The organism is Paenibacillus abyssi (assembly GCF_014640295.1).
In the GTDB taxonomy this organism is placed as follows: domain Bacteria; phylum Bacillota; class Bacilli; order Paenibacillales; family Paenibacillaceae; genus Paenibacillus_D; species Paenibacillus_D abyssi.
The window spans coordinates 1-53,587 of sequence record NZ_BMGR01000009.1; the positions used below are offsets into that span (position 1 = coordinate 1).

Here is a 53,587-nt window from a genome sequence, read left to right on the forward strand (position 1 = left end):
TCTCTCAATGTATTTGAGGGACGGTACCTTCTTTGTTTAAAGGACTTTTTCAGTGGCCTCATGAATCTATCCAGGGGGCTTTGCCGTATAATCCATTAATCTTCTATCGTAGATAAATCACCAGTCGGCAGGCTAAGCTCCCATGCCTTTAGAACACGTCTCATGATTTTGCCGCTGCGAGTCTTCGGCAGCTTGTCTTTGAACTCAATCTCACGAGGCGCAGCGTGCGCGGAGAGGCCTTCTTTTACAAACTTATAAATATCCTGCTTTAACTCTTCCGATGCTTCATAGCCTTCCCGCAAGGAAATAAATGCTTTGATAATCTCTCCCCGCATCGGGTCAGGCTTGCCGATGACACCCGCTTCCGCAACAGCCGGATGCTCAACGAGCTTGCTCTCTACCTCGAATGGGCCTACCCGTTCACCTGATGTATTGATTACATCATCTATACGGCCTTGGAACCAGAAATATCCATCTTCATCTTGATAGGCTGAATCTCCGGAAACATACCAGCCTTGCAAACGGAAATACTCTTCATATTTCGATGGATTATTCCAAATCTTTCTCATCATCGATGGCCATGGTGTGCGAATGGCAAGATTGCCCATCCGGTAAGGGGGCAGCTCGTTGCCGCTATCATCAATAATAGCTGCTTGAACGCCCGGAAGCGGCTTGCCCATCGATCCCGGTTTAATCTCCATGCTCGGATAGTTGCAGATCAGCTGCCCGCCTGTCTCAGTCATCCACCATGTATCATGGATCCGCTGATTGTAGACCTTCAATCCCCAACGAACGACCTCTGGATTGAGCGGCTCTCCCACGCTTAGCACATGGCGCAGACTGGAGAGGTCGAACTGCTTAACGGTATCGTCTCCTGCTCCCATGAGCATACGGAAGGCTGTAGGGGCGCTGTACCATACCGTAACTCCATACTTTTGGATCGTATTGTACCAATCGCTCGGACTGAAGCGTCCCCCTCGAATCACGTTGGATGCCCCGTTCAGCCATGGCGCAAAAATGCCGTAAGAAGTCCCTGTCACCCAACCCGGATCGGCAGTACACCAGTAAATATCATCCGACTTCAAATCCAATACCACTTTACCTGTATAATAATGCTGAATCATTGCATTTTGCACATGAAAGACGCCCTTCGGCTTCCCCGTTGAACCTGAAGTATAATGAATGATGAGCCCGTCTTCACGTCCCAGCCACTCAATCTCCGCCTCCTCAGAAGCTTGTGCCATTTCCGATGAAAAGTTAACGATTCCCTCTCCTGCCTCTACTTCGTCGCCAAATACGATAATATGCTTCAGACTCGGAAGCTCGGAGCGCGGAATCCGTCCAAGCAGCGCAGGCGTTGTCACGATCGCAACGGCTTCGCTGTCCAGCAGGCGATCTTTAACCGCGGATTCCATGAAAGCTTCAAACAATGGACCGACTACTGCGCCGACCTTTAGTGAGCCTAACAAGCTGAAGTAGAGCTCAGGTGTCCTCGGCATGAAAATGAAGATGCGCTCTCCTTTGTTAATCCCTAGCTTACGCAGTACATTTGCAAACCGGTTCGATTGCTTGCTCAAATCCGCAAACGTGTATTGTTCATCCCTTGCGTTATCGCTGTAATAAAGCGCGATCTTGTCGCTCAGGCCGTTGTGGACATGACGGTCGATCAATTCATAAGCCATATTTACTTTTCCGGTTTCGTACCAGGAGAACTGTTTCTCCACTTCTTCAAACTGAAACGATGAATAAGTTTCCTCATAGCTGCGCATGTTGGGATTCACTGCGGTCACAGCAACCCTCTCTTGATGAAGATTTTCCATCCGATCATCCTCCTAGGAATCTGTTTTGTTCACGCACAACTTACGCGAAGGCGCTTACAAAAGGGGCTTGCTATACGAATGTAAAGGAAATCGCCATGTTATTATAACATAGGACATGACTTTCGCCTATCCGCTTTACATTTAGGACAACTTTTTGTTACGATTTCAATAACGGCGTAAAGGTAGGAAGGGGAACAAGCGGTGGAACATCGGAAATCTGTTCATGTACAGGTTGTGCGTCATAAAAACGTTCAGCTCGTTATTGAAGGGCCTGTGCCGCCTGAGCAATTGTCCCAATTGTCCATGCATCCGGACCTGGATGCATTCAGGAGACCAAAAGAGCAGCATGAGGCTTTAATTGAAATTGCCGGCCTTGATGAGGGCCGCATCATCGTCTCCCGGGATGGCGATATGATCGTAGGCTATGTGACCTTTCATTATCCCGATGAAATGGAACGCTGGTCTGAAGCCGAAATGGAAGATCTGATCGAGCTCGGAGCGATTGAAGTGGCCAATAGTTATCGATCGCTGGGACTTGGCAAACGAATGATTCAGAACGCCTTCGCTGACGATCAGCTAGAGAACGTCATCATTTTCACAACTGAATATTATTGGCACTGGGATTTGGAAGGAAGCGGATTAAATGTGTGGGAATATCGGAGCATGATGGAAAAGCTGATGCAATCGGTGGGCATGGTTTGGTATGCTACGGACGATCCGGAAATTTGCTCCCACCCTGCTAATTGTCTCATGGTCCGAATCGGTAAAGAAGTCCCGCTCTCATCTGTTGAGCAATTCGATCGGGTGCGTTTTAGGCAACGATTCATGTATTGATTCTTGAAGAAAGCTTGTCCGAAGGAGGCCGCCGACAATCATGACGGCAAACGCTGTATTTATTCATCATCCGGAAGCGTCTACATACCGGTTCAGTGATCATCATCCTTTTAATCCCCAGCGTTTGACGCTGACGATCGATCTATTGAAAGCGTCTTCTGCTTTAGAAGATCATCAAATGCTCGTGCCTCAAGCTGCGGATATCAGCCAACTCCGAATGGTTCATCGCAGCGATTATATAGAGGCTGTTAAAGCGCTTAGCGTGCAAAACCCTGACCATCGATGGACAGAACGAGCGCAGAAATACGGGCTGCAAAGCGAAGATACGCCCTACTTTTATGGCATGCATGCAGCCGCCTCTATCCTTGTCGGAGGATCCATTCAAGCAGCGGAAGCTGTGCTTTCCGGACAAACGCAGCATGCCTTTCATATGGCGGGCGGCTTACATCACGCATTTCCCGATCATGGCTCCGGGTTTTGCGTGTATAATGATGCAGCCGTTGCCATCGCTCATATCCGCCAAAAATATGGAGCACGGGTTCTGTATATCGATACCGATGTGCACCACGGGGATGGCGTGCAATGGACATTTTACGACGATCCCGAGGTATGCACCTATTCCATTCACGAAACAGGAAAATACTTGTTCCCAGGAACAGGATTCGTACATGAGAAAGGTGTGGAACTGGGCTTTGGCGCCTGTTTTAATCTTCCGATGGAGCCATACACTGAGGACGATTCTTGGCTGGAATGCTTCTCGGAGAGTATTGAGAAAATAACAGCAGCCCATAAGCCTGACATCATTATCAGCCAACACGGCTGTGATGCCCATGCATTTGATCCGCTCTCCCATATTCACTGCAGCATGAAGATCTACCGTGAAATGCCGGCGATTATCCATCGCTTAGCCCATCAATACACACAAGGCCGTTGGATCGCTGTGGGAGGCGGCGGTTATGATATTTGGCGTGTCGTTCCAAGAGCTTGGTCATTAGTGTGGCTCGAAATGTCCGGCCATCCGATTATAAGCCAATTGGATCAGGAAGGACATCATCTGGCCCTTCCCGACGAGTGGGTGAAGAAATGGTCGCAGCTTAGCCCGGATCCCCTTCCGGCAACGTGGCTGGACAATACAGCAGCTTGGCAGCCCATGCCGCGACGAAGCGAGATTACAACGAATAACCAGGCGATCAAAAAAGTTGCATTGCAGGATATCTAAAAAAACAAAGCCGTTGCCAAGCCCTTAAGCGGGCGGACAACGGCTTTGTTATACAGAGCATTCTTTGCATCCTACATACGAGAAATGATGTCGTCAATAATGCGGTAGGAATGATCGGAAGCTTTCACCGTGAATTCCTCAAAATTCACATGCGCGGAACCGTCCGCCTTGTCCGACATCGAACGAATGACAACATACGGAATCCCGTTCATCGCACAAACCTGTGCAAGTGCCGCGCCTTCCATCTCCGTACAAGTTCCGCCTAAGTCCTCATAAAGCTCCTTCACCGTCTCACGGCTAGCGACAAACTGATCCCCGGATAGTATTTTCCCTTTGCGATAACGCCCGTTAAACAGACGCTCGCTCGCTTGCTCTGCAAGCTCGATCAACCGAGGATCGGCGTTGAAATCCGATACCTCCTGGAACGGTATCACGCCGCGCGCAAATCCGAGCGGAGTCACGTCCATATCATGCTGCAAGCAGCTTGTGGAAATGACGATATCACCGATCTCCAGCTCCGGATCGAGGGCTCCTGCAACTCCGGTAAACAAGATGCAGTCAACCCCCATATCAATCAACACTTGCGTGCATACGGCCGCATTTACTTTTCCTACACCCGATTTTCCAAAAATGATATCCTTGTCATGAAAACGCCCTTCATAAAACGTGATGCCCGCTTTATGTATGGTATTGGTCACGTCTGTATGTTTGTGCAGCAGTTCAATTTCCTCAACCATCGCGCCGACAATGCCTATTTTACTAAATGTCACAGGTTCAGCTCCTTTGCAAGAGAAAAAGCCCCCTAAAGGAGCTTTTATCGTTGTTGATAATGAATCCTTGATTGTTAGAATGATCCGTTAGCATGAAGTGTTAAGCTTGGATGACGGACTGGCGAGAGATCAACTCATGCGGCAGTACGACCTTAGACTGATCGACGTTTTCCTTCTTCATCAGCTTTGTCAGAAGGCGCATCGATACCGCGCCAATGTCATACATCGGCTGCGCAACCGTAGTAAGCTGTGGTCTGACCATAGATGCCATCCGGCTGTTATCCACGCTGATGACTGAAATATCATCCGGAACTTTCAAGCCGAAATCTTGAATTGCATGAATCGCGCCAATCGCCATTTCGTCCGTGGCGGCAAATACAGCCGTCGGTTTATTGTTCAACTCAAGGAAATATTTCATTGCTTCGATGCCGGATTCATAACGGTAGTTGCCTACGCGTACCAATTCTTCATCATAAGCTAATCCCGCTGTTTCTAAAGCACGCTTATAACCTTGGAATCGCGCATATCCGTTTGCCGGATCCTGAAGCGTTCCGCTGATCATCGCTATTGATTTGTGACCCTGTGCAATAAGGGAACTCACCGCATCGAAGGCAGCTGCTTCGTGGTCGATATCCACGGAAGGAATCGTACCCTGCTCATCCGTCGTCGCACACAAAACAATCGGCACATTTGCGGTTTTGAACGCTTGAATATGCTCGTCCGTTACAGCGCCTCCCATGAAGAGCAATCCGTCAACTTGCTTCTCCAACAGCGTATTGATGACGCGAATTTCTTTTTCCTTCTTTTTGTCGGCATTACAAAGAATAATATTGTAATGATACATATTCGCGATATCTTCAATACCCCTTGCTACCTCTGCAAAGATGGCATTCGAAATATCCGGTATGACAACACCGACAGTCGTTGTCTTCTTGCTCGCCAAGCCCCTTGCCACCGCATTAGGACGATAGCCTAATCTTTCTATGGCTTCAAACACTTTCTTCCGCGTTTGAGGCTTTACATTCGGATTGTTGTTCACAACGCGGGAAACTGTTGCCATGGAGACGCCTGCTTCCCTTGCTACATCATAAATGGTTACCGTCACGATCCTTCTCTCCAATTAACTCATATTTTTTGAAAGAAAATGCTGCATCTCAGGCCGAAATCATATTAAAGTAATGATACGACAATTTTTTACTTTTCGCAATGTTCGCTGAGTTGTTCTTCCAAAGAGGAATATGTGATGTTCCAATGCGTAGCAGACCAAATCACTTTGCCGTTCTCGATAAGAATAGCCTGCGGGGATGCATGCTTGAGGCTAAGTCTCTCTTCGATAGCATTAGAGACCGGTCGGTCTTCGACAACCAGCACCATAGCCGTATCAAACTTTGGCCCCTTCGCGTCCTCTAAAAAATTCATCAATTCGTCATATGCGCCAGCACTAACGGAACATCGAGTGCTATGCTTAAAGACGAGCAATGGCTTATCGGCCGCCCCCTCTAATGCTGTATTCCACTGCTCGACTGTAGTAAGGGCGTGTATCTTCTCAGTCATGTAAGCACCTCCAAGTGTATCTTTCTTTACTTATTATCAATTCATAGCCAACTTATGTATGAATAGATCTTCTGCTTATTTGCATTAATCGTTTCTCAAGATCATTCATCCATGCTGGATCATTAAGCGATTGGGCTAGTAAATACATGTCGAGCAGCTTATTAATCCGCTCATCGATCAATTGCTCCACAATGTGAACGTCCGGCTGCTTCAGCTTCTCGCATACCTCTACCAGTAGATCTGCCCACTCATTCCATTCATTAAATAAAAAAGTTTGTTTGTCCGGCTCGGATCCAAGCTGCTCGATCAATCCGGTTAAATCCGGTTTAACCTCAGGAAATACTTCGCTGCGGCTGCAGGAGGAGCATGAGAAAATAGGCACGTTGTCGATCTCCACTTTGCCCGAGTAAATAACCGTCTGAAGTTTCATGGTCATTGCATCGCCGCAAGGACACTGTTTATGCAAAATGGTCCACCCCTTCATCTAATAAAGCTTGTATAAAGGTATTCGACCTCTTTCACCATTTCTCCTGCGTTTTCATCATAGTAATTTTTAACTAATGCGCAATTTTGCGCCACAAACGCCGAACAGCCGGTATCTTCAAGGACAGGACAGCTAATGCTGCCCCGATCGTATCATTTCGCAGATCGGCAGTATCGGACATCCGGCCTTCCACGAATTTTTGATGGTATTCATCGGTTACCCCATAAAGAAAGCACAGCAGTACAATCAGGCCTTTAACCCTCCATTTGTCTGCTTTCCTTCCAATTGCGAAGTCAAATAATAAGGCCAGGATGAAATAAGAAACAAAATGCCCCCAATTAAAGCTGACCATATACGGAAACAACTGCTGTATCCATGGCAGCGCAGCATCCAGTTGATCCCCCGTCCTTGAAGAAGACCAAAAGATCACGCCCATCCACGTTATGACGGGAAGAAAACGGATGGCTCTGCGAACAGACTGCTGATTATTAACCTTTGTTTGCTTCATCTTTTCTCCTTCGTTACAATAAACATAGAACAAATTCGATCACAGGAGGAAATATAATGCGTTTAACCGGCAAATCAGTAATATGTTTATTGGATGATGAGTTTGAAGATTTGGAATTATGGTATCCAGTTTATCGCGTGCGTGAAGAAGGTGCAACCGTCCTGTATGCAGGCCCGGAAAAAGGCAAAAAACATATCGGTAAATACGGCGTTCCTGCGGTAGCGGACCTTTCCTTTGATGAAGTAAACAGCCAGGATCATGACGGTCTGCTTGTTCCCGGAGGCTGGGCCCCGGACAAGCTCCGCCGTTATCCAAAAGTATTGCAGCTTGTACAGGAAATGAATGCGGACAACAAACCGATCGGCCAGATCTGCCATGCAGGCTGGGTGCTTATCTCCGCCAAAATATTGAATGGGCGCCGCGTCACCTCAACACCGGGTATCCGTGACGATATGGAAAATGCCGGTGCGGAATGGATCGATGAAGCCGTCGTTGTAGACGGCAATATCATCTCTTCCAGACGTCCGCCCGATCTCCCGCCTTATGCCAAAGCGTTCGTGGACGCCCTGTCAAAATAACTGGGGTTCATGCGCCTAAGAACGTTCGCATAAGTTGGTGTGCTGCCGTTGCTCATCAATCTGCTGCTTAAAGCTATCCAGCTGTTTGATGATTTCATCGCTTGTCCGGCATGCCAGAAGCTCCTCCAGCAATGAGCGGCTGTCTTCCTGTCTTGTACAAAGCAGCCGCTCTTTCACTTGCAGAATCGCATGAGAAGACATGCTCAGCCCATCCACATCCAGGCCAAGCCAGATCGGCAGCGCCCGCATATCCCCGGCCATCTCCCCGCATACCCCGACATGAATGCCTTTACGCTTGGCGGCGTCCACCGTCATTTTCAAAAGCCGCAGCACAGCCGGGTGATATGGTTCGTATAAATGTGCGATTTGATCGTTCATACGGTCTACGGCAAGTGCAAACTGGACTAAATCATTCGTGCCGATGCTGAAGAAATCAACTTCGTCAGCAAGCAAGTCCGCAATCATGGCAGCTGCAGGCACCTCAATCATAATGCCGACCTCTATGTTTTCATTAAACGGATGCTCTTCCTGCCGCAGCTCTTCCTTTGCCTGGCCAAGCAGCGCTTGCGCGGCTTGGACCTCTTCAACCGACGAAATCAACGGGTACATGATTTTGACTTGTCCGTAATAGCTCGCACGCAAGATGGCGCGCAGCTGGGTCTTGAATAAATCCTTCCGGTCCAATGAAATCCGTATGGCGCGATAGCCCAGAAACGGATTTTCCTCCTCCGGAATTTCAAAATAATCCAGCTGTTTATCGCCTCCGATATCAAGCGTTCGAATAATTACCGGATGATCCCCCAGCTTCTCCGCCACGCTGCGATAAACCTCAAACTGCTCCTCTTCCCCCGGAAAACCGATACGGTCCATATAGAGGAACTCTGTCCGAAACAAGCCGACCCCATGCGCACCGACAGGCTTGGCGACCTCCAGCTCCTTCAAGGAACTGATATTAGCGGCCAATTGGACCGCTTTGCCGTCAGGGGTAACGGAACTGACCCCGGCAAGCTGATGCAGTTCTTTCTTCTTCTCCAGCTGTACCGATTGGATGCGGGTATAGCGGTCAACAACCTCTTCGGTTGGTTCGATCAACACTACCCCTGTAGACCCGTCGATAATGAGCATATCTCCGGTTTGTATCGGGTCTTCCAGCTTGGTATCCAAGCCGACGACCAGAGGAACGCCCAGCGCCCGCGCCATTATGGCGGAGTGCGATGTGGTGCTCCCGGCCAAGGTGACGATGCCGAGCACATGATTGGGATTCAGATGAGCTAATTGGGAAGGAGACAGCTCCTTGGCCACTAATATGAACGGCTGTGTATCCATCGGCAGTGTAATCTCCGGCGCGCCCAGCAAATGCTTCAACAGCCTGTTGCCTACGTCTTTAATATCAAGCGCCCGCTCTTTCATATACTCGTCGTCGAGCAGGTCAAACATGGTGACAAAATGGTCGATCGCTTCCTTGACAGCGACCTCTGCCACCTTGTATTGGCGCTGAATAATTCCCTGAACCTCATTCATGAACACCGGATCATCAAGTATAGCCAAGTGCGCATCAAAAATATGGCTTTCCTCCGTACCCACCATATCACGAAGCTCGCCTTTTATTTGTTCAATCTCAAATTTCGAGGTTTTGATCCCCTCGTATAGACGGTCAAATTCCTTGGCCAAATCAGCCACATCGATTTTTTGCTCCGGTACATCCCACTCCCAATTCGGAAGCACGAAAGCTTTTCCCATCGCAATCCCGGCAGACGCTCCTATCCCTTGGATCATTAACTTTCCCCTCCACCTTTTCTCTCTTTCAAGACAACCGACATGACCGATGCCTGGCCCTTTTTAACGGCCTTAAATGGCGCGTAGCTCCAGGATCGAACCATATCCGGATTTGAAATTACCATAGGCGTTGCGAGTGATTTACTGCCTTTGCGCACACGCTGGAGATCAAATCGGATCAAGAGCTGTCCCGGCTTCACTTCGTCGCCCTCTTTAACGACCGCATTGAAGCAGCCTGTAAGCTGAGAAGTATCAATACCGATATGCAGCAGAACCTCTAGTCCTTCCGGCGTCTGAATTCCGATCGCATGCATCGTCGGGTAGATATGAATGATCTTTCCTTTAACCGGCGATACAAGCTCACCCCGATCCGGCATGAAAGCGACGCCTTGTCCAACTAATTTACCCGCAAAGATCGGATCAGGAACATCCTCAAGCGGCATCATTCTGCCCTGCATAGGCGAACTGAACAGCACTTGAGCGAGATCACGCTTGAGCGATTTCATGATTTCCTCGCGAATTAACTCGGAGAACGTGCCGAACACGACCTGCACATTGCCGCCGCCAAGCCTGATTACGCCGGCTGCACCCAAATTGCGCAGCGCGTTGATATCAAGCAGCTTGTCATTGGATAGCTTAAGGCGCAGGCGCGTAATGCATGCCTCCATCTGGACAATATTTTGTTTGCCCCCGATCGCTTGCAGTATAAGCGGTGCACGATAAGGAATGTCACCTGCCCACTCATCGAGCTGTGAGCCTTCCTCCCGGCCGGGTGTCGGGATACGGAAACGGCGAATGGCCCACCGGAACAAGACATAATAAAGAATTCCAAACACCAATCCAATCGGCAGCAGCAGCCAGCCCCTGGTTGCCAAATGGGCATTGATGACATAATCGATCGCCCCGGCAGAGAATGAAAATCCGTGTAAGATGCCGAGCTCATACGTTATCCACATGATAAGGCCGGATAGAACCGCATGCACGACAAACAAGAACGGAGCTACAAATAAAAAAGCAAATTCGATAGGCTCAGTAACCCCTGTTAAGAAAGAGGCAAGCGCAGCGGATAAGAAAGTCTTGCGAATTTGCGGCTTAAGATCCTCACGGGCTTCTTGTATGATCGCAAAAGCGATCGCCGGAAGGGCAAACATCATTGTAGGATACAACCCTGCCATAAATGCGCCTGCCGTCGGATCACCGGCAAAAAACCGCGGCAAATCGCCATATACGATATGAGAGCCGTCCAATTCATAACCGCCAACCTGAAACCAGAATACATGGCTGACCAGATGATGAAGCCCGAATACGACAAGAATACGAAGCACGAAGCCAAATAAAAAGACACCAAATCCCCCTGCTGAGGATACAATATCCCCTAATTGATGCAAGCCCTCTTGTATGGAAGGCGCAATCGAAATCATTAGTATCGAAAACAGAACAGAAATAAAGCTGACGAACAAAGGAACAAACCTTGGCCCCCCAAAAAATTGGATATATTCCGGAAGCTTGATCTCTTTGAATCGGTCATAACAATAGCCTGATATGATACCGATCAACACGCCGATCATTGCAGTTGGCTGGATCGGAACATCACTTAACCTGTCCGTAATGCCTGTATAAATGAACATCCCCGCTAGCGACGCAATTCCGGCCGCTCCCGCATTGTTTGTCAGTCCGAGCGCAACTCCGAGCGCAAACAAATAGGGAAGGAAAATAAACAAGGAATGACCGGCCGTATTCAAATGGCCGGACAAGTCAGGCAAGCCGAGCAATGCCCAGGGCAACTGGCTTAAACTTAAAAACACTGCCGCTGCCGGCAGTACAATCATCGGCAGCATTAATGCTCGTCCAAGCTGCTGCAAATTACCCATTAAATTCAACGCTTCGCTCCCCCCTCATCTTCCGATGTCACGTCTATTAGAATGGTAAGCGTTTGCCCTCATTTTGTCAAAGTAAAACGACGGACCGCGAAGGTCCGCCGTATTCTGAGTGGCTGTTTAATTAATTAAAACCGGTTCATATTATTTTGCCCGTATTGTTGATTGGATGTGCCGGCTTGATACCCTACTTGCGCATAAACCGGACCATCTTGGTTTTTAGAGTTGGTGGCTTGGTACACAGGATGCTGACCGTAGTTGTTTTGCATTCCCATGTCCATATTGCCGCTTGCTTGATATCCCATATTCGATGTCATCGGCTGGGATTGATTGTATTGGTTATACTGCCCGAAGTCTTGACCTGCGGTAGTGCCAAGATGGGAGATGACAGGATTACGGGCAAAATTTTGCTGCTGGTTGGCTGTGTAACCGCCCAGATGCGAAATAACCGGCTGCTGCTGTTGAGTCTGGGCGTTTGTAAAGCTGTTCATCATTCCTTGTTGTTGCCCATAAGACCCGGAAGAAGCGTAGCTTTGCTGAGGAGCCGCTTGGTAACCGATTTTCGAGATAACAGGACCGGTATTTTGAGCCGAAATGCCCCCGCCTTGTCTCATTTGACCTTGATAATAAGACTGTACGTACCCGGCAGGCTGATATCTGTTGGATTGGTTAAAAGACGACTGAGACTGCGCTTGAAAAGATCCTTGTTGATTGTACATTCCGTCTTGTCCTCCTAAGAATGGGTCTTTTTGTAGTCTTCACAACGGCCATTCAGCCCGTTCCTGAAGCCACTCTTAGTTTGGGAGAACATCAGACGTTTTATCCTGCTCAGGATTTGGATTTTCCACCAGGAAGCAGGATTGAGTCCTCTACCTTGATACAGCGGTCCATGATGACTTCCAAGCCGCCTTCTGATGCGATTCGAGCCGATTCCTCGCTAATAACGCCCAGCTGAAGCCAGAGCACCTTAGCGCCGATCGCTACCGCTTCCTCGGCTACTGGGGGACAATGCTCGCTTCGCCGAAAGACATTGACAATATCGACCGGGAAAGGGATATCCTTTAAGGAAGCATAACATTTTTCTCCCAAAATCTGCTCCGCGTTCGGATTGACGGGAACGATCCGATAGCCTTTAGACTTCATCGCTTCCGATACCATATAGGAAGTACGGTCCGGTTTATCGGACAATCCAACGACAGCTATCGTCTCCGATTGCTCCAATATCCTTTTGATCTCATCTCTTGACGGTTGTTGATAAGCCATGGTAACGCCTCCTTAGTTGGATTCAACCCACTCGACCGCAGCGCCGAGCGCTTTCAAATGATCGAAATAAATCGGATAAGACTTGGCTACATGATGCGCATCGCGGATCCGAATCGGCGCTTTCGCACGCAACCCGACAACGGTTAAAGCCATAATGACCCGATGATCATAATGCGCATCGATCTCTACACCGCCCTCAACGCCCTCAGGGCGTCCGTGGACGATAATTTCGCTCTGTCTTTCCTCGACATTAGCGCCGGCCTTGCGCAGCTCATTCAAATAGTCGGTAATCCGGTCACATTCTTTGTACCGCAAGTTTTCCACGTTGTAAAAACGGGATGTCCCTTCCGCAAATACTGCGGCAGCAACCATGGCGAGCACTGCATCTGTAGCCGCGTCGCCGTCAAATTCCACTGCCTTGAGCTTACCGTTACCCTGAACATGGACTATACCATTATTGTGCGTAAGCGGTACATTCATCATGCGAAGCACATCAATGATCGCACGCTCGCCCTGCTTGCTGTTCTCCTCAAGCCGGTGGATGGTCACATCGGATTGGGTCACCGCTGCTGCTGCTAATACTGCTGCAGATCCGGGGTAATCACCCTGAACAACGTAATTTTTCGCTTCATAACGCTGATTACCCGGCACTTTATAGTGCATGAGATCGTCGCTGGCATGAATAACGATGCCTGCCTGCTGCAGCACCTCCAAAGTTTGGCCGATAACAACCTTGGATTTCAGATCGTGTTGCACCTCGATCTCACTGTCTTCCTTAAGCAGCGGGGTCAGGAAAAGCAGCGCACTAAGGAACTGCGAGCTGACATTGCCCGAAACTTGAATTTTACCGCCTTTAGGCTGGCCGCCGCGAATCGTAATCGGCAGTTTGCCTTCTTGATGATCGATCTCAACGCCCATTTGCTGCAGTGAATCAATGAGGTCATTGTGAGGACGCTTTCCTAACGAATCCGGGTATACATTCAAGAAGGTAACATCCGGGCAAAGAGCAGCAATCGCCATCAGGAACCGCAGCACCGCTCCGGCATTGCCGACATTAAGTTCGTTAATCGGTTTCGGGTTGGAACCGAAGCCTGTAATGACGATTTTCTCGTCATCCTCCTCCACAATGGCGCCCAGATCGCGAATACAACGGCGCATGGCATCGCTATCCTCACTGTGCGCCGGGTAATAGATCGTGCTGGTTCCTTCTGCCAAAGCGGCTACCAGCAAATAACGGGTCGTGTAATTTTTAGAAGACAAAGCTTGAATTTCACCCTGCAATCTTGGTGTCGGCGTTACGATAACGTCCATCAACAATCTCTCCTTTTATCATCAGATCATCATTGAAAACCCTATGCCGGCAAGCAGCAGTCCGCCGGCGAATGTGTACATCAAATATAATAGCAAGGAGCGGTAACTGCGCTGCTGTGCCATCATCACAGTCTGTACCATAAGCGTAGAATAGGTAGTGAAGCCCCCAATCAATCCAATGCCCAATAATGCATAGAGGGCCTGCTGTTCAACCTGAAGAGAAGCTCCTACCATCATACCAAGCAGCAGTGAACCGGACAAATTCACGATTAGCGTGGCATAATATGTATCGGATGTGCGCCGGGCAATCGCTTGTCCAACTGCATAACGCGCTGCTGCGCCGACCGCTCCGCCTATTGCCACCATCAATAGGTCAACCATTCCGCGCACCCCCAAGACGGGAGAGGCTCAGTCCCAGCCAGGCCATTAGTATTCCGCCAACAAACGAAGCAATTATGTATATCATGGCTGTACCAGCATAGTCGTGGCGGAGCAATTCGATCGTTTCAGCACTGAATGCGGAAAAGGTGGTAAACGCCCCTATAAATCCGGTTCCTACCGCTTCCTTCCAAGAATTTGGAACCGAAGGCCTGCGGGCGCAGTAGCCCAACCACGAGCCAAGTGCAAAGCTGCCCAAGCAGTTGCATACGAAGGTCGCCCACGGAAACAATCCCGTTTCCCCGGGCATGAGCCATGTCCCGATGCCAAATCGCGCAGCAGCTCCCATAGCGCCTGCCGCAGCGACGGCCAGAATCGTTCTCACGCATGCTCCTCCCATTGCCGAATGATACAGTCAGCAACTTCCTCTGTAGTCATCCGGGACGTATCCACTGAAAAATCAGCAAAATCATACGCATGCTTGCGCTGCTCCAGCAGCTTGTTAACCCGTTCTTCAACACCGCCCTGCAGCAGCGGACGGGAATGATCGTTGCGGACCCTCTCAATAATATGCCGGGCGTCGGCTGTAAGTGAAACAACCCAGCCGTGCGTGAGCATAAGATCACGATTATGGGGATTCAAAACTGCGCCGCCTCCGGTCGCGATGATCTTACGTTCACCGTTCATTAGAATAGAAGCAAGCACCTTACACTCAATCTCCCGAAAAGCCGGCTCTCCTGATTCCGTGAAGATATCACTGATTTTACGGCCTTCAAACTTCTCGATCTCATCATCTAAGTCGACACGCATAAATCCCAGCCGCTCCGATAACAGTTTGCTTACCGATGATTTGCCGGTACCCATGAACCCTACAAGGACTATTGCATTTTTTGCTTTAGACACCGTAACACCTTCTTATTTCAATCATTAAAAACTCATTACCTTTACATGCCGATTATGAAGGAATCTCCATCCACATCATACCACAGCCCGGAAAGTGCGGACAATGGAGGAACAATTGAAACAAGAGGTATAAAAAAGACCACTTTGCCGTATGGATGATAATACTACATAAATTGCAGAACATCTATTCTAAGGAGTGAACCCCACATGTCCGCTAACCCCTCATCCGATCCAGCCGAACAGAAAATACGCCGGATTCTTGATCCGGCTCATCCATTGAGCAAATCCGATGTCATATGGGTACTGGAATGGATCAAAAAAAAGGTGGCCGACGAAGATCCAAGCTTGCTTGGTCTGTCGCAGCCACGGTTATTGAAGAGCTTTCATTGCTTTGCCGAGGCCGCCATGTTCTTGATTCATCATCGCCTCGGCTATGATCATGAGACTAATCGCTTACGCGCCACGCTAGCCGAAGCTGTGCATGGGATAAGCAGGTCGACCAGCTAGTCTCTTAATCGAGCCAATTGAAGTGGAATGTGCCTTCTTTGTCCAAACGCTTGAACGTATGCGCACCGAAGTAATCACGCTGTGCTTGCAGCAGGTTAGCCGGCAAACGCTCGGTACGGTAGCTGTCATAGTAGGAAAGCGCGCTGGAGAACGCTGGTACTGGAATACCGCTCGCTACCGCTGTGGACACAACTTCACGCCATGCGCCTTGATAAGATTCGACGATTTCTTGGAAGTAGCTATCAAGAAGCAGGTTGCGCAGTTCCGGATCACGATCATAAGCGTCCTTGATATTTTGCAGGAAGCCCGCACGGATAATGCAACCGCCGCGGAAGATCATCGCGATATCGCCATAACGCAGGTTCCAGCCATACTCATCGGAAGCTGCGCGCATTTGGGCGAACCCTTGTGCGTAAGAACAAATTTTGCTTGCGAACAGCGCTTTGCGAACCGCTTCGATAAATGCCGCTTTATCACCTTGATACGGAGTTGTCTGCGGCCCTTTCAGCAGCTTGCTTGCTGCAACGCGCTCTTCTTTCATAGCGGACAAGAACCGGGAGAACACCGACTCCGTAATGATCGACAAAGGAACGCCCAAATCAAGCGAGCTTTGGCTTGTCCATTTACCGGTACCCTTTTGTCCTGCCGAGTCAAGAATAACATCAACCATAGGCTTTTTCGTTTCCGGATCGTATTTGGAGAAAATATCAGCTGTAATCTCGATCAGGTAGCTGTCGAGTTCCCCTTTGTTCCATTCAGTGAAAATTTCATGCAGTTCTTCAGTTGAAACGCCGAGCACGGATTTCAAGAGATGATAAGCTTCACAAATCAACTGCATGTCACCATACTCGATGCCGTTATGTACCATTTTCACGTAGTGGCCGGCACCATCCGGTCCGATATACGTGCAGCAAGGTTCTCCGTTAACCTTAGCGGAAATCGCTGTAAGGATCGGTTTGACGAGTTCATAAGCTGACTCTTGGCCGCCTGGCATGATGGAAGGACCATTCAGTGCGCCTTCTTCGCCGCCCGAAACACCTGTACCAATGAAACGGAAACCTTTGGCTTCGAGATCTTTGCTGCGGCGCTGGGTATCCGGGAAATAAGCGTTACCGCCGTCGATAATGATATCCCCTTCGGCCAAATGCGGCACAAGGGAGTCAATTGTAGCATCTGTGCCCGCCCCTGCTTGCACCATGATCAAAATTTTGCGCGGTGTTTCGAGCGATTGCACGAATTCCTCAATCGAATAGGCCGGAACTAGGTTCTTGCCTGCTGCTTCCTTCATCAGATCATCGGTTTTCTCGCGGGAGCGGTTATATACCGAAACCGTAAATCCTCTGCTCTCAATGTTAAGGGCAAGATTCTTGCCCATGACGGCTAATCCGATGACGCCAATTTGCTGTTTTGACATTTTGTTCTTCCATCCCTTTTCATTCATTATTTTTTTTGCCATGACACAATACACCTATTTTACTCTTTTTGCTCAGAGAAGAAAACTACCTGCGCCAAAAATGACGATGAGTTTTTCTCATTCTAGATCAGCATAAGCGCCAATGCAACTTTTTCATCAAAATTTCATTTGTGAATTAAATTCAAATGAGGATGCTCCCGCCTCTTTCTGCGGAAACATCCTCAACTGGACCTTGTCATCTATTCAATTCCCTCTCTCTCATAATTCGAGCTGCAGCATTTCTACGCGCAGCGATGCCAACCTCTCTTTGGAGGCGAGGATATCGGGCTCGCACTCATTCGTCAATGCTTCATGCAGCACCGACAGCTCATAATCGAGTTCCAACCGGAGAACCGCCGCCCGCTCTTCGGCCCTTTTAGATTGAAAAGCTTGTATCATTTCTTCTGTTGTGACAAATGGCTTCCGTTGATAGATGATTTTGTGCTCCATCCCTGACACCTCCACAAGTCGTATGATTTCCCCAAACATAATGCTTTCGATAACAATCTGACGATCCTTGATTCGTTTCACAACTGCATGGCCGCGAGTGTCATTAATCAGCTTTTCAATTAGTTCGGACAACTTCTCGTCTTTAATGGTGTAATCGCCTACAATCTTGTAACGGCTTCTAATACGTTGAAACCGCAGCTTGACTAACTTTCGACCCGTACGAATGGAAATTAGGAAATGGGCATCCGTCTCACTCCAATACAGTGAATAACCTTCGTGAATCAAGTCTCGGATGAGATTCTGGATTTGCCGCCGATCGAAGCGCAGCTCCAAATTGCAATATTCTACTTCATAGCTTTTATTCACGGCAATCCCTCCCCATGTTCATAGATCTCATTGTCGTCCTCCGCCTGTCTGATTATATTGACGAAATGTTCTGACAATTAAACCTTACTTCTATCTTATACTTCATCTTATGTTCTGGCAACTTGGTTTATTGACTATTTTTAAACTTTATTTCGCTTGTCCAAACCATGGGAAAGAGAATAGGGGAGCGATTGCTAATTATACGAAGCTTTTCATTAAAAAGTTGCTTGAGCCTGACATATTTGCGTCAATAATGAAAGTTGACGAAAGTCATTTCTTCCAGCCGGCTGTGTTATAATGGACAAGATTATATTCGACGGAGGAAATGCCATCATGACAACAATCAATACAATACCTTTTGAAGGCTTTACACAAACCGACTTTGACGTATTCGCCATCCCTGGATTGGAACCGCGGATGTCTGCGCTGATCGATAACGTGCGTCCCAAGCTTCATCAGCTCGGGGAACGAATGGCGCCAACCTTGTCTGTTTTATGCGGAGAAGAGATGTACCCCCATGTAGCCAAGCATGCCAGGCGCACCATCAATCCGCCTAACGATACTTGGGTTGCTTTTGCCAACAACAAGCGCGGTTACAAAGCGCATCCCCACTTTCAAATCGGCCTTTTCGAATCGCATCTCTTTATACAATTTGCGATCATTTATGAATCGAACAATAAATCCGTTTTTGCGGACCACGCGTTAAGCAGATTGAACGAAATCCGCAGACTGGTGCCTGCACATTATGTATGGTCAAGCGACCATATGGTGCCTGGCGGGACCCCGCACGGTGAGATGAAAAGCGACGATCTTAAAGGGCTGCTGAACCGGTTGAAAACCGTCAAAGCGTCGGAAGCGCTGTGCGGCCTGATTGTTGATCGCCATGATCCACTGCTCCTGGACGGCGAGAAGCTGGTCTCGACGATTGAAGAGACGTTCTCTACTGTACTCCCGCTTTATCGGATGGCATTTTAATATGCGTAAGAGGCTGCCTGACGTCAGGCAGCCTCTTCTCATTAGGTTGAAATGAAATTGTACTGAAGCCTTCGATTAGTATGCTGCGCCTTTGCGGTCTACAAACAAAAATCTTGAGAGCAGTAGCAGCGCTGCTAATGACAACGCTCCGCCGATCAGATAAGGCAGCTGTACATCCATCGTGAACAGTAGCGTGCCTGTGATCGGACCCACAATCCTGCCTAAACTATCCATTGAGGAGCTTAGACCGGAGGCGATTCCTTGGCCTACCGTTGTTTTCTGTGTAATTAACGATGTGACACAAGGCCGTATTAACGCATTACCGATACCGAATATGGCAAGGTAGATCGTTGCAGTCCACAAATCATGCGATGTCATAAGCAACAAGAAGCCGGCAGCCGATATGATTAAGCCTGCCATGATGAATTTGGGCTCATCACCTTTGCGGATATACCTTCTTACGATGCCGCCCTGCACTAATGCACCAACCAAGCCACAGATGAAAAACATCATGCCAACCTGCTTAGGCGTCACGTCAAAACGGTACATGCCGAACAATTGGAGCGTGGCTTCGAGGCCTGCTAGTGAAAAAGCAACAAAAAATGCAAGCACATATAGATATCGAACCGATCCGGAAAAAGCCTGCCAGCGGGATGGCGCTTTTTCCGCTTTCGTTCTCCGTTTTTCCGGAGGCAGCGATTCCTTTAACTTGGATAAAGCCATCAAGTAGGTTACTAATGCAAGCCCCGCCGCTGTGAAAAAAGGCGTTGCTAACGAGATTTCGCTTAACAATCCGCCGACTCCCGGACCGATCGTAAAGCCAAGCCCGATGGACATCCCGACGAGCCCCATTCCCTTGGTCCGCTCCTCCGGCGGTGTAACATCAGCCACATATGCGACAATGACAGACGCCACTGCCCCAGAGAATAAACCGCCGAGGATCCTGGATAAGTACATCAAGGTTAAGCTCTCCGTCCCCAGACCGAACAGCAAAAAGCTTGCCGCGAAGCCAAGCACTCCTGTCAGGATGACAGGGCGCCGTCCAATCCGGTCAGATAATGCGCCCCAAATGGGTGATAATAAAAAAGAAATGGCGGAGTAAATCGATAACATTAGCCCTGTATGTAATTCCAAAGATCCGGGGTCGACATCTTTAATGATTTCCGGCATCACCGGAATAATGATGCCAAAACCAATGAAGGTGGTTAATAACATCAGCATAACGACTGCAAGTGGTTTATTCATCTTAAGTTCCCTCCACCCGATATCGTACCATAACTTGTAATCGCATGGAAATGAACAATTCAGTAACAAAATCCGCTTGCATTCCCCCCTGTTTTTGCTATACTCAACCTTGTTTGCAGTTTGAACCACTTTATTAGGAAAGGCTGGGATGAAACGATGGATCATAATCGAACCCCGCTGTTCAGCGCACTGCGCAGCCATGCGGAAAAAAATCCCGTACAGTTCCATATTCCCGGACATAAGAAAGGGTCAGGAAGCGACCCGGAGTTTCGCTCCTTTATCGGCGACAATGCTTTGTCGATCGATTTGATCAATATCGCTCCACTTGATGACCTGCATCAACCGACCGGTGTTATTGAAGAAGCGCAGCAGTTGGCCGCTGACGCATTCGGATCGGATTACACCTATTTCTCCGTGCAAGGGACTAGCGGCGCTATTATGACGATGATCCTTACCGTCTGCGCACCAGGCGATAAAATCATCGTGCCTCGCAATGTTCATAAATCAATTATGTCGGCCATTATTTTTGCAGGCGCCAGACCGGTATTTATCTCACCGGCCAGGGACGCAAACCTGGGTATCGATCACGGCATTACGACCCGTTCCGTGCGGCGGGCGTTGGAACGCCATCCGGATGCGAAAGCGGTTGTCGTCATCAACCCTACTTACTTCGGCATCTGCGCCAACTTGAAAGAAATCGTCGATCTCGTGCACAGTTATGATATTCCTGTTTTGGTCGATGAAGCGCATGGCGTGTTAATTCATTTTCACGATAAGCTGCCGATGTCGGCGATGGAAGCCGGAGCCGATATGGCTGCTACCAGCGTGCATAAGCTTGGTGGGTCTATGACACAAAGCTCGGTCCTGAATGTTCGCAAAGGCCGGATCAACCCGCAGCGCGTGCAGACCATTATCAGTATGCTAACAACAACATCTACTTCCTACATTCTGCTTGCATCGCTTGACACCTCCCGGCGCCAGCTCGCGCTTCACGGTCACCGTCTTGCAGAGGAAGCGATTTCCCTGGCTCAATATGCCCGTACCGCAATCAATGGAATTCCCGGCCTTTATTGCTTTGGTGAAGAAATTCTTGGCGGGGAAGCAACCTATGACTATGATCCGACGAAATTGACCATTCACGTCCGCCATCTGGGCATTACAGGGTATGAGACTGAGAATTGGCTGCGCGAGCATTATAATATCGAAGTTGAGCTTAGCGATATGTATAACATCCTTTGTCTCGTTACCCCAGGTGAGCAAAAAGAAGCGATTGAAATTCTGCTTACCGCACTCAGACAAATGTCGGAGCAGTATTACCAAGTAAATGAAGCAAAGGAACTGGTCGTTAAAATTCCGAGCATTCCCCAGCTTTCATTAACGCCAAGAGACGCTTTCTATGCGGAGACGGAGGTCGTGCCGTTCAAAGAATCGGCCGGAAGAATTATCGCGGAGTTCATCTACGTCTATCCGCCGGGCATTCCGATCATGCTCCCGGGCGAGGTCATCTCTCAAGAAAACATCGATTATATTATCGATCATGTTGAGGTCGGATTGCCTGTCAAAGGGCCGGAAGATCGGAGCATTCAATTCGTGAAAGTTATCGTTGAGGAAACGGCGATTTTCTAATTCCGTTACAATACGAAGGGGCCGTCCCAGTCATGGGAAGCCCCTTCGTTTTTTGAGGTTCAACAGAGAACTGCGCATTCGAATGTTCACGCTTCTCAGAATTATTCGACCTGTTCCGTTTTGGTTTGAACCGTTCAATTACCAAAAGTAAATGGCGCCACAGCAGGTGTAAGTCCCTGTGACGCCATTTGCTTTCTGATTATGGGGGCTAGTCTCAGAGAGACAGCCTCTTTACCTGGTTGTTAGCGCTTACTTAATATTGATCGCGTACGTCGAGCGACGGCAAACGACTCATCAGGAAAGATTGTAGCTCCTCCGCTGCTTTTGGATCTTGAAGAAGAAATGCTTGCTGCAAATCGTCCAGATTCGATAAATCCTCCAAGCAGAACAGTGTGGATTTGCCGGTCTGCATACAAATGACAAGTGGTTTTCCGAAAAATTGATTTGTGAATACGATTGAGAAATCATATCGTGCCCGATCCGTAATGAAGCCAACAAAATGAACATTGGTTTGTTCCGAAACATCATACAGTTGTTCGAACATAAATTTCTCCTCCTCACAAAATTTTCAGAATATTTCTACTATTTTATCATATTTCGCTGCCAACGGCAATAGCTAGACAACCCACATATTGTCAACCTTTTTCATCTTTGCTATGATGTTCGTGGGGGTGGGATGTTTGAGCCAGAGCGCATACATCAAATTCGTTGAAGGTTCCGCCGTCGAGAGGATGGAACTTGAGGAAATTAAAGCACGTTTACAGCGGTACCGTGAGCAAACCTCACTCACCGGCAAACAGTTGGACTGGGATTATGCGGATGCCGCGTTCCCTTACACGATTGAGACAAAGCCAGGAGAAGAAGACCGCTGGTTCTATCTGAAGGGCAAGGAGCCGTTATACCGTTACATTGTATTCGGTGTCGGATCAGTCACAGAGGAAGAGAAGGAACGCCATCATATCCAAGTCGTATTGCCTGATGACGCTACTCACGGCGATAAGGCCAAAGGGAACGAGCTGTGCAAATATTTAGCCAAGCATTTGAAGGCCGAGCTTCACCTCTTTAACGGCCGTACCATCTATTATAATCCTAGGAAGTAATTAGAATTGAAAACAGAAAGGGCAGCTCGCATGAGCCGCCCTTTTCTATTGCCTTCTTATGATTGTGCTTCATTCTCTTGATTTGCAATTTCTTCATAAATTTTTGTAACACGGTTCCATTCTTCATCGTCCTCAATGCCGACCAAGAACGCTTCTTCATTCTCTTCTTCGATGCGGAAAATAACGCCGTCTGCTTCCGGATCATTACGATCAAGCAGTACTGCATACACTTGATTCTCGGATTCAAAGGTGAATACCATAACCATTTCCCGTTCGTTGCCTTCTTCATCGCTTACCAAGAACACATGCTCTTCATGCTCATGATCATGGTCGTGATTACAATTTTCGTCATGCTTATGTTCGCTCATTGGAATACCCCATTTCAATTAAGTCAGTTAAGAATCACTTACCCACGTATAGTAACATGTTCTATTAACCCGGTCAAACAACGAATGCTCCCGCCCATAATTGGAACGAAAGCATTCAACGATCGGTTATTCTGAGGTAATGGTTTTCTCGGACACCGAGAACCATTCATCTGATGAGGCCGTCTTCATGTAGAACCTTACGGTATACTTACCAGCTGAATCAAAGTGGTATCTGATCTCCTTGGTAGGGAACCAGAAATTATCCTTTTGCTTTGTCACCGCTTGAGATTGGATCAATTCCTCTTTGCCGAACGGATCGGCAATCACAATCTTAACGGCGGAAAGATCCGTTTTTAAGTTGTCCACCTGCGCCCATACGCTGAATGTAATCCGGCTTCCTTTGGTTACATTTCCGAATATCGTTTTGTCTTGAAACAAGAACATATGGACATTCGGATTAAATAAGGAAGCCCGCTTATTATTCTCGTCCCATACAATGATAGAGTTCACCGAATTGGCAATCTGCCTTAGCGGCAAGTACGTTTTTCCCTCGGTTAACAACCCCGATTCATTTAACTCCGAACCATTTATGAAAACACGAACTTTTTGTGTTGCCGAATCCGCAAACAACATCGTTCCGCCCCAAAGTGACATAATAAGGAGCAGGATGAGTAATTTTCTGAATTTCATGAATCTAAAACCTCCACCCATTGGTCTTTGGATGTAAGGTTATACTCAAATATAGCTGCAAAGTTGCGCTATACTATCCAACTTTTTTATACACTGACTTTTGTCACTTCCTGTTGAAAGGCGCGCTTTCCTGGGAAATAGGAAATACCCACTTACTATTATTTCCTTATAATTTTTTCCGGGTCAATATACAAGGCACGCCTTTACCCACCGCACCGGGCCTGCTCATGCGAGCTAAATAATCCATTCCTCTGTCACAAGGCGTTTTACATACCGCACACGTATCTGACAGTACTAATTTCATTACATATTGCTTTTTATCCGATACGAGTTGCTTTTTCGCTTTTCCCTTTTTATTTTTACTCATAAGGAGCAGCTCCTCTCTCCCTTGCATTTATCAACTCCTACCCATATCGTATGATTTCATGTCGCCGAACGTATCCGCAGCTGTCACGGTACATGCAACTTTTCAATGGGCTTTACTTTCATTTCTCGTACGGACATGTTAAATTTTAAGAAATAATTGCTCAGGAGGAGCTGCCGCTTGAAAATACAAATGCTTGGAACCGGGAGCGCGTTTGCGAAAACCTATTACAATAACAATGCACTCGTATACGCAGATGATTTTACTCTGATGATTGATTGCGGCATTACTGCGCCTACAGCCTTGCACAAGCTGGGCAAATCGTTAAATGATATTCATGCCGTCCTGATTACGCATATTCATGCCGATCATGTCGGCGGTCTTGAGGAATTGGCATTCCGCATGAAATTCCAACACAACCGAAAGCCTTTGTTGTATGTTCCATCCAAAGTGATTACACCGTTATGGGAGAACACGCTAAAAGGCGGGTTAACGCAGGATCAGTGGCCGTCCATCGATGACTTCTTCGATGTCGTGCTTTTAGAGGAACACGTGCCTGTGATGATCACACCCCAGTTAAAGGTGGAGATTATAGAGACGCCTCATATCCCAAATAAACCAAGCTACTCGCTGTATATAAATGACCGGTTTTTCTACTCAGCCGATATGCAGTTTCATCCTCAGCTCCTGCATCAGTTGGTGGAGGAACGCGGATGCCGCACGATCTTTCATGATTGCCAGTTCCAATCTCCAGGCGTCGTTCATGCATGCCTGAAAGAGCTGCTCACTTTGCCTGATGAGCTCCAGAAACTGGTCTGGCTGATGCACTACGCTGATGATCAGGAGCAATTTAAAGGGAAAACAGGCTATATGCGATTTGTGGAGCAGCACAAAATCTACGAAGTGTGATAAACAGCCCCCAGACACACTGTTTGTGAGCGAAGGGCTGTTTTTCATCCCATTCATTAGGTATAGGCTTGGTATAACGCGCCATAATAAGCACAGGAGGCGATGATGATGAATGAACAACAAAATCAGCAGGAGCAGGTCGTCGCAGTTAGAAAAAACGGTGATGGCGACATAGTCGAGCTGCAGCTCACCTCGGGGAAGGTCGTCGATTATAAAACCGCTCAAACGATGGTGAAGAACAACCAGATCCAAAACTTGAATGTATTCAGGGGACGCGACGGCGATGAACATCTCAGGTCCGATCCGGATGGAAGAGTCGATAACAATCTCGATAACCTGCCCACTTTCTAGTGTCGGTATCGGCTTATTGAAAAAACAAATAAAGCAAGCATGCCCCATGAGGGTCTGCTTGCTTTGTTTGTTTAGCCTGCTGCTGCGCTTATGCCCGTACCGCACTTTCAAATTTATCTTTGTGGGCACCGGTACAGAATGGCTTGTTCGTGGAAAGGCCGCAGCGGCAAAGGTATGTAGCTTGCTTTGTGTCGATTTTCTTTCCTTCGCCATCAAGCAATTCAATTTCACCGTTAACAATCAAAGGTCCATGATCAGAAATCGTAATTTTAACGTCTGACATTTTATCACCTCCTTCATGTCGTAATGAATGAGCCGCTGTTTTTCTTTTCTTTTATTTTGTTGTCAGCTTCAATTGAATGCCGGAAGGATCTTTTACAAACCAAGCCCCGGCCTCTTCCTCAGCCGATATTCCGGCATTGCGCAATTGGCCAACTACGTTGTCCAGTTCTTCTTGATCAGGTACAACGATTGTGTAGTAAGCCAAACCGGTTCCGTTCACTGGCGGCATTGGAGCCCCGTTGCCCGCCCATATATTTAGTCCAAGATGATGATGGTACCCTCCCGCGGAAATAAACAGGGCACCCATCCGACTCATATAATTCGCCGTTATATCAAAACCTAATACGTCGCAATAAAATTGTTTCGACTTTTGAAGATCGCTAACATGGACATGAACGTGCCCCATCGTTGTTCCTGCCGGCAAACCTGTCCATGCTTCACCCTTCGCTTCTTCCAGCAAACCTTCCCAATCGATGGGATCCGTAGCCATATTGTAATTGCCTTTTTCATCACGTGTCCACGTTTCCCGAGGGCGATCCCGATAAATCTCAATGCCATTGTGATCCGGATCTGAGATATATAATGCTTCACTCACTAGATGATCTGCCTGCCCGATATGAATGCCGGACTCGATAAGATTCCGCAGTGAAAGACCTAAATCTTTTCTTGTAGGCAGTAAAATCGCAAAATGATAGAGTCCGCTTGCAGATCTTGGAGGCACAACGACGGCGCCGGGAATCTCCTCAAGCACCAATAGCGCGTTTTTCCCATCCGCTGTCAGTTCAGCTGTTTTTGCTTCTTGGTTCAACATTTTAAGTCCAACAACCTCTTGATAAAACTTAATCGAACGTTCCAGATTGCTTACCTTTAATTTCACTTCACCAAGTTCGATATCGGAGATATGAGTCATTCTTTTGCACCACCATTTACTTTGATACTTACTTTTCGTAACTAAATGTATAATAATAATTATATTTTGTCAAGTGTGTTAATTAATCTTTGTAACTTTCAGACGATTAAGCTATAATAGATGTACAGCGAGGTGATTTAAAGTGGAACAAATTACATTGTGCCCTAGAGTTGAGAAGGGAATACAAATACTCAGCAAACGTTGGGCGATATTGGTTATTTATCGGCTTCTTTCAGGCCCGCAGCGTTTTTGCACCATTGAAGCTGCGCTTCCGATCAGCGGAAGGCTATTGTCAGAGAGGTTAAAGGAATTGGAACAAGAGGGCATCGTCAACCGCAAGGTATATCCGGAAACTCCCGTTCGCATAGAATATTCTTTAACTGAGAAAGGCCGGGCGCTTGAACCTGTAGTCCGGGAAATAGAAAGCTGGTCGAGCGCTTGGGTGCTGCCGGAAGAGAAAGTGGAAGCTTAACGGGGTTAACAAAAAATCATTACGATCTCCGTGGAGAACGTAATGATTTTTTGTTAAGGGTTGAAATCCGGCAATTCGCGATGCCTCTGACTGTCAGAACGCTCTAACGGCGTCGATACAGCACGACTGTATACTTCTTCTACAACTGAGCTCGGATAAACATCCTGGCGCACAGATACAGCTTCACTCTGCTCCATTGACATCGATCCGGAGGTTGAATAATGAGTGCATGCTCCTATCGTTATAAGCAGAAGAAGCGGTATGACCAGCCATTTTGAATACATGTTTCGTTCACTCCTACCTGGCTTCTTGCAAGCATGATTAGGAGTATTATGTTCATTATGAGGCGATTTCAAACCCGTTTATTTTTTAGGCGTTTCTTTTATCTCTTCCTGCTGCTGATGCCAGAGAAACTTCCGATCATAGGACATGGAATCCATGATAACCATACGGGCAACACAAACAATGACAATCGCGATAATACCGAATAAGCCGACCAGCCATACCCCGAGCAAAGCATACTCTTTCACGATTGGTTTCCTCCCTTGGGCAAAACCGCTTTCTTATACTTATGAAAGCGAAAAGCAAAAAAGTCGCTTTCCCGCATAACTTTCTGCGTGCAGTCCATACTACATTACGTGCCCGAAATTATTCTCCAGGAGGACATACCATGCCTGAGCAGCTTGAAAGCAGCTATGATTGCGCCAATGCTTCAAACGATCTGCATCAACTGAACGAGTCGTTGAGAGAGCTGAGATCGACCGGTGAGCTTTCTCAAGAGCAGCAGCAGCAAGTGAATCGCCTCGAAAATCAAATTCACTTTATTAAAAATAAATGTGACATCAACAATGGTTAAGAGCTCTAACGCATCCGGCCCCTCTCCTGCCGTGATGCGTTTTTTTGGACGCTAAAAAAATTCAAAAAAACAGTTGACTCCGTTCTCTAAACTTGATATATTATTACTTGTCGCTACGACGTGATCTGTTAGCTCAGCTGGGAGAGCACCATCTTGACAGGGTGGGGGTCAGTGGTTCGAGCCCACTACAGATCACCATACATAAACGTTCAGAACCCTTACGGTGTAAGGGTTCTTTTTATTTTAAATTACTTACCAATTCCAATCTCCCTGCTTCTGATTAAATATTTGGTCACATAATGGTCACACCAACGTTTTTGCTGACTTCAACTGTCTAGAAGATTTACTTACTCTATACGCTACCGAATGCTTACATAATTTTCTTTTCTATTCGTATAGTCGGATGTATATTGTATATTGGCAGCTAACTAAAGAAATGGAGGAACATCTATGACCAACCAGCTATATTTAATAATCGCGCTTATTTTCGTTATCGCTGTAGCAGTGATTCTGCTCCCTCGCCTGAAGCGTAGCAGACAAACAATCTTTACAGAAGATATTTACTCCATCGACTTACATAAGATTGATATCACCGACATAGACAAGATGTCAGATGGACACGATTTTGAAATTTACTTATTTAGATTGTTTCAAGCTCTCAGATATAAGGCATATAAGACCGTTGGTTCGCGGGATTTTGGAGCAGACCTGGTGTTTCATGATAGCGATGGGGACCGCACAGTCGTTCAAGCTAAAAGATACTCATTAGATAACCCGGTAGGTCTAGGTGGTGTTCAAGAGGTATTCTCCTCTATGCGATACTACAAGGCAAAGAAGTCCGTATTAATAACCAGTTCGAGTTTTACCGAGGCATGTGAAACTCTAGCCGGTATTAATCATGTAAAATTAATTGATCGAAAAGATTTGATTGCAATCATAAACGATTTCAAACAGGGTAAGATTGACCAGGCAAAAGCCTTTATTGAGTCAGAACCCCACATGATTTTAACTCCGTGGACAGAGTTATTGGAGACAGCACAAGACATAAAACGTGACTATAAAGTGGAAAAAAGAATTAAGCAGTCTTGAGCTAGTTAAACTTGAAAAACCGCGACCACTAATAGGGTTGCGGTTTTTTTGATCTTGTTACGATTTCAATATTTGCGAACTTCTCCCAGTACCAAGTCAGCTAAATTGTCAGCTGCCTCCTTCTGCATGTTCGGCATTAAGTGCGAGTATATATCCATTGTTAACTGGGTGGATGAATGCCCTAACCGTTCGGAAACGATTTTAGGATGTACGTTCTGTTTCAATAACAACGAAGCATGGGTGTGCCTTAAATCATGAAATGTTATTTTGCGTACCTCTGCTCTTTCAAGTAAAAGCTTATATTCCCTCATAAGGTTTCTGGGGATCAGTTGATTACCTGTACTCGTGCTAACGACCAATCCTTTATCGGTATATACTCCCTTCGAAAGACGTTTTTCGTTTTCAATGATACGTGACTGCCTGCGTAGGTACTCAATTGTTTGGGCATCCACCGTAACCGAGCGAACACCTAATGCCGTTTTAGCACCAGATTTAAGTTCTTTCCCGTCATGGCTAAGAGTCTGTCGAATATAAATCTTCCTACTTTCATAATCAACATCTTGCCAACGTAAGCCCAGTATCTCACCTTGACGCATACCCGCCATAATGGCTAGATGAAACGCTAAATAATATCTGCTCTTTTGAGCAACTTCCAAAAAACGTTGAATTTCATAGATCTCCCAAACTTGGAGCTCCTTCCTCCTTACCTTAGGCTTGTCGACTAATGCCGCGACATTCTTAGTGATAAGCTGCATCTTCTCTGCCTTATTTAAGGCGGTATTTATAATATTAAATGTCCGCTTGATTGTAGATGACGCCAATCCTCTTTCATATAAACTCGTAGTTAACTTCTGAATGTCTAATGCCGTTAATTTAGATAATGGAATTTCACCTATCAGAGGGATAATGTGATTCTTTATTGATGTGATATGATTTTTAGCAGTCTCCCTCCCAATAGAATGTTGTTTATCGTTCATCCACTCAATTAAATAGTCAGAAACACTTAACTTCGATGGTTTGACATAAGTACCGCTGTTTAAAGCGCTCTGAGCCTCTACAAGGGCTTTCTGAGCGTCCTTCTTTGTCTTGAATCCCCTTTTTTTGATCTGTTTCCTCTTACCGTTCTCGGTGTGTTCTAACACATAGTACCAAGTATTCCCTTCTTTTCTTAACGATCCTGCCATGACATCTCCTTATGCGTGTTCCATCAGAATATTACTTCCGGTAAGCCAAGACACAAACACGTCTTTTGCAATTTTGATTCTCTTTCCGGCACGAACCACATGAAACTGGCCGGAATTGACAAGTTCATATGCTTGCCGTCTGCCAATGCCTAGTACTGTTTGAATATGGGTAACATCTAATACGGGTGGAAGCGTTTCTAAGTTGGTCATATAAAATCCCCTTCTCCTATTTAATGTATTCTCGAAATTCTTCTTCATCATAAAATTCCGGTTCGAAAATATACCCCATAAAGTACCGGGTCACATCAATATCTTCGTTTTGCCTCAAATGATGTAAGCCGCTTTTGAGCATACATCCGACAGAAGCCATAATCGATAATGCGGTCTTCTCTATAATTCGAATATCATCGCTGTCAGCAAACGAAAAATCTATACTCTCAATAATTTCCTTTATCGCAGCGAGCTCCGAATTTATCACTGGGTTTTTTCTCGCGTCTTCGATGATTATCCGCAAATTCTCATGTAAAAGCTGAACCTCAATCTTTTTAACAACGCCGTCCTTGTTGCTCATTTAGATCCCTCCATTAATTATTTCAATATAAACTTACTTTGGCGATGTAATTTTTCTGATTCAAACGTCTTAGATTGAGCCCGCATCTTAACATCGAACCATGATTTTAGTACTTCAGAAGTTTCAGAAATCGAATCGTGATCACTTATTGCAGCGACCGATAACATTAAACCTGTTGCTTGATCCAAAAGTTGTTTTAGGTTACCTTGCTTGATAACTTCTCGTATTAATGGCGAAGGTACATAGTCAAGATGGGCTTTCTGGACAATCTTCCATTTTCGTTTTATTTTCCATCTTGAGATGTTATCTGTTGTAGGCCGTCTAATGGAAAGCCAGTCTATTGTTAAATAAGACCATAGTTCCTTTTGTTTTAAAATAAATTGTTCATACGTGCTTATGCCTAATTCTTTTATGGCTTTTCTCCGCAATTGAAATTCAACACGCCAAACCTCTTTGCTGCTATCCCAATTATGTTGTGACCATATCTCATAAAACCACTCTTTACCCGATTTCTGAATCTCTATTGTTTTGTTATATATGCGAGCTAGCATCGGGTCTCCTCTCCCGATCTGGAAGCCGCTAAATTGTCTACCTGTTGTAAATTCCTGATTCACAAAATATTTCGACTTACTAGTTGCTCGTGTAACGACTCCTTTTACATCTTCCTCACGAAAACTGATTTCCTCTGAATCCAAGCAAACATCCACACGCGACAATTTATTCCCTGAGATCAACACATTTAAATTTTTAAACCAATCGAGAAATCTTAAGTATGCTTCATCCAGACCATATGACCATAAAAACGAAGATAAGAAACGTACAAATACTGGTGCATTATTTTTGCTCTCATTCTCCATAAACGCAATAAGAAAGTCTTTGCATGATAAACGATATGCATAAAGCTTCTGACCGCTTCTATGTACGGTTAACTCTACACCCCCGATTTGAATTGTTGATTCGATTCCAGTATGTTGAGCTTGTTCCTTTAAGTCTTTAAATCTGCTCAAGTATGGATCAAGTGCAGCACGGTAATTACTGATTTCTAAGCCAAATTCAAAAGTGTCTATACCTTTTAAAATCAAGGGTTTGACCCACCTTCTCATGTAATTTGAGCCCAGCATGTTATATGGTTGCTGGGCTGAGGCGTTAGTCCCGCCTCAGCCTTGACCTGGAGCCTCTGCAAGCCCTGCCAGTCAGGCATTGCGGCCAGCCTCGGAGAGGCCTGACCGCAAGCCAGCCTCGCATGTCTTGCCTCTCCAGGTAAAGGCCGGGCCGGTAATCCGCTATCGCTCCTTACCGGTATCGGCTCCGCTATCTAAGCTTCGCCGAAGTTCATTAATTTTTTTAATGATTTCTTTTTCTTGCAATGACTGTATAGCACGAGTTTTTGCACATTGTTTTAGATAAGATTCAATATTTTCTAGGAAAATAAAGTGACTAATATAAAACACCTCCCCATTAAATGTCGTAAAAAAGGAAATTGATGAATCGTTAATTTATCAACGTAAATTTATGATACCCATCGATGATAAAATAGTCAATATTAAAGTCGTCATTTTATCACTTTTATTTATGTTGACTTAGTTTTTAGAGAGTAGTTATTATGTTGAAAGGAGGGGTTTTCAATGGGGTATTATGAGTCTTTAGTCAATATGATTAATTCTAGCGGGTTAACATTAAAAGAAATTTCAGATAAATGCGAGGATCAAGGTGTAAAGGTGGCACCTTCTTATATAAGCAAACTCCAGACAAAAAGGCAGGCACCTGCCTCAGATGAGGTCAATGCTGCAATAGCGAGAGTATGCAATGCTGACATAGAAGATTTTCTGTATGAAAGTTACATTGAAAAGTCACCTGACACAGTTAAAGAACTTCATCAGGAAATTGAAGTGTGGTTCAGAGGGATGCTAAAAGGAATAACTGAAGTTACATACCCCGATGAAGTAGCACCCTTAATTTTAGATGAACAAAATAAATTATCCGGTTACAGAATGATCAGGCACTGCCTTAAAAATTTCCCCCCCACTATTGAAGATAATCAGCGAAAGGACCATGATGATGTAACAGGATACGAGTTCGTCATGTCCGACGATTCAATGGAGCCTCTGCTACCCAATGGTTCTACATTGACTGTTAATAAAAATGAAATAGCTGAAGATGGTGATATTATAGTGGCAGTTAATAATGATGAAATTATTGTAAGGAAATATTATTTGGTCAATGGTGAATGTTTGCTAACTCCCATCAAAGGCAAAGATGTGTTGATTGTACAAGAAGGTGAATTAAAGATCATGGGGGTAGTAAAATCAGTTTCAATCAATATTTAATAAATACCATATGGATGCAAAAATAACCCCTTTTTAATAAAAGGGGTTATTTAATATACATTAGTTTATATGTCACTTCGCTTGACACATCGAAAGTTTCTTCTGATATGTCTTTTTCTTCATATTCATTAAAATCGCCCCAATATCTTGAATGCTCATTATAAATAAGTTCATTCTCTTTATACATTAATAATTGAGCGGGATAATCAGTTGTTTTAATGAGCCTTGACATTATTACGGCATTTGAAATGTTCCATTCATCAGATAACAGCGATATTTGTGGTAAGAAATTAGGAGTTAAATCTCTCAATCTTTTTTCACCAGACGAGTTTTCAGGTATCAATAATAGTTCAGCGAATTGATTTGCTTCTTTCTCCCAACTATTGTGATTGCTGATATTTGCGTAAAGTCCATTATTTGGAAGTATAAGTTCATCTTTTGAAAAGGTATGTAATAAATAATGGGCTAGCTCATGTGCAAGAGTAAACTGCTCTTTCTTTGTACCTTTAAACATATTATTGAGGACAATAAGTCCTCTATTAGCTTCAGTGTTTTTTAGTGTTAAACCGTCTAAGCTGCTTGGTAGGTCTACATGAATGAGATTGACTTTCAGTTTTTCGCAAACTTTAAAAGGATCGTTAGGGAAGGTTTCACCTATTTTATTTATTAACTCTTTAATTACGAACCTAACAGGTTTATCTTCAAATTCTTTTATTAGAGAATGTGGGCTATCATGGTATGCATCAAGGATTATTTCTAAATGGTCATCTAACAGCTTTTGACCATGTAATTTGCTATACGAGCTGCTTCTTGCTACAGTCTTAAACATACTTTTGTAAAAATGAAGATAATCTTGCTTGATATAAGACTTTTTTACAATGGTGTGGTAATAACGTCCTAATGGATTTGGAGTTATCATAGACGCATAAGCGAGTCTTTGATTCAATTTTTGCTTATCGATTCTTTTTGATTCTAATAATATTCTTGTAAAAAGATATTTAGTTGAAGACTTTAATTTAAGATTGGAAACTCCCTCTAACAGTGATTCGTAGAAATAATTAGCATCGCTTGCTGCCTCACTAGATAAATCAATAATCGAGTCTTTAATATCTGCGATATAGTTCTTGTCTGTTTTTTCTAACATGAAATAATCAATCATATCGATAGTTGCATTTTTATTATCATTAAGTAGCTCCTTAACGATATTCAATATGTCTTCGAATTTGTGTGTTCGTTCATTCTCTAAGTCATTCTTTACATTGTTATTTTCATTGAATAATGAGAGTTGAGTAGGTTCTGGCTGATCCAAATGTAAGGGTGCTGGTACATGAACATGATTGTATCTTATAAGTTCTATGCTGCCAATTTCTCTATTTAGAAGTCTAAAGTCAGCTATCTTAGGTGGATTTAGGTTACATTTTCCTTGTTCATAAAGCGGCAGTTCCTCACGAAGTTCCATCAATAATCTGCCCAGACAGTTTATACCTCTTAAAGACTCACCGTCTTGATCTGGCTTTGCCCCCCAAAAGGGGTCTCGATTAGATTCCTCAACGATTGGTAAGTTTTTTGTTTCTCTTAAAAGGGAGCTGAACTTCTCCCAGTTTTGAAAAAGCTTCACCCTCAAACACCAACGCATAACTTGAATTCTTATATTATCCCAGTTCTCTCTAGAGTTTTTTCGATAGGGTTTACTTTTCATTTTAGCAGTCATAGGGCTTCGTTCGTTGATAATCATTTTCTGGACATCTGCCATATGTGGGAAACGACAACACTGATATAAAGCCTCAGATGTAAGTATCTTTGTACCATTTATTGTTATTGGATAACCAGGCGCCATATTTGAGAGACCGCCAAATTGTTCAGTAGTTTTTTTAAATACTATAGCGTTTCGACGCGAGTATACCCTTTCTTGCATGGTGTCCTCCTGGTGCTGATATAAGTAATATCATTCTAACCTTTAATTAAAATAAATAAAACAACGGGAACGTACGTTCTTGTTGTTTTATTTTAACATACAATATTTATATTAGGGCTAATTTATTTTATTACATTACCAGAATTCATCATACTCTTCGTCATCATCATCGAAGTATGAATTGCCATCGTTAACTTTTCTAGGTATTAGCGGGTGCCAGTTACTGAAAGGGTGTGAAGAAGGCATATTCTTATCTCCCCACCAAAGGACAAGGGGGCAGTTGTTTGAAATGTTTCTATAAGTTACGAACAGTGCGCCGAATCCAAGGCTATCAAAAAATTCATAACCAAGTGGTCTCATTGTTTGCTTCGCATTTTTTGGTAGACTCGTAATATAAGCACCCCATTTAAAAAATGCTTTTTCAACTACGTTTCTCCCGGAACTAGATGTGAACAGCGTTTCTTGTATTTCAGCTTTATCTCTGTACAGACGAGGAGGATATTGACTAGTAGCTGCTCTTTCATTAATAGCTGCTACATAGTTGTCTACATGCCGATCCGATGCGTAATCATCTTCTTCTACTGGCCAGCAACACTCATACTTTTTATAATCTTGAACAAAGTTATTATACTCATGAGCTCGCCAGTACTTTATTTTCGTATTGTTTTGTATTGCTATTGGCCGTAGCCTTCTTTGGAGGCTTGCCAGCCCCCTTGAATAAGCTGCTGAAAACACAACATGCAATTCTGTATTTCTGCCATCTTCTTCGATCCAAGTTTTTAAATCATTGAAAGCAGTATTCCCAGAATAAATACAATCATCGATGTATACATATTTAGTGGGTTCGGTACCGCAATCTTGAATAGATATTTCATATTCTTCGTTTAATACCTCGTCAACAAGTGTTAATAAATCCTTTTGGCTAGAACCATTTTGGTCTATTTGTAGAAAGTGCACATTTTCGTAATTCTCCTCGATATCTCCGCAGATTCTCTCATCGTTAATGATGATCTTCATGAACTTTTTTGCATTAGCTCTTGATAAGTAATTATTATTCAAAATATGGGCTACTTCATTCAAAATTGTTGACCGATCATCTAAATCGAATTGATTGATCCATTCAACTACATGCTCATAATCTATAGGGGTGATTTCCCCGCGTCTAAAGTCACTAAGAACAGCAACAATTTTATCGATGTTATCATTATCCGACATTAGATCACCCTTCTTTATTCTCTCTTATATGGAAATAATACCATAAAACTTTGAAAGAAAGAATCATTTTTCCTTGGAGATTCATAATTAGTTAGTTCATTAGTATGGTCACATTTTTGGTCACACACTGGGGTTAACGCGAGTGTATTTAAGGAAATAATAATCGGTAAAATTAATGTTCATTTAGCATAATAGAAGGGGGAGAGCACTAAAGGATACTAGCGTAATACTTTAATCCATCTTGACAGGGTGGGGGTCAGTGGTTCGAGCCCACTACAGATCACCATACATAAACGTTCAGAACCCTTGTGCAGCAAGGGTTCTTTTTTATTTATAGAATTAATAATTCAGATGCTAAAATAACTCTTTCTCTACTTGCTGATCAGACATTATCTTTTGTTCTCATATCCCCTAATCCCTCCTTCTAACAACTCCCCTCTTCCCCATGTCCTACCGGATATTATCCAAAGCAAAAAACATTTCCATATATAACCACAAAAGCGAATTATCATAGAATAGTCTCATTCAAATTAAATACGCTCTAGCACCAAATGACATGCTGAATAAATACACAGCTGCTGAGAGGGTTTCAACTTGACAACTAATAAGTAAAAATCAGACTTGTATGAATTTCTTCCGTTATATAACGTCAGGTACAAGGGGAAGTTCTACATGGTGAAAATATTATCAATTATGAAACAACCTGCCCGCATTCGAGACCATATTGCATTAAGCCATTAGACATATTTTAGTTCCTATTAACTATTTAGATATTTCTTTTTTATTCAACAAAGTCCTTTTTTACTATATTTATGAAGTTTTTAATGTTTTCGACAAAATCAGTGCATATTCTTCGTTTTACCCTATTTACACAATCTGCCTAAAAAACTTAAAATATGAATATGGGAGCTATGATCTTGAATCTTTATCTGGGCACTTTGATTCGAGGGAGCTAGTAGTGCAACCGACCGTCTACAAATAAAGTAGGTGGTTTTTTGTTGTGAGCCATCTGCATGGAAAGGGAGTTTCCATATGAATCAAACGGCATTGTGTATTGAATCAATCATCTCATTGGTAGGGATTGATTCAAAAAAGTTCGAACTATGGAAAAAGGAAAACTTTTTAACAAGCCAACCCAGGAGAGCTAAAAGACGGATATTAAGAAAGTACGAACCAAACAATCAGATGGCCCGAAAACTTTAATTTCACTACACAAAATAACTTTTCTATGATAATTCACACACACGATTAAACTGTGCCTGCCTGCCCGTTAAGGATTGATCCGCTTTGTATGATTTGCTACGATGATAACAGATTCAATTACATCCCAACTTGAAAGCGTGGTATTTCATGAGAACAGCAGATCAAGTAAAAAGAAAATTAAACGAACTAGTATCACAAAAAAAATCGCTGAAAATAAAATTAGACCAAGCGGAAGCGGACATTGAACATGGCCCCTTAAAACAACAAATTATCCGATTGGACGAGCAGATTCTCTTGTTAGAGTGGATCATAAATGAGCCTACCGGAAGTTACCATGTATGACTCTAGCTTCAGTCTTCAAAAATAAATCCGATTAAATAAAAGCTGCCATTCACAGGAAAGACGAATGGCAGCTTTTATGCAATTACAACCGGTTGATTCAGTTTCTCCAGAATCGTTACCACTTCATCAAAATTTCTGTAAGCAATTGTGCATCGTTTGGATTTTTTGCTAATCTCCTCTTCAAAATAAGCGATTTTATGCTTTTGATCCAAACGTTTAATTTTCAATAAGTGGACCGCGTTATTACGGTCCACCAATCGAAAATCGTAACCACAACCATTTAGTCCTTCTACAAAGTACTTAAGCGTACCCATTGTGTAGTAGATATTGTCTATGGTATGAACATATAGTCTGTTTAATATCCTGTCAAATTCGATGAAGACAATATCATCTATACTTACAGAACAAAACCCGGACTTGCCTTCAACATCACGGGTTACGGATAACTGCATTCGAACCATCCCCATCTCTTACTTCAAGAGCTCTTCCGGCGTCTCCCCTTGATGCACAAAAACCCAGCTAGCAGTAGATACTACCAGAACCGCCATAGCAGCAAGCATAGTGGCAACTCCATGTAACATACGCTTTTTCATATTCTCACCTCCTCCATTTTATTAACGTCAAACGGTCGTGGATGAGTTCTGTGTACAAAACCTGAGTCTGCTTTTCAATATAAGAGGGTGAAAAGAGGGCCATCAACAGCATGTTTACTTGAACGAAGATGAATACCGCCAGAAATTTGACGGAGTAGGGCGAAAGCAATTAAAACGGTAAGCACCTCTGCTGTGTTCCCCCAGAAGCGGCTACCTTTATTCCTTCTGCAATCTTCTGCGATAACAAATGAATCATTTAATAGAAGTCTCCTTTCTAATGGAGTAGAAAAGAAAGATCGACATCGAAACGAGGAAGGTCGCTAAAATAACATACAATTCCTTGAAATACATTACAACGCCTAAAGCGATAATAAAAACAGCAATTAGAAATACAACGATAATTTGCTCCGATCTGAACCGTAATTTCTCAAACTCAAACGTAAATCCATATCCGAGGCTGTAAAACTTCCAAGCGCTTAAAAATGCGATCAGACTGGATACAGATTGCAGGATATATCCTTTTAGAGGATCTGTCTGGACAATTTCAATCGATAAATAGCCAAATGACAGGAACGATATCAATGCTTGAAGTGTAGCGTAAATCGCGTAGCCAAGCACACCCATGATCATAGACCAGATGAGAGGAACTCTGGCGATCGTCATAAAGAAAAGAATCGTGAACAACAAGCTGATGACCGGAGACAAATAAGCTAATGATAACTCTGAGCGCAGTACGAAGCTTTGTACATTCATTAACGTAATCATCAGCAGCGCTTGCCACAAAAAACGCTTGAAATCAAGCCTGAATATGTAAAGCGACAATGCATATACCGCAATGCCTTCAATCGTTGAGAAGAACATAAATCCCAAAAAACTCAATTAAACCAGCCCCTTAAATTAGCAGCCAAATATTTCAATATTCTTGTCCTTTAGTTTATCATAAAATTTGGTTTTTGGGACATATGAAAATCAATATTTTATGCAATACCAATATGATATAATAAGATAAAATTACCGCTAAAAATAAATAAAATAGCCGTCCCTCTCATCATTAGAGATTTTAGGGACAGCCCGCAGCTGATCGATTTTTTAATAGGAGTGATATTTATATGAAAGAAAGCAACAAGAAGCCGAACATTCAAGACGCCTTCATCATGGCGGCGCTTGTGATCGTTATCTCGCTAGTCGTCGACTTCTCCAATATGGGCTTTCTGGACATCGCCATTGTCGTATTGGGTTTAATCTGGATTATTATGACAGTCTGGAGATGGCTCAGAAAATAATCCGCCTATGCCTTTTCCTCTGATTTAACCGATATCGGTTTGCCTCCCCATTTCGTAACGGTACATAATCGTCAGCATCCGCCAGAAATCGTAACTGCCCGTCCCTGTATCGAAGTAAGGCGCAAAGTAAGCTGCCGCCTCCTCAGCCCATGCGGGAGCTTCTATATTTCTGCCTGCTTTAATCTGGTCGATTTGGAATAACAGCCGGCTGACCGTCTGCTCTAATTGCTCGAGACGGGCGTCCTGTTCCATATCCTTGGCCACATCATTCCCCTCCTCCGGTAATTGATCATACTTCGTCAGATCATACGCCTTAATCAAATTTTTCAATTTACCCGCATAAGCCGGATCGGTAGCATATCCCGAAGCTTGCAGTGCATCAGCCTGCTCACTCGGCGTCCCTGCATCCCGGACCGGCTGATATCTCGAACGCTGGAACAGCAAGTCCTGATCCTTGTAAAAATCATAAATAGTGTCATACGCCCGAAACGCCGCTGTTGTCTCCTCTCTTCTTCCGTTATAGACTTCCCATGTCCCTTTGTTAACGATTTGTCCCTGCCAGTAAGCATTAGGCACACCGCTTCCTACCTTATATCCCCCCAAGTTATTCCAGGCCGGTATCACCCCGCCGGTTTCAAGCAGGTTTTGCGCCAACCGTACAGAAGGGAAAATCGGCGAGCCCTCACTACGCACTTGGACGGCCAACGGGGCCAGCCTCGCTATGAATTCTTCTCTTGTCATCGCGGCACCTCCAACCTTAGCGATTCGAATAATAACTCGTCCCCAGTATATCTTATTCTATGCGCGCAATACTCTTAGGGTAACGGCGCATAACTTTCAGCATCCGTCTGCAACATTATGTTTTCAACCTTCGTTTAATTTAATAGCTGCAGCGAAATAAACTTTGAACCTAAATGAGGTGACATGAATGAGAAAAAAACCATTTATCATGATTGTTACGGCAATGATTTTTTTGCTCGCAATCGGGCAGTCGGTTTGGGCGTTTTCCGATACGGCAAACGATCCAAACGCACAAAAAATCGATGAGCTGAAACAAATGGGAATTTTAAACGGGAAAAATGACGGCACGTTTAAGCCCGGTGATAATTTGACTAACGCGGCCGGAGCTGCGCTGCTTGTCAAAGGGCTGGACTTAAACATTGATCACATCCGTTTTATTAAAGAACCGAAAGCCAGTGATTATTATACGAACGTCAAAGACGATGCGTGGTATTCCAATGCTTTTATTATTGCACACTTGAACGGCCTGGATATTCCCAAGGATGTGGACCCGTCTGAGGCCATGAGCCGGGAGCAGTTTGCACACTCTTTATTCCGAGCCATGATGACAAAGGGCGACTATGCCTTTATCGAGCTTTACATGATGATTGAGGATGAAGCGGACGTTACCCCGGCTTATATGAACAGCATTCAGAAATTGTTGATCAGCAAAATATCACAACTAGATAAGGACAATAAATTTCTTCCAAAAGAAGCGATCACCCGCAGTGAAGCCGCAGGCTGGCTCCATGGCGCGATTCAATTCGTGAAACACGTAGAACCGATCCCTCCTTTGGACGAGGAAACGATTCCCTTCCCGTTATATGACATGAAATATGATGTCAAGGAAATCAATGAAGAGGTGCATGAGGTTACTGTGACCGCACAAGCTCCGCATCCCGGATACGGCATGAAAATTAACTCGATTACCTTCGAAGAGGGAAAAGCCATCATTCAGATCGGCGTAATTATGCCGGATCCGACTGCACTTTACCCGCAGGTGATCACGGAGCTTAAGGCGACAACCTATATTGGCAGTGAATATGAGCCGGTTCTCCAGGAAGTATCCCCTATTGCTGACGGCGGCGGTTCAGACAGCAGCCATGCAAGTGTCGACTCGGACGCAGCTCCTGCAGCATAATCCAGATTCCCACGGCGGCCTTTACGGGCCGCTTTTTTTCATTTGAAACCGAAGAGAAGCTGCTCCGTATTAAGTGGCATGAAGCAAATTGTTAAGATCAAAAGGAGGCCCAATTGAAATGTCTATTTTCAAAAGATTGCGTGACCTTACCCTCTCTAATGTATATGCCCTGATTGAAAAAGCTGAAGATCCGATCAAATTGACCGACCAGTATATCCGCGATATGCAAGAAGATTTGGAGGATGCCGAAAAAGCGGTTGCCGCCCAGATTGCGATTGAGAAGAAATTCAAACAACTCTACGAAGATCAAGCTGCCCTCGTCCAGAAACGGACTGAGCAGGCTCACATCGCGGCACAAGCGCAGAACATCGAACTCGCCCGCCGTGCGCTGGAAGAGAAGAATGCGGCCGAGCAAAAAATGAATGAATTCAAGGCAAGCTACGATCAGAATAAAGCATCGGCAGACAACCTCCGCGGCAAGCTCGATGAAATGCGCAAGCAGCTGACGGAAATGAAAAACAAACGGGAAACCCTCGTCGCCCGTTATAATGCTGCAAAAGCGCAAAATGAAATTAACAAAGCGATGACAGGCTTTGGCTCTGATACCGCATCAGCCGGCTTGAAACGGATGGAAGAAAAAATGCTGCAGATGGAAGCTCAAGCCGAAGCCAGCAACGAGATGACAGCCAAAGGAAAATCGCTCGATGATGAATTCGCTGAGCTCGGCAAAAACAAAGCCGTGGAAGATGAACTGGCAGCACTCATGAAACAATACGAGAAGAATTAACCTTCTTGCCCGAACTTTGACGTCAAAACCGTCGGCGTTCTGCGCGCGGCTACATTCCGGTGCGGACCCGGCTTTTTTTATGGATTATTTCTCTTACACTTATTATTGGAGGAGTCGCAATGACGTGGACCGATCTCGCGCGCATCCCGGTCTGGACCGGTTTTGGCGCCCTGCTGTTAATTATTTTGATGATGTTGGATTCTCTCTTTACCCGTTACAAGGACTTTCAAGAGATTAAAGCAGGGAATGTAGCTGTAACGACCCGATTTATGATGAAATTATTTGCGCAGTCGATCATTTTGTATCAAGCGATTTCGAAATCAAGCGATATGTGGGAAGCCCTCATTTTATCGATTGTTTCCTTTATTGTATTGCTCGTTCTGGAATGGTTCATCCGTATATTACTTAAAGCATTGATTGATCTGCGGCTTGATCAGGGGATTCGGGAAGGCAAAGTCGCCTACGCCCTTTTCGCCGGTTCCATTCACTTGGCGGGAGCCCTCATCATTGGAGCAATTTAATTAACAACATGAAGGAGCCTGAACGATGAGCTTATGGAAACGAATTAAAAATGTAATGACAAAGCCGGAGCCGCCCAAAAAAGAACCCAGCATGCTCACGCTTGGGCCTGGCGATATCTGCGAGGTATCATTAATCACATATGAGGTAAGCGGGCGTACCCAAAACCGCCAAAGAAATGCGGTCGTTCTTACACTGCAGGACGGATCCCTGATCCGCTACTTGACGATTGAGGAAAGGGAAAAAGCAGTTTATGCGCTGTATGACCAGATTGACGGGCGCCTTGACAATGTTGAAGAAGTACCGACGACTCTGGAGCTGGATGACTGCACATACCATCTTGAAGAGCGATATTCGGGAATAATCTCAGCGATCGGGCGAACGCCATATCTCCAAAGCGGCGAGCAATATGTATGGCAGTATCAATCCGACAACCAGAAGCTTTTGCGCATTGAATGGCAGGACGGACGATTCATGTTATATGAGGGTGAGTCGGTACTGCCTGCCGATGTGCGTGTGATAAGGGGCGGCTAAGGAGGCGATAACATGAAGAAATGGTGGTTGCAGGGGATCAAATATGTACTCCTCATCAGCTTAATCGTTCCGCTTCTGGCAGCCTGCTCCATATCCGATACAATCGAGGAGCAATATCCGCTTGAATCCGTGAACGGATCAGGCAGTCAAACCTCCTATGTCTATCGCGCGGAAGGGACGTCCGTACCGGAGGCAGCACAAGCTTTAATCGAGCAAAGAAAGCCAGAGCAGCAGTCCGCTGAGGATACGGAGCGGATGTTTCTCGTCTATCAGGACGAATTGATCCATATTCAGCAGGATCCGGAGATCCCGGAGGATTCACTGATTGAGATTGACTCGAAGGAATATGTTCGAAACAACTATAACCCCGGTTTTCTCGAAGGTTATTTATTAGCCAGCCTGATCGGCGACTTATTCGATCATGGCCGATATGGCGGGGGCAGCTATCGGGGGTATACGGAAAAGGATGTCTATCGGCCGCAGCAAGGCTCCTACCGCATGCCAACGGCAGATGACCAAAAGGTTGCCCCACCGGTTACAGTAGAGCGCAAAGGAACCCTATTCAAGCGTTCCAAGGATGCGGTATCCACTCCGGCTGGAAGCGGCCAAGTCTCGACCTCCCAGCCCAGCTCCGGCAAGATTACAAGGGAAAGCAGCTCGGGCAGCTCAAGCGTATTTAAAAAACCAAGCTTCAAAAAACCGAAGACCAAGTTCGGAAGCGGACGAATCATGCGACGCAGGTAAACAAACGGATTCAACCACCTTGCCGGCTCCTTCTCCCGAAGCTCGGTCATTGCGGCTCTTCCGCCTGATGTTCCGGGATTTGCCATTGAATCGGTTCATCCCCGATGGAGCTGAGAAACGCATTGGCTCTTGAAAAAGGACGGCTCCCGAAGAACCCCCGGTGGGCGGCAAATGGGCTTGGATGCGGCGAGGCAATCACGCAGTGGCGGTTTTTATCAATGAACGAGGCTTTATCTTGTGCATGCTTGCCCCAAAGAATAAAGACCAGCGGTTTTTTTCTTGCATTCAATGCCTCGATGATGCGGTCCGTAAAATGCTCCCAGCCAATTCCATGATGGGAATTGGCCGCTCCCGCCTGTACCGTTAATACGGCATTAAGCAGCAGCACGCCCTGCTCCGCCCAGGCCACAAGAGAGCCATGGCTTGGAATGGAACAGCCGAGATCTTCCCTTAACTCCTTGTAGATGTTCTGCAGTGATGGCGGAATCTTGACACCCGGCTGAACGGAAAAGCTTAACCCGTGCGCCTGATTAGGACCATGATAGGGGTCCTGTCCCAGAATGACAACTCTCGCCTGATCATACGAAGTCAAATGTAAAGCATTAAAGATATGATGTTTATCCGGATAAATGGTGCGCGTCCGATATTCATTGGCAAGGAACGCTCTCAACTCCTGATAATAAGGGCGTTCCAGCTCCTGATCCAAAATTGCGGCCCAATCGTTCTGAAAAATAGCGTTCATTATTGATCTCCTGTATAATAAGAATTAATGGCTATTCTATTATAGGGCAAGCGGAATGTGGGAACAATAAGCGAACAGGCCTTATTGACACGCTCGCCCAAAAAAGTTATGCTTACTAAGCATTTGTTAATCCAATTGAATAGGTGGGACAACATGACCTTTAAACCGGTTATTAAAGAAATCGAATTATCTGACCGCAATGAGGAGAATGGTTTGCATCAGTTCGTCGTCACATTAACGAACCAATCCAAATGCCGTTTGTTCTTCAGCAAAGATCCAGACTGGAAAATTATCGGGGTAAACCGCCTTTTGAATATTCCTTGCCCGATCTGTCGCAAAGACTACTATTGCAATTGCATGAGTAAATACGCCAATGAGTTTGAGCGTCAACTCATCGAGAACAATCTCATCCAATAAATGACACGGAGGAAGCCGCTAAGGCTTCTTTTTTTGTCTTAACTTTTCCCTAGGACTTTAGTCCAATCTTTTTCACGACATTCAAAATATACTGTTCATATAAGTACGAAAGGGGGATAAATCAATGAGTGCAGTAGCTGGATACGGAAGTTGCTTTGGATTTGGCACTTCTGTAGGCGTGATTCTGGTATTGTTCATTCTCCTGGTTATTGTTTCACATGCGTTCATATACTAATTTCCCCTCTTAATCCATATCGAAAAATCCCTCCTTAACCATTAACCGGGAGGGATTTTTGATTTGATCGTTTGCATGTACATTATATCCCAAACAATGCGAAGAGAAATGCAATTTCTGCCAACCGTACAATAACCCGACGAATTCTTCTGCCTCTGCGTACATGCATAACTACAAAGTCGCTTCCTACGGAAGTTAATCTTCCCCTTAAGCTTGAACCGCTTCCCAATTGAACTTCAACCGAGCGCCCGATTAAACACTTCGCTTTCTCACGAAATGACATCCCGATCATCCTCTCCTAAGTTGATACTATAATATATGGCCAAACTGATAGTTTGCCCGTGCACCGGCGGAGTGAAATAAATAAAGTCTCCGCAGCAAAAAAACTTATGTGCCGGGGCACATAAGCAAGGATCTCGATTAACGTAATGATAGGATTAGAAGTTGATTTCTATGTAGCAGCGTTTTCATATTTCGTCTTCGGACACATCCGCACCTTCCACCCAACCCACGCGCAGTGTGCCGCCGAAAGGGGCCAATGTTTGATAAACAAACTGGATGAACTCGTCTTTGACTCCCGCCTTATAAAACAAATCAGATACTCTAACAAATTCAGCCGCAATCCCGGGATCATACTCTTCTAATGCGCGATAAGCCCATTTCCCGCTTCCCAACCATCGATTATTGATACGTAGTATGAATATAATCAGAAGCTCACTTATTTTATTAAAAATGAACAGATCTTCCGATCTAATGCTCGAATGAATCAAATCGTCAAGGTACTCCGTGATTTCATAACGAACCTGATTCAATTCGTCAAGGCTCCTCGGATAAGGCCCTTCAGCCCAAGCCTTTCTTCCGTTAGCGATGAGCTCATGAGCTTGACCATCATCGATAATAATAACACCTTCTGCGCACATACGAACCATCGAAGGAATGCCGCTCTTCTTTGCTTCTTCAATGAAATAAGGATAGTGCCTTAATGCCACAAGAAATACTTCAATAATCCGCCCGTATTTCTTATCAATAAGCCTGTAGGAGTCTTCAGCGTGCTCGTCAAAAATAAGCACGTCAAGATCCGAACCTTTCGTTGCCCTTCCAGCTGCCGCGCTTCCCGCCAACAGAACGACATTGGCGCCAGGATAGTATTTTTTCACATACCTTTTCACTATATTTTCTAGTGAAGATATCACGCTATCATCCCCTTAAAATGGATAACCTCTGCCTAGATTGCTTAGAAAGGAGCTGAACCTGCGTCTTCTGTTGTCTCTGTTTCGCGTTGCAGCAATTGCCGTATGTGTTTGGTCCTGCTTTCCGCTTGAATGATCCGATTGGCGCCAATTTGTATGACAGAAGCAGTGGAAACACCAATAACATCCACAATATCTACTTGAATGACGGGGTTTTCATTGCGGATGGATAGATGAATGTGTTCATTAATTATGGGCTGAGGTATAGATGCCGAAAAAATAGGGAAGCTTGCAAAATTCCCTTCGTTGCCTCGAAACACCGGAATTTCTCTTTGGGTAGCTAGTACCTTTGAATTTGGCGCGATAATATAATTATCGCCAATCTGCAAAATGGCTGAAAATAGAAGCGATCTTATCTTAGCGCTGCCTACGATGGACGCACGTTTCATCCTATCCTCACGATTCCGGCGCAAAAGGGACCAGCGGCCCGATAAGCAAGGATTCCAACGGGGTATCAAAAATAGAAGAGCAGCTGACGATCTCTGTATCACCGACAAGAACAACAGACGAGCTGCCTACTCCGATAATCCGCAATTGGCCTACATGCAAGCTGTTGTTTACAACTTCCATCTTGAATGAATCCTTCATTCCTTCTCATTCCCTCCAAAATGCGCCAAATAGCTGTCTAACGCTGTATGGACATCCCGTTTTAATTTTTGAAGCACATTATGTTCAAGTGCCCATTCCTGCCGTATCTGCTTATCTCCTTGAAAGTGCTGTAAATAAATACGAATCCGGTCATCGATCTGTCTGATCATATCCTCAAGAATGGCTTCCTTCTCAGCCGGAATAAGTGCGATATCTCGTTCCAGCGCTTGTTTGTCAAGCATTTCCGGTATAGACTCCCTTATATATCCGTTAATTTTATGTTTAATTTGTCGAAACTCTGTGTCTGAGGTTTGTTCCCCTAACGGCACATCCTCTTCATGATGATTCTGTACATCCAAGTCTTCTATTGTCCCCGCGTCCGTTGGCGAGATTCCGATAATGAGCGTCCCGTCCAGCTGCTCCACTTTTAACTGTTCGAAATTGTATTCGATCTTTTCAACATTCGTCCTGGGCAAGGCTGCTAAACTGGCGAGCTGTTCATTTATTTTAGCTAATTCATTTTCCATCTGCGTTATTTTGTTTGTTTGCCAAGTTAGCGTTTTGTGCATTTCATTCAGCAGCCAAACCACATACTGGTACGGGTCCATAAGCTCCCTCCCTTATGGTACCATCCTACGCACCAGATTCCTGCAGTATAACTAGCTTATTTCAATTCAGGTGGCGGAAGTGGCACTCTGGGCAAGCCTCCTGGCTGGCCGGGCTCAGGAGCAGGTTTCGTAAAGCCCCCTGTGTTATACAGATAAGAAAGCGGTTTGATTAGACCCGCTGTGCCAATTTGCAGAATCGAGGAATTGGATATGGCATTGATTCGAAGATGATGAATCGTAATATTTTGCTGAACCTTCATGCGAATACACCTACCCACCTATCTGAACTCTACGCGCTATAACGTCTTCGTCACCGTATCATCTATGACATCGTTGTCCAGCGTATTTGTCATATTCAGACCACTATTTGTTAATGGAAAATCGCCCGTATTGAAGGATCCTGATCCAGCAAATGTTTTTGAGGTGCTTTTTGGGGAAAGGAATATGGCATCTCCGAATTGTACAATGGCACTGGACCCGACGCTTACGATCTTGATGTTGCCGACAAATGCTGGCATATTAAGCCTCCTCTCGCTCTCCTTACTAAGGATATGCCTAATTTCATGTCCATGTTCCGCATTTGTACTTCTGTGTCATTCGGGCTTTTAGTACATACAATGTTGTAAGAGCGGCAGTGAAAGGTAGTGAAGGCTTTGAAGAATCGACAGCATCCAATGATGGACTGGGATGAATTCGAGAAATTTATGATCAAGCAACTCCCGTTTTTGTCCGGCCAAGCTTCAACGGATGATACCCACCAAAACAATAATGCCATCGGGAATTATGTGCAAAAAGTGATGAAACGATTTTTAAACAATCCAGCAATTAATCACCCCTATTTGAAGCCCTTTACGATAAATAAAATCGAATATGAAATGTTTGAGACACATCGCAGCATTTTTGTTCAATGCCGAGTTCCGAAGAATGCCTCTCCATATGACATGAGTTTCTCTGTCAACAAACGAAAGCTTAAGATCTCCCATGACGGAAAAACAGAAGAAATCCTCTTAACCAGCGATGTAGACTCAAGGCGTTCAACGGCGAAATACAAAAATGGCATATTAGAGATACGTCTCCCAAAAAGACGGCAAAAAGAACCGTTTCATGAAATAGCGATCCATGAATAACGTATATTAAAACGGAGAGCCGGCTACCCTCTCCGTTTTATGTTTATGTTGGGATGATCTATCAATCGTCTAGAAAAAAACGATGGTTGAACCAATTCATCTCGTCCAATTCATCGGTTTGCAGCACTTTGTTCTCCGGATAAGGGGAAGATACCAACCCCGCTTGATAAAATGCGGTATGCGATCCGCAGCGTGGACAAAATGCGGTTTGCTCATTACATACATAGCTGCAAGGATCGCCTAACAATGTGCCGACGCTCAGGCAGCGATTCGTGACAGGTGCGCCGCAAGAGATGCAGTACATATCTTTTTTCTCTGTAAGATGGCCGCATCTGATACACAGCCGGTCATCGTTTTTTGAATCTGCCAACTAGGATTCCTCCTTACCTGTCGATTGGCTAAGGTTATCCGCGTGAAGGTCTTTGTCTTCGTCCATTTCCTTTTGCTTTAACCATTTTTCCAATTGTTCCGGATCGGAAAGTGCGGTCAATCCGATATTGAGTGTTCCCGACAGCTCCTGAACGGTTAATTCCTGAACCTTATAACTTATGTTCTCGATATGCACGGGTTTAATTTGCTGCAAGGCCTTCTTTAATTGCTGCGATTCATTTTCCACAAGCAATAATTTGTCCTCCAACTGCCTGATCCTGCCTTCCATCAGCCTGAGATAGGCATGATAATCAACATACATCGCTTCCTCTCCCCTTTCCGCATTGTGCTGGCCGTTCTAAAAGGTTCGCAGAAGCGCTAAGGTACAGCCGGAAAAGACGGCGTAATGATATCTGGTGACTGTGTCGAAGGCAAAATGACCGGAGGCTCAACGGGAACTGTTGGCGCGACTGGCGAGATAATTGAAGGGGAAATCTGCTGAGGCGGCAGCTTCTTATCCGAGTCCGGATAATATGCATTGGATGACGCTTCATTTTTGCAAAGAATGGTTTTTCCAATATTCATGGATCCGATATTGCTAATGGAGTTTATTTTTATGATGGCGATGGAGATATTCATCCACAACACCTCCTTATACTTGCTGATTCGGCTGATCATTAAAGTCAGGGTCATTCACGTTGTTCAGTTCCCTGTTCATTGAAAAACTTCCATCGCCTATTACCGAGTATCCTCCAACGCTCTTTTGATTCGCAGAATGTCCTTTATGCAGCGTATTGCCGAAATTAATGGAGCCATTACTGGAAATACTGGAGATTTTGATGTTAAAAATATTGTTTATTGTAGGCATTTCCCCACCCTCCATCTCATTTATCATATGGGTTGGGCTGCAAAATCGTTACAAATACCCATTTAATTCGCAGCAGGGCTATAATCCAGGCTGAATGAGGGCGAATAAAATACACTGGTCTTATATTATTGAAAGGAGGACACAATTAATGAGTGCAATTGGTGGATACGGAAGATTTTTCGGAACATCCGCAGGGGTGATTTTAGTATTGTTCATCCTGCTCGTTATTGTTTCCCGGGGATTCATTTACTAAGACGTATAAATGACTTGATAAATGCGCGTTGATGTCTGCGTTGCCTTCCATGTTAAATAGAGGCAGATCCTAATACAGGGATCCGCCTCTATTTTAATAATACAAATCGCATCAGATCAAAAAAGATCCTCTTATATTCGATCCGTATAGCTAATAGCTGGAAGATCGAGTAGAAAAGGATCTTTTTTGGACATTCCTCTGTACCAGTTGCACGTTGGGATGGCGACTAACATGTCTGCTGGTTGCGTTCAGCCTCAATCTGCCGAACTAGTGCCGATTTATATTCCATCAGTCGGCTGAAGCGATACCTTGACGATCGAGGCCTGATTTTAGATGGCTGCATTGCGGTGTACTGAACTAATTTCTCCGTATAAAACGCCATGCGGTTAACTGTCGTCTTCATCACAAACCCCTCCTTACTTAATCTATTCGCAGCTTCTTCCATTTTTAAGTCCAAATCGAAAAAAAATATGTGATTTTTACTATTAGAGTGACCGTATTCAGGCGTTAGTTTGAACCATACCATGAAAAAAAGCACCCTTCCACGTTCATCCGTTAAAAACCGGAGGATCGTAGATATGAGGTGCTTTTGCGTACGGAATTGATCGTTCAGTTCGCATAATTATGTAATGATCTTACTGTTTTATCCAAGCCTTTCTGGATAAAACATAAATGGTGCCGAGGACCGGAATCGAACCGGTACGGTAGTCACCTACCGCAGGATTTTAAGTCCTGTGCGTCTGCCAGTTCCGCCACCCCGGCATATAAGTAGGTCACACAATGGTGGGCCCTGAGGGACTCGAACCCCCGACCAATCGGTTATGAGCCGACCGCTCTAACCAACTGAGCTAAGGGCCCTAAAAGGGGTTACCATTATAATTAAGGTTGGTTGCGGGGGCAGGATTTGAACCTGCGGCCTTCGGGTTATGAGCCCGACGAGCTACCGGGCTGCTCCACCCCGCGTTGTTACCCGTATGTGACCATTTCGTAATGGCGACAAGTAATAATATACTACAGACAGAAAGCGTTAGTCAACCCCTTTTTACATGTTTTTTTATGGAACAAACCGCACGCCATATCGGCCTTTCCGCGAACGGAATACTTCGATCTCACGAGGGCTCTGATATCCGTATATCCACCAATCATTCTCCATTCGTTTGACCAGGCATCCGGCTTGAAATTTTGATTCGTACAGCCTCACCCAATAAACCCATGCCACGTTTGATCCCTCCAGCTTGTATTTGCATTTAGGATACCCTAATTTCGGGAAAAACAAGCAAATCGGGTATAATAAGATGAACGAAAGGAGGATAAAACTTATGAATTTTGGTATCGTCGCCTTTCCATCCAAACCGGTCCAGGATTTCGCCAATAGCTTGAGAAAACGTTATGACCCGCATTACAGCTCCATTCAACCCCACATGACAATAAGAGAGGGAGAGCTGTGGGATGAGACGCAACTGGAGCATGCGATCCAGCATATGGAGGAAATAACGAAGCGCTGGGCTCCTTTTCATGTTCGTTATAATCGTGTCTCGACTTTTTATCCCGTTAACCATGTCATTTATATGGCCTTGGAAGACCCTCTGCCGATGATCCGCTTCCAAGAGGCAATAAACAGCGGCCCACTGTCTTACAACCGAACTAACTATGTTTACGTGCCTCATCTGACCTTAGGACAGCAGCTCTCGGCCGACGAGCTCCATGACGTCTATGCCAGCCTGCGCCACAAGGCGCTTGATTTCACCAATATCGTCGACAGAATCCACTTGCTTTACCAGACCGAGAACATGGCGTGGACAGCGTACCAGTCCTTTCTTCTGCGCGGTTGAATATGTGAAGGGCTGCCTTTCAATAAGGCAGCCACTTCGTTGTTGTTATTATTCGTACACCTTATTGCCTACTTGGCCTTCAACCGACTCCAGCGGACCGTTCGGATTGGACTTGATCTCCTGCAGCATGGCATCCCCTTTGGTTTCCCATTCGGCGAGCGCTTCTGCGACCGTTTTCTTATTATCTACCACTTCCTGGAACAACATTTGTCCGATGTTATTCACTTGGTAGATGTTTGGCCGCTCACGGTAAATTTTCTCCATATCCATACTCATCGGCGGAACTGGCTGCATCGAATAGAAAGCGGCTAGGTTATAATCCATTCCTTCTCTTGGCTTGATAAATTCTTTACGGGCAACCATCTCGTACGTACTTCGGGATCTCAGCTTCGCCCATTCCTTGCTATTCATAAACTTCACAAACTCCCAAGCATCCTCCTGATTTTGGGCATTAGTGTTAATCCCCATTAATGAGCTTAAATAAATATTTCCGCCTACTCCAGGCTTCTCAGGATGCTCCGGCACAGTAACCACATCCCAATCCACCATCTGAAACCCTTCGATATTGTCCTTCTGCAGATCGGCTCGCCTAAGCTCGTTCAAATAATAATAATCTCCGACCATCATGGCTACTCTGCCGTTCAAGAACAAATCGCCTTCAAACGGATTAAACGGCCTCTCTCCCCCATCGACAGGCATAGTGCTGTACATATCTTGGTTCGTCGGAATGATTTTATCTTTGTATAAGCCCGCTACTTGCTCCCAAACCTTTTTCCACTGATCGGAATTAACCAGCATTTTTTCGCCCTTGTCATCAAAGATTTTCAATTGCAGCGGCGCGGCGTAGTTCTGAATTTCATAGAAGCCGTCTC

Annotated in this window: 73 protein-coding genes, 4 tRNA genes and 1 riboswitch (1 of these 78 cut by a window edge); of the genes, 25 read left to right on the forward strand and 52 right to left on the reverse strand. The window is 45.0% G+C overall.

The annotated features are described in order from the left end of the window. Nucleotides 1–95: 95 nt before the first annotated feature. Entirely contained in the window at nt 96–1,820 is a 1,725-nt protein-coding gene (acsA, locus tag IEW11_RS13890) for an acetate--CoA ligase (protein ID WP_188531668.1), read from the reverse strand. A 201-nt stretch (nt 1,821–2,021) separates the two neighbouring features. On the opposite strand from acsA, the gene IEW11_RS13895 reads away from it, so the two are divergent. Beyond that, on the forward strand, nt 2,022–2,654 hold the full coding sequence (locus IEW11_RS13895) for a GNAT family N-acetyltransferase (protein WP_229725283.1): 633 nt from the start codon (nt 2,022–2,024) through the stop codon (nt 2,652–2,654). Nucleotides 2,655–2,694: 40 nt separating this feature from the next. Then, nucleotides 2,695–3,873 carry an acetoin utilization protein AcuC gene (locus IEW11_RS13900; protein ID WP_188531669.1) on the forward strand — a complete coding sequence of 393 codons (1,179 nt, stop codon included), beginning with the start codon at nt 2,695–2,697 and terminating at the stop codon, nt 3,871–3,873. Between the two features lie 71 nt (nt 3,874–3,944). Here IEW11_RS13900 and IEW11_RS13905 read toward each other — a convergent pair whose 3' ends face one another. The 5 genes from IEW11_RS13905 to IEW11_RS13925 all read right to left on the reverse strand — a co-directional run bounded on the left by IEW11_RS13905 (nt 3,945) and on the right by IEW11_RS13925 (nt 7,189). Continuing rightward, on the reverse strand, nt 3,945–4,643 hold the full coding sequence (locus tag IEW11_RS13905; RefSeq protein WP_188531670.1) for a 5'-methylthioadenosine/adenosylhomocysteine nucleosidase: 699 nt from the start codon (nt 4,641–4,643) through the stop codon (nt 3,945–3,947). A 100-nt stretch (nt 4,644–4,743) separates the two neighbouring features. Next, nucleotides 4,744–5,748, reverse strand: coding sequence for a catabolite control protein A (ccpA, locus tag IEW11_RS13910; RefSeq protein ID WP_188531671.1), 1,005 nt, complete (start codon nt 5,746–5,748; stop codon nt 4,744–4,746). Nucleotides 5,749–5,837: 89 nt separating this feature from the next. Then, complete coding sequence (gene ytxJ / locus IEW11_RS13915) at nt 5,838–6,197, reverse strand: bacillithiol system redox-active protein YtxJ (RefSeq protein WP_188531672.1); 360 nt, start codon at nt 6,195–6,197, stop codon at nt 5,838–5,840. A gap of 52 nt (nt 6,198–6,249) precedes the next feature. Then, complete coding sequence (locus IEW11_RS13920) at nt 6,250–6,663, reverse strand: hypothetical protein (RefSeq protein ID WP_188531673.1); 414 nt, start codon at nt 6,661–6,663, stop codon at nt 6,250–6,252. 91 nt (nt 6,664–6,754) lie between these two features. After that, nucleotides 6,755–7,189: a VanZ family protein gene (locus IEW11_RS13925; protein WP_188531674.1), complete on the reverse strand. Its 435-nt coding sequence runs from the start codon at nt 7,187–7,189 to the stop codon at nt 6,755–6,757. A gap of 56 nt (nt 7,190–7,245) precedes the next feature. Here IEW11_RS13925 and IEW11_RS13930 point away from each other — a divergent pair, with 56 nt between their 5' ends. Further along, nucleotides 7,246–7,767, forward strand: coding sequence for a type 1 glutamine amidotransferase domain-containing protein (locus IEW11_RS13930; RefSeq protein ID WP_188531675.1), 522 nt, complete (start codon nt 7,246–7,248; stop codon nt 7,765–7,767). A gap of 15 nt (nt 7,768–7,782) precedes the next feature. Here IEW11_RS13930 and ptsP read toward each other — a convergent pair whose 3' ends face one another. The 8 genes from ptsP to IEW11_RS13970 form a co-directional block, all read right to left on the reverse strand. Then, nucleotides 7,783–9,543, reverse strand: coding sequence for a phosphoenolpyruvate--protein phosphotransferase (gene ptsP, locus IEW11_RS13935; protein ID WP_188531676.1), 1,761 nt, complete (start codon nt 9,541–9,543; stop codon nt 7,783–7,785). Beyond that, on the reverse strand, nt 9,543–11,423 hold the full coding sequence (locus tag IEW11_RS13940; RefSeq protein ID WP_188531677.1) for a glucose PTS transporter subunit IIA: 1,881 nt from the start codon (nt 11,421–11,423) through the stop codon (nt 9,543–9,545). The genes ptsP and IEW11_RS13940 overlap by 1 nt, the downstream gene beginning before the upstream one ends. 125 nt (nt 11,424–11,548) lie before the next feature. Continuing rightward, nucleotides 11,549–12,139 (reverse strand): hypothetical protein, encoded by a 591-nt coding sequence (locus tag IEW11_RS13945; protein ID WP_188531678.1) that lies wholly within the window; start codon nt 12,137–12,139, stop codon nt 11,549–11,551. 109 nt (nt 12,140–12,248) lie between these two features. Continuing rightward, nucleotides 12,249–12,683 (reverse strand): CoA-binding protein, encoded by a 435-nt coding sequence (locus IEW11_RS13950; protein WP_188531679.1) that lies wholly within the window; start codon nt 12,681–12,683, stop codon nt 12,249–12,251. Nucleotides 12,684–12,695: 12 nt separating this feature from the next. Further along, the gene (gene aroA, locus IEW11_RS13955; protein ID WP_188531680.1) at nt 12,696–13,994 is read right to left on the reverse strand and encodes a 3-phosphoshikimate 1-carboxyvinyltransferase; all 1,299 of its coding nucleotides are present in this window, start codon (nt 13,992–13,994) and stop codon (nt 12,696–12,698) included. A gap of 21 nt (nt 13,995–14,015) precedes the next feature. Further along, nucleotides 14,016–14,375, reverse strand: a complete 360-nt coding sequence (locus tag IEW11_RS13960; protein ID WP_188531681.1) for a fluoride efflux transporter FluC — start codon at nt 14,373–14,375, stop codon at nt 14,016–14,018. After that, the gene (gene crcB / locus IEW11_RS13965; protein ID WP_188531682.1) at nt 14,368–14,757 is read right to left on the reverse strand and encodes a fluoride efflux transporter CrcB; all 390 of its coding nucleotides are present in this window, start codon (nt 14,755–14,757) and stop codon (nt 14,368–14,370) included. Before crcB ends, IEW11_RS13960 begins: the two co-directional genes overlap by 8 nt. Further along, nucleotides 14,754–15,275, reverse strand: coding sequence for a shikimate kinase (locus IEW11_RS13970; RefSeq protein WP_188531683.1), 522 nt, complete (start codon nt 15,273–15,275; stop codon nt 14,754–14,756). Before IEW11_RS13970 ends, crcB begins: the two co-directional genes overlap by 4 nt. 207 nt (nt 15,276–15,482) lie before the next feature. Between IEW11_RS13970 and IEW11_RS13975 the strand changes: the two genes are divergently transcribed. Continuing rightward, nucleotides 15,483–15,782 (forward strand): hypothetical protein, encoded by a 300-nt coding sequence (locus tag IEW11_RS13975; protein WP_188531684.1) that lies wholly within the window; start codon nt 15,483–15,485, stop codon nt 15,780–15,782. A 4-nt stretch (nt 15,783–15,786) separates the two neighbouring features. On the opposite strand, the gene gnd is transcribed toward IEW11_RS13975, so the two are convergent. Both gnd and IEW11_RS13985 read right to left on the reverse strand, forming a co-directional pair. Next, nucleotides 15,787–17,196 carry an NADP-dependent phosphogluconate dehydrogenase gene (gnd, locus tag IEW11_RS13980; RefSeq protein WP_188531898.1) on the reverse strand — a complete coding sequence of 470 codons (1,410 nt, stop codon included), beginning with the start codon at nt 17,194–17,196 and terminating at the stop codon, nt 15,787–15,789. 258 nt (nt 17,197–17,454) lie between these two features. Beyond that, nucleotides 17,455–18,051 carry a YkzI domain-containing protein gene (locus tag IEW11_RS13985; RefSeq protein WP_188531685.1) on the reverse strand — a complete coding sequence of 199 codons (597 nt, stop codon included), beginning with the start codon at nt 18,049–18,051 and terminating at the stop codon, nt 17,455–17,457. 333 nt (nt 18,052–18,384) lie between these two features. Here IEW11_RS13985 and IEW11_RS13990 point away from each other — a divergent pair, with 333 nt between their 5' ends. After that, nucleotides 18,385–19,026: a YktB family protein gene (locus IEW11_RS13990; protein WP_229725285.1), complete on the forward strand. Its 642-nt coding sequence runs from the start codon at nt 18,385–18,387 to the stop codon at nt 19,024–19,026. A gap of 75 nt (nt 19,027–19,101) precedes the next feature. On the opposite strand, the gene IEW11_RS13995 is transcribed toward IEW11_RS13990, so the two are convergent. Further along, entirely contained in the window at nt 19,102–20,271 is a 1,170-nt protein-coding gene (locus IEW11_RS13995) for an MFS transporter (RefSeq protein ID WP_373289326.1), read from the reverse strand. A 156-nt stretch (nt 20,272–20,427) separates the two neighbouring features. Here IEW11_RS13995 and IEW11_RS14000 point away from each other — a divergent pair, with 156 nt between their 5' ends. After that, nucleotides 20,428–21,897 (forward strand): aminotransferase class I/II-fold pyridoxal phosphate-dependent enzyme, encoded by a 1,470-nt coding sequence (locus tag IEW11_RS14000; RefSeq protein WP_188531687.1) that lies wholly within the window; start codon nt 20,428–20,430, stop codon nt 21,895–21,897. 253 nt (nt 21,898–22,150) lie between these two features. On the opposite strand, the gene IEW11_RS14005 is transcribed toward IEW11_RS14000, so the two are convergent. After that, a complete protein-coding gene (locus IEW11_RS14005) occupies nt 22,151–22,441 on the reverse strand; it encodes a DUF3055 domain-containing protein (RefSeq protein WP_188531688.1) in 291 nt (96 codons plus the stop codon). Between the two features lie 136 nt (nt 22,442–22,577). Between IEW11_RS14005 and IEW11_RS14010 the strand changes: the two genes are divergently transcribed. Further along, nucleotides 22,578–22,997, forward strand: coding sequence for a DUF1885 family protein (locus tag IEW11_RS14010; RefSeq protein ID WP_188531689.1), 420 nt, complete (start codon nt 22,578–22,580; stop codon nt 22,995–22,997). 56 nt (nt 22,998–23,053) lie between these two features. Here IEW11_RS14010 and IEW11_RS14015 read toward each other — a convergent pair whose 3' ends face one another. The 3 genes from IEW11_RS14015 to IEW11_RS14025 all read right to left on the reverse strand — a co-directional run bounded on the left by IEW11_RS14015 (nt 23,054) and on the right by IEW11_RS14025 (nt 24,422). After that, a complete protein-coding gene (locus IEW11_RS14015; RefSeq protein WP_188531690.1) occupies nt 23,054–23,365 on the reverse strand; it encodes a DUF1292 domain-containing protein in 312 nt (103 codons plus the stop codon). Nucleotides 23,366–23,491: 126 nt separating this feature from the next. Then, nucleotides 23,492–24,055 (reverse strand): copper amine oxidase, encoded by a 564-nt coding sequence (locus tag IEW11_RS14020; RefSeq protein ID WP_188531691.1) that lies wholly within the window; start codon nt 24,053–24,055, stop codon nt 23,492–23,494. A 166-nt stretch (nt 24,056–24,221) separates the two neighbouring features. Next, the gene (locus IEW11_RS14025) at nt 24,222–24,422 is read right to left on the reverse strand and encodes a hypothetical protein (RefSeq protein ID WP_188531692.1); all 201 of its coding nucleotides are present in this window, start codon (nt 24,420–24,422) and stop codon (nt 24,222–24,224) included. Nucleotides 24,423–24,599: 177 nt separating this feature from the next. Between IEW11_RS14025 and IEW11_RS14030 the strand changes: the two genes are divergently transcribed. Next, nucleotides 24,600–25,328: an MBL fold metallo-hydrolase gene (locus IEW11_RS14030; protein WP_229725287.1), complete on the forward strand. Its 729-nt coding sequence runs from the start codon at nt 24,600–24,602 to the stop codon at nt 25,326–25,328. 108 nt (nt 25,329–25,436) lie between these two features. Continuing rightward, nucleotides 25,437–25,679, forward strand: coding sequence for a DUF3892 domain-containing protein (locus tag IEW11_RS14035; RefSeq protein ID WP_188531693.1), 243 nt, complete (start codon nt 25,437–25,439; stop codon nt 25,677–25,679). An 88-nt stretch (nt 25,680–25,767) separates the two neighbouring features. On the opposite strand, the gene IEW11_RS14040 is transcribed toward IEW11_RS14035, so the two are convergent. After that, the gene (locus tag IEW11_RS14040; protein WP_188531694.1) at nt 25,768–25,962 is read right to left on the reverse strand and encodes a CDGSH iron-sulfur domain-containing protein; all 195 of its coding nucleotides are present in this window, start codon (nt 25,960–25,962) and stop codon (nt 25,768–25,770) included. A gap of 51 nt (nt 25,963–26,013) precedes the next feature. After that, nucleotides 26,014–26,871: a VOC family protein gene (locus tag IEW11_RS14045; RefSeq protein ID WP_188531695.1), complete on the reverse strand. Its 858-nt coding sequence runs from the start codon at nt 26,869–26,871 to the stop codon at nt 26,014–26,016. Nucleotides 26,872–27,013: 142 nt separating this feature from the next. On the opposite strand from IEW11_RS14045, the gene IEW11_RS14050 reads away from it, so the two are divergent. Then, nucleotides 27,014–27,343, forward strand: coding sequence for a winged helix-turn-helix transcriptional regulator (locus tag IEW11_RS14050; protein WP_188531696.1), 330 nt, complete (start codon nt 27,014–27,016; stop codon nt 27,341–27,343). 53 nt (nt 27,344–27,396) lie between these two features. On the opposite strand, the gene IEW11_RS14055 is transcribed toward IEW11_RS14050, so the two are convergent. Together IEW11_RS14055 and IEW11_RS14060 are read right to left on the reverse strand one after the other, a co-directional pair. Next, nucleotides 27,397–27,627 (reverse strand): hypothetical protein, encoded by a 231-nt coding sequence (locus IEW11_RS14055; protein ID WP_188531697.1) that lies wholly within the window; start codon nt 27,625–27,627, stop codon nt 27,397–27,399. A 78-nt stretch (nt 27,628–27,705) separates the two neighbouring features. Then, nucleotides 27,706–27,873, reverse strand: coding sequence for a hypothetical protein (locus IEW11_RS14060; RefSeq protein ID WP_188531698.1), 168 nt, complete (start codon nt 27,871–27,873; stop codon nt 27,706–27,708). 140 nt (nt 27,874–28,013) lie between these two features. Between IEW11_RS14060 and IEW11_RS14065 the strand changes: the two genes are divergently transcribed. The 3 genes from IEW11_RS14065 (at nt 28,014) to IEW11_RS14075 (ending at nt 29,288) form a co-directional block, all read left to right on the forward strand. Then, entirely contained in the window at nt 28,014–28,199 is a 186-nt protein-coding gene (locus IEW11_RS14065; protein WP_188531699.1) for a DUF2524 domain-containing protein, read from the forward strand. Between the two features lie 122 nt (nt 28,200–28,321). Beyond that, nucleotides 28,322–28,397: transfer RNA gene (locus IEW11_RS14070), tRNA-Val, on the forward strand. 252 nt (nt 28,398–28,649) lie between these two features. Further along, the gene (locus IEW11_RS14075) at nt 28,650–29,288 is read left to right on the forward strand and encodes a restriction endonuclease (protein ID WP_188531700.1); all 639 of its coding nucleotides are present in this window, start codon (nt 28,650–28,652) and stop codon (nt 29,286–29,288) included. A 65-nt stretch (nt 29,289–29,353) separates the two neighbouring features. Here IEW11_RS14075 and IEW11_RS14080 read toward each other — a convergent pair whose 3' ends face one another. Genes IEW11_RS14080 through IEW11_RS14095 form a run of 4 tightly spaced genes read right to left on the reverse strand, consistent with a single transcriptional unit; the run spans nt 29,354 to nt 32,125 of the window. Further along, nucleotides 29,354–30,472 (reverse strand): site-specific integrase, encoded by a 1,119-nt coding sequence (locus IEW11_RS14080; RefSeq protein ID WP_188531701.1) that lies wholly within the window; start codon nt 30,470–30,472, stop codon nt 29,354–29,356. Between the two features lie 9 nt (nt 30,473–30,481). Further along, nucleotides 30,482–30,682, reverse strand: coding sequence for a helix-turn-helix domain-containing protein (locus tag IEW11_RS14085; protein WP_188531702.1), 201 nt, complete (start codon nt 30,680–30,682; stop codon nt 30,482–30,484). A gap of 16 nt (nt 30,683–30,698) precedes the next feature. Next, a complete protein-coding gene (locus tag IEW11_RS14090; RefSeq protein ID WP_188531703.1) occupies nt 30,699–31,043 on the reverse strand; it encodes a hypothetical protein in 345 nt (114 codons plus the stop codon). Between the two features lie 17 nt (nt 31,044–31,060). Continuing rightward, nucleotides 31,061–32,125, reverse strand: coding sequence for a replication initiation factor (locus tag IEW11_RS14095; RefSeq protein WP_188531704.1), 1,065 nt, complete (start codon nt 32,123–32,125; stop codon nt 31,061–31,063). A gap of 543 nt (nt 32,126–32,668) precedes the next feature. Between IEW11_RS14095 and IEW11_RS14100 the strand changes: the two genes are divergently transcribed. Beyond that, on the forward strand, nt 32,669–33,370 hold the full coding sequence (locus tag IEW11_RS14100; RefSeq protein ID WP_188531705.1) for a S24 family peptidase: 702 nt from the start codon (nt 32,669–32,671) through the stop codon (nt 33,368–33,370). A gap of 46 nt (nt 33,371–33,416) precedes the next feature. On the opposite strand, the gene IEW11_RS14105 is transcribed toward IEW11_RS14100, so the two are convergent. Together IEW11_RS14105 and IEW11_RS14110 are read right to left on the reverse strand one after the other, a co-directional pair. Next, a complete protein-coding gene (locus tag IEW11_RS14105) occupies nt 33,417–35,285 on the reverse strand; it encodes an NADAR family anti-phage protein (RefSeq protein WP_188531706.1) in 1,869 nt (622 codons plus the stop codon). 135 nt (nt 35,286–35,420) lie between these two features. Then, nucleotides 35,421–36,500 (reverse strand): phosphoribosyltransferase-like anti-phage protein, encoded by a 1,080-nt coding sequence (locus IEW11_RS14110; RefSeq protein ID WP_188531707.1) that lies wholly within the window; start codon nt 36,498–36,500, stop codon nt 35,421–35,423. 895 nt (nt 36,501–37,395) lie between these two features. Then, a riboswitch (cyclic di-GMP riboswitch) is annotated at nt 37,396–37,479 on the forward strand. A gap of 371 nt (nt 37,480–37,850) precedes the next feature. On the opposite strand from IEW11_RS14110, the gene IEW11_RS14115 reads away from it, so the two are divergent. After that, nucleotides 37,851–38,045: a hypothetical protein gene (locus IEW11_RS14115; RefSeq protein WP_188531708.1), complete on the forward strand. Its 195-nt coding sequence runs from the start codon at nt 37,851–37,853 to the stop codon at nt 38,043–38,045. Between the two features lie 74 nt (nt 38,046–38,119). Here IEW11_RS14115 and IEW11_RS14120 read toward each other — a convergent pair whose 3' ends face one another. The 4 genes from IEW11_RS14120 to IEW11_RS14135 form a co-directional block, all read right to left on the reverse strand. After that, on the reverse strand, nt 38,120–38,497 hold the full coding sequence (locus IEW11_RS14120; protein ID WP_188531709.1) for a LytTR family transcriptional regulator DNA-binding domain-containing protein: 378 nt from the start codon (nt 38,495–38,497) through the stop codon (nt 38,120–38,122). Between the two features lie 18 nt (nt 38,498–38,515). Then, nucleotides 38,516–38,638 carry a cyclic lactone autoinducer peptide gene (locus tag IEW11_RS14125; protein ID WP_188531710.1) on the reverse strand — a complete coding sequence of 41 codons (123 nt, stop codon included), beginning with the start codon at nt 38,636–38,638 and terminating at the stop codon, nt 38,516–38,518. A 74-nt stretch (nt 38,639–38,712) separates the two neighbouring features. Then, nucleotides 38,713–38,880, reverse strand: a complete 168-nt coding sequence (locus IEW11_RS25350; RefSeq protein WP_373289328.1) for an accessory gene regulator B family protein — start codon at nt 38,878–38,880, stop codon at nt 38,713–38,715. 10 nt (nt 38,881–38,890) lie between these two features. Next, the gene (locus tag IEW11_RS14135) at nt 38,891–39,517 is read right to left on the reverse strand and encodes a hypothetical protein (protein ID WP_188531712.1); all 627 of its coding nucleotides are present in this window, start codon (nt 39,515–39,517) and stop codon (nt 38,891–38,893) included. 230 nt (nt 39,518–39,747) lie between these two features. On the opposite strand from IEW11_RS14135, the gene IEW11_RS14140 reads away from it, so the two are divergent. Beyond that, the gene (locus tag IEW11_RS14140) at nt 39,748–39,921 is read left to right on the forward strand and encodes a hypothetical protein (RefSeq protein WP_188531713.1); all 174 of its coding nucleotides are present in this window, start codon (nt 39,748–39,750) and stop codon (nt 39,919–39,921) included. Between the two features lie 24 nt (nt 39,922–39,945). Here the strand turns inward: IEW11_RS14140 and IEW11_RS14145 are convergent, their stop codons facing one another. After that, nucleotides 39,946–40,662, reverse strand: coding sequence for a glycoside hydrolase family 73 protein (locus IEW11_RS14145; protein ID WP_188531714.1), 717 nt, complete (start codon nt 40,660–40,662; stop codon nt 39,946–39,948). Nucleotides 40,663–40,849: 187 nt separating this feature from the next. Between IEW11_RS14145 and IEW11_RS14150 the strand changes: the two genes are divergently transcribed. From IEW11_RS14150 to IEW11_RS14170, 5 genes are all read left to right on the forward strand, one after another. Further along, the gene (locus tag IEW11_RS14150; protein ID WP_188531715.1) at nt 40,850–41,842 is read left to right on the forward strand and encodes an S-layer homology domain-containing protein; all 993 of its coding nucleotides are present in this window, start codon (nt 40,850–40,852) and stop codon (nt 41,840–41,842) included. Between the two features lie 118 nt (nt 41,843–41,960). Beyond that, complete coding sequence (locus IEW11_RS14155) at nt 41,961–42,629, forward strand: PspA/IM30 family protein (protein WP_188531716.1); 669 nt, start codon at nt 41,961–41,963, stop codon at nt 42,627–42,629. A gap of 119 nt (nt 42,630–42,748) precedes the next feature. Next, nucleotides 42,749–43,150 (forward strand): DUF350 domain-containing protein, encoded by a 402-nt coding sequence (locus tag IEW11_RS14160; RefSeq protein WP_188531717.1) that lies wholly within the window; start codon nt 42,749–42,751, stop codon nt 43,148–43,150. Nucleotides 43,151–43,175: 25 nt separating this feature from the next. After that, the gene (locus IEW11_RS14165; protein ID WP_188531718.1) at nt 43,176–43,682 is read left to right on the forward strand and encodes a DUF4178 domain-containing protein; all 507 of its coding nucleotides are present in this window, start codon (nt 43,176–43,178) and stop codon (nt 43,680–43,682) included. Nucleotides 43,683–43,694: 12 nt separating this feature from the next. Beyond that, nucleotides 43,695–44,426 (forward strand): DUF4247 domain-containing protein, encoded by a 732-nt coding sequence (locus tag IEW11_RS14170; protein ID WP_188531719.1) that lies wholly within the window; start codon nt 43,695–43,697, stop codon nt 44,424–44,426. Between the two features lie 46 nt (nt 44,427–44,472). Here IEW11_RS14170 and IEW11_RS14175 read toward each other — a convergent pair whose 3' ends face one another. Next, entirely contained in the window at nt 44,473–45,168 is a 696-nt protein-coding gene (locus IEW11_RS14175; protein ID WP_188531720.1) for a uracil-DNA glycosylase, read from the reverse strand. A 153-nt stretch (nt 45,169–45,321) separates the two neighbouring features. Here IEW11_RS14175 and IEW11_RS14180 point away from each other — a divergent pair, with 153 nt between their 5' ends. Continuing rightward, nucleotides 45,322–45,585, forward strand: a complete 264-nt coding sequence (locus IEW11_RS14180) for a hypothetical protein (RefSeq protein ID WP_188531721.1) — start codon at nt 45,322–45,324, stop codon at nt 45,583–45,585. Between the two features lie 702 nt (nt 45,586–46,287). On the opposite strand, the gene IEW11_RS14185 is transcribed toward IEW11_RS14180, so the two are convergent. From IEW11_RS14185 to IEW11_RS14210, 6 genes are read right to left on the reverse strand one after another with little or no spacing between them, the layout of a single operon-like run. Beyond that, nucleotides 46,288–47,013: a nucleotidyltransferase domain-containing protein gene (locus IEW11_RS14185; protein WP_188531722.1), complete on the reverse strand. Its 726-nt coding sequence runs from the start codon at nt 47,011–47,013 to the stop codon at nt 46,288–46,290. Between the two features lie 41 nt (nt 47,014–47,054). Next, nucleotides 47,055–47,459 carry a spore germination protein GerPE gene (locus IEW11_RS14190; protein WP_188531723.1) on the reverse strand — a complete coding sequence of 135 codons (405 nt, stop codon included), beginning with the start codon at nt 47,457–47,459 and terminating at the stop codon, nt 47,055–47,057. Between the two features lie 7 nt (nt 47,460–47,466). Then, on the reverse strand, nt 47,467–47,658 hold the full coding sequence (locus tag IEW11_RS14195; RefSeq protein ID WP_308422741.1) for a spore germination protein GerPD: 192 nt from the start codon (nt 47,656–47,658) through the stop codon (nt 47,467–47,469). After that, nucleotides 47,655–48,266 carry a spore germination protein GerPC gene (gerPC, locus tag IEW11_RS14200; protein WP_188531724.1) on the reverse strand — a complete coding sequence of 204 codons (612 nt, stop codon included), beginning with the start codon at nt 48,264–48,266 and terminating at the stop codon, nt 47,655–47,657. The genes IEW11_RS14195 and gerPC (IEW11_RS14200) overlap by 4 nt, the downstream gene beginning before the upstream one ends. Nucleotides 48,267–48,322: 56 nt before the next feature. Continuing rightward, complete coding sequence (locus tag IEW11_RS14205; protein ID WP_188531902.1) at nt 48,323–48,532, reverse strand: spore germination protein GerPB; 210 nt, start codon at nt 48,530–48,532, stop codon at nt 48,323–48,325. Nucleotides 48,533–48,562: 30 nt separating this feature from the next. Continuing rightward, nucleotides 48,563–48,784, reverse strand: coding sequence for a spore germination protein (locus IEW11_RS14210; RefSeq protein WP_188531725.1), 222 nt, complete (start codon nt 48,782–48,784; stop codon nt 48,563–48,565). A 126-nt stretch (nt 48,785–48,910) separates the two neighbouring features. Between IEW11_RS14210 and IEW11_RS14215 the strand changes: the two genes are divergently transcribed. After that, complete coding sequence (locus IEW11_RS14215) at nt 48,911–49,393, forward strand: CS domain-containing protein (protein ID WP_188531726.1); 483 nt, start codon at nt 48,911–48,913, stop codon at nt 49,391–49,393. Nucleotides 49,394–49,454: 61 nt separating this feature from the next. On the opposite strand, the gene IEW11_RS14220 is transcribed toward IEW11_RS14215, so the two are convergent. Genes IEW11_RS14220 through IEW11_RS14235 form a run of 4 tightly spaced genes read right to left on the reverse strand, consistent with a single transcriptional unit; the run spans nt 49,455 to nt 50,630 of the window. Next, nucleotides 49,455–49,763 carry a zinc ribbon domain-containing protein gene (locus IEW11_RS14220; RefSeq protein ID WP_188531727.1) on the reverse strand — a complete coding sequence of 103 codons (309 nt, stop codon included), beginning with the start codon at nt 49,761–49,763 and terminating at the stop codon, nt 49,455–49,457. Beyond that, the gene (gerPC, locus tag IEW11_RS14225; RefSeq protein WP_188531728.1) at nt 49,764–50,084 is read right to left on the reverse strand and encodes a spore germination protein GerPC; all 321 of its coding nucleotides are present in this window, start codon (nt 50,082–50,084) and stop codon (nt 49,764–49,766) included. 56 nt (nt 50,085–50,140) lie between these two features. After that, complete coding sequence (locus tag IEW11_RS14230) at nt 50,141–50,401, reverse strand: hypothetical protein (RefSeq protein WP_188531729.1); 261 nt, start codon at nt 50,399–50,401, stop codon at nt 50,141–50,143. Nucleotides 50,402–50,414: 13 nt separating this feature from the next. Further along, nucleotides 50,415–50,630 carry a spore germination protein gene (locus IEW11_RS14235; protein WP_188531730.1) on the reverse strand — a complete coding sequence of 72 codons (216 nt, stop codon included), beginning with the start codon at nt 50,628–50,630 and terminating at the stop codon, nt 50,415–50,417. A gap of 148 nt (nt 50,631–50,778) precedes the next feature. On the opposite strand from IEW11_RS14235, the gene IEW11_RS14240 reads away from it, so the two are divergent. Beyond that, nucleotides 50,779–50,883, forward strand: a complete 105-nt coding sequence (locus tag IEW11_RS14240; protein WP_188531731.1) for a dihydroorotate dehydrogenase — start codon at nt 50,779–50,781, stop codon at nt 50,881–50,883. 673 nt (nt 50,884–51,556) lie between these two features. On the opposite strand, the gene IEW11_RS14245 is transcribed toward IEW11_RS14240, so the two are convergent. From IEW11_RS14245 to IEW11_RS14260, 4 genes are all read right to left on the reverse strand, one after another. Next, nucleotides 51,557–51,645 (reverse strand) — tRNA-Leu (locus IEW11_RS14245). Nucleotides 51,646–51,664: 19 nt separating this feature from the next. Then, nucleotides 51,665–51,741, reverse strand: a tRNA-Ile gene (locus IEW11_RS14250). Nucleotides 51,742–51,769: 28 nt separating this feature from the next. Beyond that, nucleotides 51,770–51,846: transfer RNA gene (locus tag IEW11_RS14255), tRNA-Met, on the reverse strand. A 91-nt stretch (nt 51,847–51,937) separates the two neighbouring features. Continuing rightward, on the reverse strand, nt 51,938–52,102 hold the full coding sequence (locus tag IEW11_RS14260; RefSeq protein ID WP_188531732.1) for a hypothetical protein: 165 nt from the start codon (nt 52,100–52,102) through the stop codon (nt 51,938–51,940). Between the two features lie 100 nt (nt 52,103–52,202). Between IEW11_RS14260 and IEW11_RS14265 the strand changes: the two genes are divergently transcribed. Then, on the forward strand, nt 52,203–52,715 hold the full coding sequence (locus IEW11_RS14265) for a 2'-5' RNA ligase family protein (RefSeq protein WP_188531733.1): 513 nt from the start codon (nt 52,203–52,205) through the stop codon (nt 52,713–52,715). A 48-nt stretch (nt 52,716–52,763) separates the two neighbouring features. On the opposite strand, the gene IEW11_RS14270 is transcribed toward IEW11_RS14265, so the two are convergent. Continuing rightward, nucleotides 52,764–53,587 carry the 3' portion of an ABC transporter substrate-binding protein gene (locus tag IEW11_RS14270; protein ID WP_188531734.1) on the reverse strand. Its footprint extends 676 nt past the window's final position, so only the last 824 of its 1,500 coding nucleotides appear in the window; the start codon falls outside the window, past its right edge — the gene reads right to left on this strand; the stop codon is at nt 52,764–52,766.

What these genes read in the sequence shown, in the direction of transcription:
- IEW11_RS14190 (WP_188531723.1), bottom strand. Translation starts at nt 47,459, where the DNA reads ATGAAACGTGCGTCCATCGTAGGCAGCGCTAAGATAAGATCGCTTCTA.
- IEW11_RS14040 (WP_188531694.1), bottom strand. Translation starts at nt 25,962, where the DNA reads ATGTCAGACGTTAAAATTACGATTTCTGATCATGGACCTTTGATTGTT.
- IEW11_RS14035 (WP_188531693.1), top strand. Translation starts at nt 25,437, where the DNA reads ATGAATGAACAACAAAATCAGCAGGAGCAGGTCGTCGCAGTTAGAAAA.
- IEW11_RS14195 (WP_308422741.1), bottom strand. Translation starts at nt 47,658, where the DNA reads ATGAAGGATTCATTCAAGATGGAAGTTGTAAACAACAGCTTGCATGTA.
- gerPC (WP_188531728.1), bottom strand. Translation starts at nt 50,084, where the DNA reads ATGTATGTTGATTATCATGCCTATCTCAGGCTGATGGAAGGCAGGATC.
- IEW11_RS14005 (WP_188531688.1), bottom strand. Translation starts at nt 22,441, where the DNA reads ATGTTCGAACAACTGTATGATGTTTCGGAACAAACCAATGTTCATTTT.
- IEW11_RS14015 (WP_188531690.1), bottom strand. Translation starts at nt 23,365, where the DNA reads ATGAGCGAACATAAGCATGACGAAAATTGTAATCACGACCATGATCAT.
- IEW11_RS13945 (WP_188531678.1), bottom strand. Translation starts at nt 12,139, where the DNA reads ATGTACAATCAACAAGGATCTTTTCAAGCGCAGTCTCAGTCGTCTTTT.
- IEW11_RS14080 (WP_188531701.1), bottom strand. Translation starts at nt 30,472, where the DNA reads ATGGCAGGATCGTTAAGAAAAGAAGGGAATACTTGGTACTATGTGTTA.
- IEW11_RS13960 (WP_188531681.1), bottom strand. Translation starts at nt 14,375, where the DNA reads ATGGTTGACCTATTGATGGTGGCAATAGGCGGAGCGGTCGGCGCAGCA.
- IEW11_RS14140 (WP_188531713.1), top strand. Translation starts at nt 39,748, where the DNA reads ATGAAAGAAAGCAACAAGAAGCCGAACATTCAAGACGCCTTCATCATG.
- IEW11_RS14105 (WP_188531706.1), bottom strand. Translation starts at nt 35,285, where the DNA reads ATGCAAGAAAGGGTATACTCGCGTCGAAACGCTATAGTATTTAAAAAA.
- IEW11_RS14055 (WP_188531697.1), bottom strand. Translation starts at nt 27,627, where the DNA reads ATGTATTCAAAATGGCTGGTCATACCGCTTCTTCTGCTTATAACGATA.
- IEW11_RS14125 (WP_188531710.1), bottom strand. Translation starts at nt 38,638, where the DNA reads ATGAAAAAGCGTATGTTACATGGAGTTGCCACTATGCTTGCTGCTATG.
- IEW11_RS14110 (WP_188531707.1), bottom strand. Translation starts at nt 36,500, where the DNA reads ATGTCGGATAATGATAACATCGATAAAATTGTTGCTGTTCTTAGTGAC.
- IEW11_RS14210 (WP_188531725.1), bottom strand. Translation starts at nt 48,784, where the DNA reads ATGCCAGCATTTGTCGGCAACATCAAGATCGTAAGCGTCGGGTCCAGT.
- IEW11_RS14025 (WP_188531692.1), bottom strand. Translation starts at nt 24,422, where the DNA reads ATGAGTAAAAATAAAAAGGGAAAAGCGAAAAAGCAACTCGTATCGGAT.
- ptsP (WP_188531676.1), bottom strand. Translation starts at nt 9,543, where the DNA reads ATGATCCAAGGGATAGGAGCGTCTGCCGGGATTGCGATGGGAAAAGCT.
- IEW11_RS13930 (WP_188531675.1), top strand. Translation starts at nt 7,246, where the DNA reads ATGCGTTTAACCGGCAAATCAGTAATATGTTTATTGGATGATGAGTTT.
- ytxJ (WP_188531672.1), bottom strand. Translation starts at nt 6,197, where the DNA reads ATGACTGAGAAGATACACGCCCTTACTACAGTCGAGCAGTGGAATACA.
- IEW11_RS14020 (WP_188531691.1), bottom strand. Translation starts at nt 24,055, where the DNA reads ATGAAATTCAGAAAATTACTCATCCTGCTCCTTATTATGTCACTTTGG.
- IEW11_RS14065 (WP_188531699.1), top strand. Translation starts at nt 28,014, where the DNA reads ATGCCTGAGCAGCTTGAAAGCAGCTATGATTGCGCCAATGCTTCAAAC.
- IEW11_RS14000 (WP_188531687.1), top strand. Translation starts at nt 20,428, where the DNA reads ATGGATCATAATCGAACCCCGCTGTTCAGCGCACTGCGCAGCCATGCG.
- gerPC (WP_188531724.1), bottom strand. Translation starts at nt 48,266, where the DNA reads ATGGACCCGTACCAGTATGTGGTTTGGCTGCTGAATGAAATGCACAAA.
- IEW11_RS13925 (WP_188531674.1), bottom strand. Translation starts at nt 7,189, where the DNA reads ATGAAGCAAACAAAGGTTAATAATCAGCAGTCTGTTCGCAGAGCCATC.
- acsA (WP_188531668.1), bottom strand. Translation starts at nt 1,820, where the DNA reads ATGGAAAATCTTCATCAAGAGAGGGTTGCTGTGACCGCAGTGAATCCC.
- IEW11_RS14090 (WP_188531703.1), bottom strand. Translation starts at nt 31,043, where the DNA reads ATGAGCAACAAGGACGGCGTTGTTAAAAAGATTGAGGTTCAGCTTTTA.
- IEW11_RS14155 (WP_188531716.1), top strand. Translation starts at nt 41,961, where the DNA reads ATGTCTATTTTCAAAAGATTGCGTGACCTTACCCTCTCTAATGTATAT.
- IEW11_RS14150 (WP_188531715.1), top strand. Translation starts at nt 40,850, where the DNA reads ATGAGAAAAAAACCATTTATCATGATTGTTACGGCAATGATTTTTTTG.
- IEW11_RS14165 (WP_188531718.1), top strand. Translation starts at nt 43,176, where the DNA reads ATGAGCTTATGGAAACGAATTAAAAATGTAATGACAAAGCCGGAGCCG.
- IEW11_RS14265 (WP_188531733.1), top strand. Translation starts at nt 52,203, where the DNA reads ATGAATTTTGGTATCGTCGCCTTTCCATCCAAACCGGTCCAGGATTTC.
- IEW11_RS13900 (WP_188531669.1), top strand. Translation starts at nt 2,695, where the DNA reads ATGACGGCAAACGCTGTATTTATTCATCATCCGGAAGCGTCTACATAC.
- IEW11_RS13990 (WP_229725285.1), top strand. Translation starts at nt 18,385, where the DNA reads ATGACAACAATCAATACAATACCTTTTGAAGGCTTTACACAAACCGAC.
- IEW11_RS13995 (WP_373289326.1), bottom strand. Translation starts at nt 20,271, where the DNA reads ATGAATAAACCACTTGCAGTCGTTATGCTGATGTTATTAACCACCTTC.
- gnd (WP_188531898.1), bottom strand. Translation starts at nt 17,196, where the DNA reads ATGTCAAAACAGCAAATTGGCGTCATCGGATTAGCCGTCATGGGCAAG.
- IEW11_RS14115 (WP_188531708.1), top strand. Translation starts at nt 37,851, where the DNA reads ATGAGAACAGCAGATCAAGTAAAAAGAAAATTAAACGAACTAGTATCA.
- IEW11_RS14100 (WP_188531705.1), top strand. Translation starts at nt 32,669, where the DNA reads ATGGGGTATTATGAGTCTTTAGTCAATATGATTAATTCTAGCGGGTTA.
- aroA (WP_188531680.1), bottom strand. Translation starts at nt 13,994, where the DNA reads ATGGACGTTATCGTAACGCCGACACCAAGATTGCAGGGTGAAATTCAA.
- IEW11_RS14230 (WP_188531729.1), bottom strand. Translation starts at nt 50,401, where the DNA reads ATGAATATCTCCATCGCCATCATAAAAATAAACTCCATTAGCAATATC.
- IEW11_RS14235 (WP_188531730.1), bottom strand. Translation starts at nt 50,630, where the DNA reads ATGCCTACAATAAACAATATTTTTAACATCAAAATCTCCAGTATTTCC.
- IEW11_RS13975 (WP_188531684.1), top strand. Translation starts at nt 15,483, where the DNA reads ATGTCCGCTAACCCCTCATCCGATCCAGCCGAACAGAAAATACGCCGG.
- IEW11_RS14160 (WP_188531717.1), top strand. Translation starts at nt 42,749, where the DNA reads ATGACGTGGACCGATCTCGCGCGCATCCCGGTCTGGACCGGTTTTGGC.
- IEW11_RS14120 (WP_188531709.1), bottom strand. Translation starts at nt 38,497, where the DNA reads ATGCAGTTATCCGTAACCCGTGATGTTGAAGGCAAGTCCGGGTTTTGT.
- IEW11_RS14085 (WP_188531702.1), bottom strand. Translation starts at nt 30,682, where the DNA reads ATGACCAACTTAGAAACGCTTCCACCCGTATTAGATGTTACCCATATT.
- IEW11_RS14175 (WP_188531720.1), bottom strand. Translation starts at nt 45,168, where the DNA reads ATGAACGCTATTTTTCAGAACGATTGGGCCGCAATTTTGGATCAGGAG.
- IEW11_RS14240 (WP_188531731.1), top strand. Translation starts at nt 50,779, where the DNA reads ATGAGTGCAATTGGTGGATACGGAAGATTTTTCGGAACATCCGCAGGG.
- IEW11_RS14180 (WP_188531721.1), top strand. Translation starts at nt 45,322, where the DNA reads ATGACCTTTAAACCGGTTATTAAAGAAATCGAATTATCTGACCGCAAT.
- IEW11_RS14075 (WP_188531700.1), top strand. Translation starts at nt 28,650, where the DNA reads ATGACCAACCAGCTATATTTAATAATCGCGCTTATTTTCGTTATCGCT.
- IEW11_RS13950 (WP_188531679.1), bottom strand. Translation starts at nt 12,683, where the DNA reads ATGGCTTATCAACAACCGTCAAGAGATGAGATCAAAAGGATATTGGAG.
- IEW11_RS14170 (WP_188531719.1), top strand. Translation starts at nt 43,695, where the DNA reads ATGAAGAAATGGTGGTTGCAGGGGATCAAATATGTACTCCTCATCAGC.
- IEW11_RS14145 (WP_188531714.1), bottom strand. Translation starts at nt 40,662, where the DNA reads ATGACAAGAGAAGAATTCATAGCGAGGCTGGCCCCGTTGGCCGTCCAA.
- IEW11_RS14045 (WP_188531695.1), bottom strand. Translation starts at nt 26,871, where the DNA reads ATGACTCATATCTCCGATATCGAACTTGGTGAAGTGAAATTAAAGGTA.